The sequence below is a fragment of the Flavobacterium sp. TSSA_36 genome (genome assembly GCF_051547165.1).
Classification (GTDB): Bacteria; Bacteroidota; Bacteroidia; order Flavobacteriales; family Flavobacteriaceae; genus Flavobacterium.
On sequence record NZ_JBPTTP010000002.1, the window covers coordinates 288358 to 346028 of the forward strand.

Sequence of the window (57671 nt, forward strand, 5' to 3'; positions counted from 1 at the left end):
TATCGAATATTCGGGTTGACGATCCACAAAATCATCTGTACATGAACTGACAGCTAAAGAAGTAACAAGTAGGGCTACTATGGATATATAAAAATATTTTTTCATTGCAATTGTATTAAAAATTAATATTAAGACCCATCAAATAGGTTCTTGGAATAGGATAGAATCCGTAATCGATTCCACCACCAATTGGAGCACCATTAGAAGCACCTGGATCAAAACCTTTGTATTTAGTAAAAGTGTAAAGGTTGTTTACCCCTGTGTACAATCTGAATTTAGACAGTCCAATTTTTTCACAAAAACTACGATCTAAACTATATCCGATTTGAATATTTTGAATTCTTAAATAGGAAGCATCTTCAACAAAGTAATCTGAGAAAACGTTATTAGAAGTGGCAGCCGTAGTTACTCTAGGTACAGCATTAGAGCTTCCTTCACCAGTCCAACGGTCTAAAGTATAATTCAAACGATTGGCATCTGATAAAGTTCTTTCGTAGTTGCGTACCATATCATTGCCCACAGAAGCAAAGGTATACACAGCAAAATCGATATTTTTATAGTTCAATTGAACATTGAAACCCATGGTGGCAGCTGGAACAGGATCACCAATATTGGTTCTATCTTTGGTATCAATAACGCCATCTCCATTGGTATCCACAAATCGAATATCTCCGGGCGCTGCATTGGCTCCTAAAGCTAATTGAGATGGATGAGCATCTACTTCCGCTTGATTTTGGAAAATACCATCTGTTTTATAGCCGTAGAAATAGCCAATTGGTTTGCCTACTTCCATTCTTGAAGGGGCTGGTTGCCCTACTCCAAAGGAACCTCCTTCAATAAAACCGGTACCATTATTAACTGCTAAAACTTCATTTTTCAAGAAAGTTACATTATATCCTACACTCAAAGACAAGTCATTTTCAAATGTTTTTTTATAATCAAATGAAAGTTCTAATCCTGAATTACGCACAGTACCAGCATTGATAGTCGGTGAGGCAGCTCCAGGAGCATTAGTACCAATAATCCCAGAAACTGGAATATTTGGAATCAACAAATCTTTACGAGTATCGATAAAATAATCAGCTATGATAGATAATTTATTGTCAAACAATTTGAAATCCATACCTACGTCAAACTTGCGAGCTTCTTCCCATTTTAAGTCAGGATTAGGGGTTTGTCCTACTGCGGTTCCGTTGGCTAAAATACCATCAAATACATAAGTAGCCTCTCCGTTCAAAAATCCTAAGTACCCATTGTTTGGAATTTGGTCATTCCCCAAAGTACCATAACTCGCTCTCAATTTCATGAAATTAAGCACTTTTGGCTCTCCAAAAAAACCTTCGTCAGAAATAATCCAACCTCCGGTAAAGGATGGAAAATATCCTACTCGGTTATTAGGTCCAAATTTGGTTGATGCATCACGTCGTAACATGGCTGACAACAAATATTTTCCTTTGTAATCGTATTGCACTCTTCCAAAATAGGATAATCTCCTTTCGTCATATACATAAGAACCATTTGTTTTGGCATCTAAGAATCCTGTTGTCAAAGAAATATCTGCAAAATCCCAGGAATTATTAGGAACATCATAACCTGTTGCTGATAAACCGCTACCCCATTGTTTATAAATAGTATTACCTAAGGTCGCTACAAAATTGTGATCTTCGCCAATTTTTTTGGTATAAGTACCAAAAATATCAAAAGAGTAATCATTGTCATTTACGGTCCCTTGTGTTACCGAACTACGAACCACATCAAAAACTTTTCCTCCATATCCAACTTCTTTTGCAAAGTTTTTAGAATCGCTATGAGAAGTATTAAAACCTATAGAAGAAGAAATCACAAGGCCATCTAACACTTTGTAGTCTAAACCAAAATTACCATTCAACTTTTTAAAATTGTAATCGTTATAAGTGTTATCGATTTGAGCTAATGGATTGATAATTTCATTTCCTAAACCTGCTGTACTAGGAACCAGAGTAAAAGCGCCATTAGCATCGTAAGGAGCCAAAGTCGACGGCGTATTCAAAGCATTAAATAATACAGAACCTAAACCATTTTCATTTAACGTTTTTCTATTGAAGTAGGTATAGATAACGTTGGTTTTCATTTTCAATTTATCGGATAAATCAGCCCCTACAGACAATCTTGCGGTGTTTCTTAAGAAACCTGATTTAGCATTACCCACAATACCTTCTTGGTCTAAATGAGAAGCACTAAAGGCATAGGTCATTTTTTCTGCTCCACCCGAAACGGTAAAGTCATGATTAATGATAGGGACACCTGTTTTAATTACTTCTTTTTGCCAGTTGGTTCCTTTGCCTAGACCAGCTACGTTAGGATAAGGAATTGTTTGCCCACCATTAGCATAACTTTCGTTAAGCAATAAAGCGTACTCTGTGGCATTTAAAGTGGGTAACAGTCTAGAAGCTTCTTGAAAACCAACGTAGGTATTAAAACTTACTTTCGTTTTAGCATTCTTTTTACCTGTTTTGGTGGTGATTAAAATAATACCATTTGCACCAATAGTACCATAGATTGCTGCTTGAGCATCTTTTAATACAGTAATGGTTTCGATATCATTTGGATTCAACAACCCTAATTCTCCAATGTAACCATCAATGATAGTAGTAGGTCTGTTTTCCCCATTGGTAGCAATACCACGAATTCGGATGTCTAAACCCGCACCCGGAGCACCGGACTGCGCGGTAACATTTACCCCTGAAACAGTTCCTTGCAAGGCTTGCTCTACCTTAATTGGTTTAATAACATCAAGAGATTTGGCATCCAAAACCGAAACGGCTCCTGTTACTTCTCTTTTCTTCTGACTTCCATATCCAATTACGACTACTTCTTTTAGTGAATTGGATTCTTCTTTCATTTTAATGACTAACTTTTCGTTCCCAGTAACGGTAACTTGATAATCACTGTAACCTATATAACTGAAAATTAAAATAGATTTTGGAGCCACTTTAAACAATTTAAAGCCTCCGTCAAAGTCAGTTGATGTACTTTGATTACTGTTACTCACCCTAACATTAACGCCCGGGAGCGATAATCCTGATTGGGCATCTAAAACAGTTCCGCTGATTTCATTTGATTGCGAATATCCTAAATAGGACAGCAGCATAAATGAAATTAATACTAGTTTCGATTTCATACTTGTTTTTTTTTATTGATTTCATAAAATTAAACAACTATCACGTTGTAGTTAAAAAATCTACCTCAACAAAAAACATACAACCTTAAAAAAACCAAAAAAAATAACCTAAAACCTAGGAATATAGCCATTTATAAATGTTAATAAATTGCTTGAAACTAAAAAAAAATCACCGCTCCATTCTTAAATGTTGAGGTGATGTATAGTTTTTTTTGGCAAAATAGTAACAAATCAAACTTTCAAAATATAATCGACTAAACTTTGTTCGTGCAATAAATCCATTTTTTTACGCAAACGATAGCGTTTGATCTCTACACTGCGAACCGATATGTTTAATAAGGGTGCAATTTCCTTTGAAGTAAGATTCACTCTTAAATAAGCACAAAGCCTCAAATCGTTTGGGGTTAAAGTAGGATGCAATAATTTGACACGTTTCAAAAAGTCTTTATCTACATTATCAAAGGCTTCTTTAAATACATTCCAAGAATCATCCTTAGTAATATTCTTATTAATAGTTGAAATTACCGTTCGAATACTTGAAGTTGAATTCGTGGACGATTTTTTCAAATCCTCTTTGATAAATTCTAACAACTCATTTTTATTGTGCAAACTCATCGTAGAAACCGCTAATTCTCGATTTTTAGAATCTACGTCTTGGGAAAGTTGCTCATTTTTTACGCGCATCAATTCTTTTTCGTTTTCCAATTCTTTAATTTCGAGTAACCGGTTATTTTCTTCAATTAATTTAACCTGCTGGGCCGCATAATACTTTTGATAGGCTTGATGAATGTAAAACCCTAAAACCACCAATAAAACGAGATATAATAGGATGGCAAAATTAGTCCAATACCATGGTTTTGAAATAGTAAATTTATACACGGCTACATTCGCTAGTAATTGATTAGAAAATTTAGCCCTTACTTTAAAAACATACGCTCCAGATGGTAAATTTTTAAAATTAATCGAAGATTTAGTATTCCATGGACTCCAATTATCTTGAAAGCCTTCGAGAGAATATTGATATTCAGCCTTAATATATTTGTTGTACTCAGGCACTGTAAAATTAAACGAAATGTTGTTTTGCTTAGAGGACATATCCCCCTCATCGGCTATCGAAAAATTCTCAGGTGGTTCATTCAATGTATTTACTGCAATACTTGTAATCCCAATTTTGTATTTTTTTATTCTTAAATCATTTAAATTTAAGGTATAATACCCATCTACCGTTCCAAATAAATATACTGAACTCGATAATTGTGTACAATTCTCATAACCAACCATCGAATTCGTAATAGCCAAAGGCATTGGAAACGCATTATCCTTTAATTGAGAATTTAATTTATTCAAAGACAAATAATGCACATAACTTTTAGTAAAAAGCCACAATTTATTTGAATCATCAAGTATCATTTTGCCCGAAATGTATTCTTCTTTTTTAAAGATATCACTCAATTCAGGATCCTTATCAAATGTTTTGGTCCTTGAATTCAACTTAAAAATCCCCTCCTTATAAGCATAATAAATCGCACCATTGAATTTTATCAAACTCGCATTTTTTCCTTTCTTGGGAGTCGCATAAGTAAAAATCGAAGAGGCTTTGGATAAATCTTTATTCAATTGTAAACGAAAAATCCCTTTATATTCATGGCTGATGTAGACCTCTAGCGCATCAGTAACCTCAAAGTTCTTTGCAGAAAAATTAAATCCATCAATTTTATTTTTAAAAACCCATTGATTATTTAATTTTTGTAAAACCGAAAAACCATAATAATTCCCCTGCAATAAAACATCTTTACGATTAAAAACTGGACTCAACTTCCAAGTGCCTGATTGACTAAAAATTAAGGCAGCATTACCTTCTTGTATCAAAAAAGTGCCCGAATCATGACCACAAAATAAGGTGTCGTCCTTTACAAATAAAGTCCAAACCTGTCCCTTGGTACCTTTTACGAACTTAAATTTATCTGTAGAATTATATTTTTTATAAAATAAGCCTTGATTAGTACCCACATACAAAAGACCGTTAATAATTTTGGAATCATAAATGGTGCCTAATACTCCTGAGTTATCAGAAAACGTTTTTACAGGAGATTTTAAATTAATGCAATTAATGCCATTATCCAGGCCTATCCAAAGGTTATTAGCTACATCTTCAAACAAGGACAATATCGTGTTATTAGTCAATCCCTTACTTTGATCGATATGATGTACCAAATGACCATTATCATCCAAAATAAAGACACCATTAGATATCGTTCCGATGGCGAAACCATTGGCCGCTAATTTTTGGCCACTGTAGACTTTATTGGTTACTAATTGCGAATCGATATCCGTTTTGAATCGATCAATTTTATGGTCTATTAAAGTATAAAAACCGTTCTCTTGCGTCAGAATTAAAAGCCCTTTTTCTATAGGAAACAAATTAATGATTTTGTTGCGCCTCAAAATGGGATCATTAGAGATCTTATTTTCTTTTCCGCTAATGATTTCATAAACTTCATTAGTTACTGTTTGAAAATAAATGGCGTTATCCGTTTTAAAAGATTTCAAAACCTCGGCTTTAGGAGCGATAACCTTGAAGGTTTGTTTCTTAGTATCATAAATAACGATCCTATTCAAAGATTGAAAAACAACCCAGTGCTCATAGCTATGAATATTCCAAAACTGCTCGTCTTCCAAAAGTCTACTTTTCATTTTTGTACTTAAAGAAGTGTACAAAAGTTGCCCGTTTTTTTGACGAATCCAATACCCAAATTCCATATAACAGCCCGTATAAATACGCTCGCCAATTACCTTAACAGACCGAATGATGGTCTCATTGGGTGAAGGATACAAATCCCAGTTTGAACCATCAAAAGTGAGTAATCCAGCATTATTAGCAAAATATAAATACTGATTTTGATCTTGTGAAATCATCCAATTTTGATTACCTGCCTCGTAGATATTGGGGGAATATTTAATAATTGGTGGAAATTCTTGTGCCGTTACATTGAAAATAGATAAAAAAGTAACCAATAGTACCGTTTTTAATACTTGCATAGTTGAAGATTTTTGTAAAAATAAACATAAAATCATTAGAGACTCTTGATGTTTTAGTTTTGATAGGAATAATGGAAGGAATTGGGTGTAAAAAAAGACATTTTTTTAGAAAACAGCAATGATATACTGAAAAAAGTAAGGAAGTCCAGCCGAAAATCAGCACAAAGAAAAGCTATCCCAAATTTTCACAAGCTATCTGAAGAATAATCAATAGCCATTATCAGTTGTCGCTATTCAATTTCTGAGGCATATCGCATTCACTTACCAAGCAAAATTCATTACTTTTGTGGAAATTCATTGTATTATGTCCATCGACCTTTCCCAACTAGATCCGAAGCAAAATATCATTATAAAAGGGGCCCAAGTACACAACCTAAAAAATGTGGATGTGGTTATTCCAAGAAATAAATTAGTCGTAATCACAGGACTTTCTGGCTCCGGAAAATCAAGTTTGGCTTTTGACACGCTGTATGCTGAGGGACAACGCCGCTATGTAGAGAGTTTATCCTCTTACGCCAGACAATTCTTGGGTCGATTAGATAAACCAAAAGTAGAATACATCAAAGGTATTGCCCCTGCTATCGCCATCGAACAAAAAGTAAATACCACCAATGCGCGCTCCACGGTAGGAACTTCAACCGAAATTTATGATTATATCAAATTGTTGTATGCCCGAATTGGCCGTACCTACTCTCCTATTTCCGGACAAGAAGTTAAAAAAAACACGGTTACCGATGTCGTAAATTGTGTTAAAGAACTAGAAGTAGACACCAAATGGTTGCTATTGGCTCCACTACATCTAGAAGAAGGTCGAAAACTAGAAGATAAACTAAAAATACTGCAACAACAAGGTTTTGCAAGAGTTCTTGTCGATGGAGAAATGCTGCGTTTGGATGATTTTATCTATTCAATTTCAGGTAAAAAAGAGAAAGCGTTAGAAAAAATTTCCCTCGAACTCATCATAGATCGTATCGTGGTTAAAACGGAAGAGGAATTTTACAATCGCTTGGCCGACGCCGTTCAAACCGCTTTCTATGAAGGAAAAGGAGACTGTTTTTTGCAAGAATTAAATCAAAAAAACAGATTCAGCTTTTCGAATAACTTTGAATTGGATGGTATTTCTTTTCTAGAACCGAACGTTCATTTATTTAGTTTCAACAATCCATACGGAGCTTGTCCTGCCTGCGAAGGTTATGGAAATATTATAGGAATCGATCCTGAACTCGTGGTTCCTAACACGACGCTTTCGATATTTGAAAATGCAATCTATCCTTGGCGTGGCGAAAGTATGAGTTGGTTTAAAGAAGTGTTGGTCAACGCTGCCTATAAATTTGATTTCCCCATTCACAAACCCTATTTTCAATTGACTAGTGCACAGAAGGAACTCCTCTGGACAGGAAATGAATATTTTCAAGGACTGCATGATTTCTTTAAAGAGTTAGAAGAAAAAAACTATAAAATACAAAATCGCGTGTTGCTATCGCGTTACCGAGGCAAAACCAAATGTCCTACTTGTAAAGGAAAACGCCTCAGACCAGAAGCTTCTTATGTAAAAATAAATCACAAAACCGTTTCTGATCTAGTAGATTTACCTATAAAAAATCTAGTACACTTCTTCAAAGAACTTCAACTAGAGGACTTCGAAAAGCAAATAGCCAAGCGATTATTGGTGGAAATCAATAACCGTTTGTCGTTTTTGACCGAGGTAGGACTAGATTATTTAACCTTAAACCGAAACTCCGCCACTTTATCAGGTGGTGAATCACAGCGCATCAATTTAGCTACTTCACTAGGAAGTAGTTTGGTAGGATCGATGTATATTTTGGACGAACCCAGTATTGGTTTACATCCCAAAGACACGGAACGCTTAATTAATGTCCTAGTGTCATTACGTGATTTAGGAAATACTGTAATTGTGGTAGAGCATGACGAAGACATCATGAAAGCCGCCGATATGATTATTGATATTGGTCCTGAAGCAGGAACCTTGGGCGGAAACTTAGTGGCACAAGGCACTTTTTCTGAAATCCTAAAAGCCAACTCACTAACCGCTAATTATTTGAGTGGGAGCAAAACTATTGAAACGCCCAAAAAAAGACGTTCTTATAAAAATTACATCGAAATCATTGGTGCTAGAGAAAACAATCTACAAAATATTGATGTCGTCTTTCCTTTGGATGTTTTGACCGTAATAACAGGAGTTTCAGGAAGCGGAAAAAGTACTTTAATCAAAAAGATACTATTTCCTGCGATGCAAAAAAAGTTGGAAAACATCGGTGAAAAAGCGGGACAATTTACTGAAATGAAAGGGTCCTTTTCACATATTAAACATATCGAATATGTGGATCAAAACCCCATTGGAAGAAGCTCGCGTTCGAATCCCGTGACCTATATCAAAGCCTATGACGATATCCGAGAGTTGTTTGCCAAAGAAAAATTATCCAAAGTAAGAGGCTATCAAGCCAAACATTTTTCTTTTAATGTAGATGGAGGGCGATGTGAGACTTGTAAAGGAGAAGGAACTATCAATGTAGAAATGGTTTTCATGGCCGATGTACAATTGCCTTGCGAAACGTGTAATGGAAAACGATTTAAAAAAGAAATTTTAGAAATTGCTTTCGAAGAAAAGAATATTCATGATATTCTTTCCATGACTATTGATGATGCGATTGCTTTTTTTACGCATCACAAACAAAGTAAAATCATGCAAAAATTACAACCTTTACAAGATGTCGGTTTAGGATATGTACAATTAGGACAATCTTCTTCAACCTTATCTGGAGGTGAAGCACAACGCATCAAATTAGCTTCTTTTTTAGTAAAAGGAGCTACCAAAGAAAAAGCGCTGTTTGTATTTGATGAACCCACCACTGGATTGCATTTTCATGACATCAAAAAATTATTGGCTTCTTTTGATGCTTTGATAGAAAAAGGACACTCCATTTTAGTGATAGAACACAACTTAGATCTGATAAAATGTGCAGATTGGATTATTGATCTAGGTCCTGAAGGAGGAGAAAATGGCGGTAAATTATTAGCCGTAGGTACCCCCGAATCCATTGTGAAAAACAAAAAATCAGTTACAGCAAAGTATTTGAAAGACAAATTATCGTAATCAAAGAGGTATAAAAAAACCACGATTCTCATAAAAAGTGGAGCATCGTGGTCTGGTTTTTGGTTTGGTTAATTGAAAACGTTTATCCCATGTAGCAGTTTTCTTGAAAAACGTTGCCGTCTTCGTCTAATCCTACTACAATTTTTCTGGCTTTTGAAATGTAACTTTGGTATAACCAAACTAAAGACCATGCGCCAAGGGTAATACAAGATAATTTGAAGTTTAATTGATGATTTACTCTTCTCGGTTTTTTAGACAAAACAGCAAAAGGCAGAGCATCGTTTCGTTCTTCTAAGACGAATCCTTCTTCTACTTTAGAGTTAATGGATTCCGTAAATTTGGTTAATTCTTGCGTACTCATTTGTTAGTTAATTTTTGCATTTTCTGATTTAAAAAATCATTCTTCAAGGGCAAATTTACCCCAACTAAACAGCTTGTACAATACCCACTTTTAGTGATATTTCAATAAATTTATTTTGCCCCGTTTTGCCCATTGGTGACTCTGAATTCCGAGGGTTTATAATCCTTTGCAAGATAGGCCTCTGGAATAGTCGTCTGATTGCCATCTCGCAAGGCGTTATAATGAGGTGACATGATTTCGATACCGGCTTCATTAAAACTATCTTGAATGTTTTGATGCAAACTAGAATAAATAACAGGTTGTTTTTTGGCTTCTTTGGTATAAGCATTAATTTGATAGGAAACATAAAAATCATCCAAACTAGTCTGTAACACAAAAGGTAATGGCTCTTTTTCTATCCAATCGGTTTGGGTTGCGGCTTGAATCAGGGCTTTGTGAACATCACGCCATGGAACGTCATAACCAATGGTCACAGTGGAATGAACAACCAATCCAAGGGTATTCTTATCAGTATTTGCGGAAAAATTGATAGAGGAGCTTGATAAAACAGTAGCATTGGGAATGGTAATATCTTCCATTTTTGGGGTTCGAATTCGCACAACTAAGGCTGTTTTCTCAATCACTTCACCGCTTACATCTCCGATTTTTATAAAATCACCTGTTTTAAAGGGCCGCATATAAGTAATGACCAATCCCGCCACCATATTAGCAATAGCATTTGAAGAGCCAATGGAAAATAAAACACCAACAAATACCGTCACCCCTTTAAATATTGGAGAATCGGAGCCTGGTAAATAGGGAAAAATGATAACCAACATAAAAGCATACAACAAAACCCGCACGATATTGAAGGTTGGTTTAGCCCAATCACTGTAAAATCCGTTAATTTTTATTTTGCCTTTCTGAATTTCTATCACAAAAAAACGAAGAATCTTGACCAAATATTGGAATACCAAATAGATGATTACGATTGAAAATAAATTAGGTAAATAGTCCAAAAAGCTAGACAAAACATACTTGGCCGGTTTTAAAATCCATAGCATTAATTTTGTCGTGTAGCCGACGGTCGAGGGAAAAACACTAAACAACAAGGGAAGTGACAAGTAAATCAATAACCCATGCACAACTAAGCGTATAAATTTGATGAATTTTAGCGTAAAAAAGAGTTGGTTTCTCGGGGTTAAAATGTGATAATTATTTAAAAGTACTCCCTTAAAAAAACGTTCATCGTTTTTCATTAAATAAAACATCAATTTTTTGAATAGAATAGTAATTCCATACAAGAGTAAAAGCACTACCGTTAAAAACAAAAGGGCTAATCCGATACGTTGTAACCAGAGCAAGGAAGCGTTATTCGCTTTTTCATTTTGTAAGGCTTGAGCAAGTATAGTTTTTCGCTTTTCGGCCAAGGTTTGACTATCTAAGTTTTCGCTATTGGCATCTGTGGTGGTGATAGATAGTATTATAAAATTCCCTTTGTAAACGATATCCAAAGAAATGTCGGCCGGGGAAATTCTTAGCGAATCAGCCTCAAATAAAGGGTCACTGTAAATTTGACGTATGCGATCTTCAATAGCTTTGGCTCTTTTTTCGGGTGTGAAAGCGCCAATTTTGTTGTACACATAAAATAAGGTGTCGCGAAAAGGAGCGACGGGGTAGCGACGAGAGGAAGCGGTATGGGACAATGCATCTTGGCTTTTTACAGTAGCCTGATTGGCAGGTTGCTTTTGGCTATACACTTGTAAGCTTAGCAGTACGAAAATAAATAGTAATTTAAAGGCAGAATGGTATTTCATAGCGACTGATTACATTTAAAGGGGCTACTGGGATTCGTGTGGAAGACAAAATAGTTAAATTAGTAAGACAATTTGTTTTTTGAAAATAGTATAAAATTCAGCTTTTTTAAAACCATTAAGATAGTAAATAATAAACCTTAATTTTCTTGTGGTAGCCTTTTGAAGGCTTGATTAATTTTATTCCTTTTGGCTTTTCATACAAAACTCAATAGCCTCCTCTACAATTTAGTTGGACTGTAAAGGGTAAGACTACTATTTTCAAGAAAAACATCAATAAAGCAACTAATACGTTCATTTTTATCGAGAAACTGTTCTATAGGTTCTATTTTTTACTAAGATAACAAGAAAGCGCCTTCTTTCCTTTTAGCCCCGACAGCAGCGGTATCCTTTGCTTTTTAATTAAAAAAAAGCAAAGATATAGCGGATGGCGGGACGATGTGACCCAGAAATCGTTGGATCACTGCTCCTAAACCTCATTTTATAGCAATTTATCTTAACAAATATAATGACAAATCTATTTAATTTTATCGCAATGAACTGATTTTAAACAAAGTATTACTTATTTTTTTATTCTTAGTTTAACAAAAAGCGTGTCGATGGCTTGATTAATTTCGGGTGAAATTACCATTTTATAATTGGCATAAATATAAAGCACAGTAAGTAAAATTGATTTTAGAACGATGCTAATCAAGGGATGAAAAGGAAATTGCCAAAAGTAAAAAAGGAGAAAAATAACCATAGTTACTGCTAAAGATTCAATGGTTTGTTTGCTAAAAGGATACAAATGCATGCGCTTGACAACAAAAAGTAATTTGGCTACACTGTAAATGGTTATGGATAATAAAGTGGCGAATGCGGATCCTATAATACCATATAAAGGAATAAAAATATAGTTTAATACAAACGTCAAAAGTGCCAACATCACCCCTAGAAATAAAACCATTCGGTAGTATTTTGAATTAAAAATAATGGCGTTGTTATTCCCTAAAATCAAATCGAAATATTTTGAAAGGCCAATCATGAATACGACCATAATCCCACCAGCGTATTCTTTGGGCAACAACTCATACAGCTGATTGATGTTGACAAAAATACAAAGCATTACAAATCCGCCCACCATTTGTAAATTGATGGATGTTTTTTTGTAAAGAATATTCAATTCTTTGTATTTGTTCTCGTGCATTAACTTGGCCGTAATAGGGTACACAATTTGATGCATGGCGCGACTAGGGACAGAAATCACTAAGGCGATATAAGTGGCCACCGAATAAAAAGCAATGTTCCCAATGTCCATGTATTGATTGAGCATGATTTTATCGCCATCTAACAATAAATTAGCCACACTCCCAGACAAGATAATGTAAAATGAATATTCTACAATACCTTTTACATTTTTTGGAATCGCTACTTGAAAAACAGGTTTTTTGATTCGGAACGCATAAAACATAGTGACTAAAAAGGCTACGAAATAAATTCCGGCCGTAAGATATATGAATTCAATAGCCGTAATCCATTTGAAATACATGGCCAAAAGAGCAACCAATGAAAACAAGCGCAATCCTACTTCTTTGATGAAATTTCCAAAGACTGAATGCATATGCACTCTGGCCCAAGCATAAAAAATTTCAAAATAAGCCATACACAAGCCTACGAAGGGAATCAACCAGATGTAATCTTGTACGATAGGATTTTTTTTGGTCACAAAAAAGGCAATTTCATCATAAAAAAATAACCCTATAAGCAACAAAGGAATACTTAACAACAACGGAAATAATACCGTAAAGGACAAAAACTGATTCTTCTCTTGCTCCGTTTTGCATTGCGAATAAAATTTGACCAAAGTATTCTGCATACCTATAGCAAATAAAGGCATGATTACATTGGCACAAGACAAAATATAATTAGACAAACCATAATAGGTTTTACCCAAAATGGGAGGAAACAAAAACAGCGTACTTATGCCGCCTATTCCAAAACCTAGATAAGTGATTATAGTATTCTTTAATGACTGATTTAAAACAATGCCCATTATTGGAAGGTAGAAATTAGAAGTTAGAAGTTAGAAGAGTCGCTAATTCTTTGGTTAGACTCTTTCTGGAATATTTTTGCAAACCTACTGGATACGATTGTAATTTTCCTTCCAAAAATTGTTGATAATAGGCTAAAATAGTAGCTTTCAATTGCTGTTTCTTATCGTACTCGAAAAACACTCCTGTATTCGTACTTGTGATAATCTCGGCAAAATCAGAGTCTTTGGGTCCAATAGCGATAATTGGCCTTCCAGAAACCATATATTCGAAAAGCTTCCCCGGAATGATGCTTTTGGTATCTTCTGAATCAATTTCTATTAACAATAAAACTTGTGATTTACGTTGATGCGCTACGGCTTGATCATGCGACACATAGCCTAAATTATTCAAATAGTCATGGAGTCCAAATCGGGTAATCGTATCAAGCACTTCCTGACTCACAGCGCCCATTAACTTAATCTCAAGCTGATTTTTAAAATCAGGAATTTCAACAAGTAACTCTACTAAACTCTCCCAAAGAATCAGTGGGTTGCGCTCAGATAAAAAAGACCCAATATGAGCCAAAGTGAATTTGGTATCTAACGTTTGTGGGGCAACATTTTCCGTATCATAGCCGTTCGTAATAACTTGAATTGGTTTTGAAGTGAGGGCTTGAAACTCCGTTTTAGTCGTTTTGCTGGTGACAATAATCGTGTCAGCTGCATTGAGCACTTGATGTTCTAATTTTTTATGTTTTTTAGCAGCATAACTAGACAAACGCAAGGCTTTGTGATAGCCAATAGTCGTCCACGGATCTCTAAAATCCGCAAACCATTTGACGTTTGCTTTTTTTTGCAACTCCAGTCCTATCAAATGTAAACTGTGCGGTGGACCAGAAGTAACGATAGTGTCAATATCATTTTCGATAATGTATTTTTCTAAATAAGCAACAGAAGGTTGCACCCAAAAAACACGCGCATCTGGAATGAATAAGTTCCCGCGTATCCACAACAAAAAAGCTTCCAAAAAGGATTGTTTTTTTTGATTAGGAATGATTCCCGAACTTATTTTTTTGGTTTTGTTTTTAGAAAAAAAGGATGCCAATTGATAGGGTTCAAAAATGCTTTTTTTCAAAATAATGGCTTGCTCAGACACTTCATGCTCTAATTGAGTATCAAGTATTGGATACGTTGGATTTTCTGGAATATAAACAATCGGCTGTATCTCAAAATCAGGTAAATATTTGACAAACTTAAGCCAACGTTGTACGCCAGGTCCACCAGCTGGCGGCCAATAATAAGTGATGATTAAGAGTTTTTTGATATCTTTCTTCAAGTTATTTGTTATTCAATTTATTTAATTCCTCAATATCCAATTGATCCTTTAATCGATTGGTCGCTTTTTTTGCCAGTATCAAACTATCATAATCAATGAAATAAACAGGAACTTCGTTTAAGTAAACAATTGTTGCGTTTTGAAGTAATTCATCAAAATTTGCATTTTCCAATCCCTTAACTGATGTCATTACATCTAACCGTAAATCATAAGAAATTGTAAAATCTGTATATCCTGCTACAAATTGCATTGTTTCAATTTGAGGAAAGTCTCCTATTCCAATTTGTTTAAAAGCGGCTCTTAGGTTAATTCTGTTTTCAGTAGTATCTTCTAATAGAATATCAATATCACCAGTGTTTCTTGTATAGCCATAAATATTTACAGCAAGACCTCCAATAGTTAGATAACGAACATTTTTTTCGTTGAATATTGTCCAAATATTTACAATTTCTGGAAGCATTATTTTTTCTGTATCACTCTTGGTGCGTGTTTTAAAGCATATGAAAGTTCAACTAATGACATAAATCGTTCCAATCGCTCCAAATATATTTTTTGCAATTCAACCTTTTTTGCATCAATTTTAGCATTAGTTTTCATCTCTCTATTTATTCGACTTTCTTGATTTTTTTTCGCTCAACATAAATCCCTCCTACCAATAGCAATAGCATTCCAATAGAACTAATCAAGGCAATAGTACTTCCGGTTTGTACCACTTCTGGCTCAAATTTGAATTCCACTTTTTGTTTTCCAGCTGGAATTTCAATAGCTCTCAACACATAATCTACTCTGTAAATTGGGGTTTCTTTCCCTTCAACATAGGCTTTCCAACCTTTAGCATAATACATTTCAGAAAACACGGCTAAACCAGTAGTAGCATTAGTTGAAGTATACGTTAGATGATTCGGTTTGTAGGCATCCAAAGTAATTACCGCTGAAGCATCTTTTACAAAGCTTTTATTTTGAATGGTAAACTCTTTTGTATTGACAATTGCCACGTTTTTAGAATCAAATTTATCTAACGCTTTCATCTCCTCATCAGCAGAAGCTACAGGTTTTATTTGACTTACAAACCAAGCATTGCCATTAGCATTAGGATTAACCGTTGGAAATTCTTTACCTTCTTTATCCGTTTGAATGATGTATTTTACATTTAAAAAATCTAAGACTTCGATATTGTTTTTGGAAATTTGATAATCGAACAATTGTTGCATTCTTCTTGGGCGAACTGCACTATATCCCCCAATTGATTTATGAAAATAGGAAGCCCTTCCACCCAATAAATCTTGAACTTCAAAAACTCTATAATTAGAAGGATCTTTTAAAATTTGTATATCAGACATTTTTTCTTGAAAAGGAATATCTACTTCACTTCCACTAACAAAATCCTTTCCTGAAACATATTTTTTATCCACGAAGAAAAGATCAAAAATCATCAAAACGCCAACCAAAATTATGGCTGTGTTTTGTGCCAAACGCTTTTGAGTATAAAACCACAAGACAGCCGCAATTACTACTATAAAAAAGGAAGAACGCAACAAATCGGCAGTGTATAAACTCATACGATCTGCTTTTAGTGCGTCTACAAATCCAGCACCATAGTTTTGCAAATACAATCCATCGTTGCTACCGGCATAACTCCACGCACCTTTGCTGATAAAAAGAATGAGCATAACTCCCAAACCAAACAATGCTGTGTGCAAAATTCCTTTGGTTTGTTGTGGTTTTTCCAAAGTAAAAAAGGACTGTAATCCCATAATAGCCAAAACAGGGAAACATAATTCTAGAATTACCTGAATAGACGAAACGGCTCTAAACTTATCATACATCGGAATATAATCGATGAAGAAATCCGTCACTAAAGAAAAGTTTTTTCCCCAAGACAAAACCAACGCAAACATAGCGCCTCCAAAGAAGACATATTTAATTTTCCTTTTATCAATAAACAATGCTAAAACCGCCAAAAAGAAAACCACCACTCCAATGTAAGCTGGTGCTGCCACAATTGGCTGATCTCCCCAATACGTTGGCAATCCATTGGTAAAATCGGCAGCTTGATCTTCTGGAACGCCTTGACCCACCATAAATTCAAACATCGTACTGTCTTTTCCAAGAGCTTCACTATTGGAGCCACCAAAGAGTCTTGGCGCAATCAAATTGAAACTCTCCATGATACCATAGCTATACTCTGTAATGTATTCACGAGTCATTGCACTATTGGTTGTGCTTTTTGAACCATCGGGATTAAAAGTCAATTCACTTTTATTTCGAATACTAAAAGCAGCATATTCTGAAGTAGCTAGTAAATTGGTAGCATTGGCTCCAATCGCCAAAATGCCTGCAATGGCTAATATCCCAAAACTTTTGCCAAGATCTTTATATTGTTTTTCTTTGATGGCTTGATACGAATAATACCCGATCAAAATCAATAATAACAACAACAAATAATAGGTCATTTGAAAGTGATTTGCATTAATTTCTAATGCTGTGGCAAATAAAGTAACCAAGCCACCCAGAATATATTTACGCTGAAAAACAAGTATAAAACCCGCAATAACCATTGGCATATATCCAATAGCGTGGGCTTTGGCATTGTGCCCCACTCCCAAAATAATAATCAAATAAGTAGAAAAACCAAAGGCAATAGCACCAAAAAAAGCTTTAAGTGGATCGATTTTCAAGACCAATAAAAGGCCATAGAATCCTAAAAAGTATAAGAATAAATAATCGGCTGGTCGAGGTAAGAATCGGATAGCATCATCTAGAGCGCCAATGTAATCGTGAGGGTATTTTGCTCCTAATTGATAGGTAGGCATTCCACCAAAAGCAGCATTTGTCCAATAAGGTTCTTGATGTTCGATGGCTCTAAAGTCGTTTTGCTCTTTGGCCATCCCAGTAAACTGAGCGATATCAGACTGGAAGATTTGTTTTCCTTGTAGAACAGGATAAAAATAAATTAAAGAAATAACTACAAAACCTAGAATAGCTAATGCGTGCGGGTAAAATTTATTTAAAACTTTCAATGGATTCAGATTTGAATTAGATTAAAAAATGGGCTTCAGCGCACAAATTTAATCTATTTCTTCGTAATCCACATATTCTCCCACCTTTTTGGTCTCTTTTGGATTTTTGGAACGAGCCGTATCTACAATAATCTCGTCCTGATGCTGGTAGCTTCTATTTTGTTGGGCATACTGTTGCTGCTGGGCGTATTGTTGCTGCTGCTGAAAATTCTCACCAGCCTTTTCTACTGCTTTTTTTACTAAAATGGGTAAAAAAAGTTTCGCCAAAAATTTAAAAACATAGTAAAACATAATCATGTAAAACAATGTTCTTATAAACCCACTAAATGAAGCTAGTTGCATATTGAAAAAATTTTTTCAAAATTACTAAATCCGTTGTTCATTATGGAACACTAAATCATAAATAATTATTAAAAAACAAAGCCAATGATGGAAAGTACTAAAAAAAAATCCTTTGTACTAAGGCACCGCTATTGACTTGATTTTTAAAACAGAAAAAAATAAATTCAAATTTCACTTGGCTATTTACTATCAATTAAATTGATTGTAATTATCTTTACATCAAATTTTACTATCAATGACCATCACACAATTAAAATACGTACTTGCCGTAGCCGAACATAAAAACTTCACTTTGGCGGCCGAAAAATGTTTTGTTACACAACCTACATTGAGCATGCAAATTCAAAAAATAGAAGAAGAATTGAGTATTCAAATTTTTGATCGATCCAAAAAACCCATTCAACTTACCGATATTGGTCAAAAAATTGTAAATCAAGCCAAAAATATTGTTAATGAAGCAGATCGTATTCAAGATATCGTGGAGCAACAAAAAGGGTTTATCGGTGGCGAATTCAAATTAGGCATTATACCTACAATTATGCCGACCCTCCTTCCCATGTTTTTAAAAAATTTCATCAAAAAATACCCTAAAATTAGGCTAATCATTGAAGAATTGAATACCGCAGAAATAGTAAGTAAGCTCAACAATGGCCATTTAGACGCCGCGATAGCTGCTACGCCACTACAGGAAGAAAAAATAAAAGAGAGTCCGCTGTATTACGAACCCTTTGTGGCTTATATCCCCGAAGATCACCAGCATTTTTCTAAAAAAGAAATAGAAGTAGCCGATTTAAATTTAGACGAAATTTTATTACTACAAGACGGACACTGTTTTAGAGATGGAATTTTGAATTTATGCAAAAACAGTAACTCCAACGAAATCAATCATTTTACCATTGAAAGCGGAAGTTTCGAAACCTTAATAAAATTAGCTGACGAAGGACTTGGCACTACTTTATTGCCTTACCTCCATACTTTGGATCTTAAAGAAACAGACAAAGTAAAACTCCGCCATTTTAAAGAACCAAAACCCGCTAGAGAAATTAGTTTGATTTATCCAAAAAACGAACTTAAAATTCAGATTATAGAAGCATTACGAACCACTATTGCTGGAGTAATTAAGGGAGCGATTGTGTTTCAAAATGTTGAAATCATTAGTCCCGTAGCCAAAAAATAATACCATAAAAAAAAGGAACCAGTGTAGGTTCCTTTTTTTATCTATTTTACGATTAAAAGACATTGTTTTAGCTCTGGTTTCTCATAAGTAAAATCAAATAACCATTCTTTTAGCTGCTCTAATTCATACGGTAATAAAGTACGTATCGCTTTCTCTAACTCTTTACAAAAAAGCGAAGGATCAAAGCTCACTCTCTCTAAAACCGATTTGGTGTAATCAAACATTATTTTCGACATAGTTAAAAAAGATTTTGGGGGTTATCTCGAGGTAAAAATAGCATTTTACAACATAGCTTTTACAAAGTTAACTTAGATTTATCTTTTTTTTTAAATTTGCAATCCCAATATTATATCGTTTGCAAAGACTATTGTTCCCTTTTTTTTGTAGCCCTAAACATTTCCCTTTTCCCAGGGGGACCTGCTAATTTTTCTACTGTAAAACCTACCTCAATCATGCTTCTTTTTACAACTCCTCTAGCGGCATAGGTCACCAAAACTCCATTATCTTTGAGGGCTGTTATCATTTTTTGAAAGATCGAAGTACTCCACAACTCAGGTTGAACACGATACCCAAAAGCATCAAAATAAATTAAATCAAATTGTGCCACATCTTCTATTGTTTCAAAAAATTGCTGCCTTTTGGTAAGTGAAAAATTAGGGGATAATGCCATCATTTCTTCCCAATTACCATTGTGTATTTTTTCAAAAATAGCTTGATGTTCTTCTGCAGCTAATGCTCCAACATAATTCATTCCTTCGAGTTCTTCTTTTGAAATAGGATAAGCCTCTACTCCAACATATTGTATTGTCTGATCTCGTTGCTGTGCTTCCAAAAAAGTAATAAAAGCATTAAGCCCCGTACCAAAACCAATCTCAAGAATTGCAATTGACTGCCCCGGAAACAAAGCCAAACCATTTTGGATAAAAACATGCTTAGCTTCTTGGATGGCTCCATGTTTGGAATGATAGCATTCGTCCCAATCTTCTATTTGAATAGTAGTAGAACCATCTGAAGTTTGAATAATTTTTCTTTTCATAGCGATACATTGGAGTTTTGGCCCGTATGGAATGTTTTCATAGCTAAAAACTAGAAAACAAATACTTTTTTACGAATTTCAAAACAAATTGAGGTTGATTTGTGAAGCTTTTATTTTGCACTAACACAAAATTAAGCAATAGTAAGCTTCTTTAACAGACAAAAATGCAAGTAATTATTATATATTTCTTATAAAATAGTAATAAATAATTCCAATTTTTAAAAAATAAACAAATCTCAATCAAACTAAACATACTCTGAAATTTTCGCATCAATTTTAGTCTTTTTTATTTAATTTTGTAAAAAAATAAAATCAAAAGAACGAATACTTTTTTTATGATTTTATTGCTCGAATTTAACTATTAACACATAATCATGAGTACTTCTCAATCAACAGCAATTAACATCACAAAAGCAACTACCTCCAAAATAAACGAAGTAGATTTTGATAATTTAAGTTTCGGTGCCGTTTTTACGGATCATTTATTGGAGTGCGATTTTAAAAATGGAGCTTGGCAACAACCAGTCATTAAACCGTATCAACCTTTTTTATTAGATCCGTCAGCAAAAGTTTTTCATTACGGACAAGCTATTTTTGAAGGTATGAAAGCCTACAAAGACGACCAAAACGACCTGTGGCTTTTTAGACCCGATGAAAATTTCAAAAGATTTAATGCATCGGCCGTTAGAATGGCTATGCCTGAAGTTCCTGAAGAAGTTTTCATGAATGGCCTAAACGAACTTTTAAAAATAGACGAAGCTTGGGTAAAAAAAGGACTAGGCAACACCATGTATATCAGACCTTTTATGATTGCCACAGGAGATGGCGTGGTAGCAAATCCGTCAACCGAATACAAATTTATGATTATTCTTTCTCCCGCAAAATCATATTATTCCGGAGAAGTAAAAGTACTCATTGCTGAACATTATAGTAGAGCGGCTAATGGCGGGATTGGTGCAGCAAAAGCGGCTGGTAATTATGCAGCACAATTTTACCCTACCAATCTAGCTAATAAAGAAGGCTTTCAACAAGTAATTTGGACAGATGACGCCACACATACCAAATTAGAAGAGGCTGGCACTATGAATGTGTTTTTTAGAATCAATGACACCTTGTTAACTGCCCCTATAAGTGAACGAATCCTAGACGGAATCACCCGAAAAAGTTTGATTGAATTAGCTCAAAAAGAAGGAATAACAGTGGAAGTTCGCCCGGTTTTGGTTGATGAATTAGTAGCAGCCTCTAAAAACGGATCGTTAAAAGAAATTTTTGGCGCAGGTACCGCCGCCGTAGTCAATCCAATTGTCGGATATTCATATCAAGAAGTATATTACGAACTTCCCAAAATTGAAAACTCTTATGCAGCACAACTTAAAACTAAGTTAACAAACATGCAACACAAATTAGAAGCAGATCCATTTGGTTGGACGGTAAAAATCTAAAATAGAATACTGGCTTTCTATAAAGTTAAAGGCGATTTTCGGTATGAAAATCGCCTTTTCTATTATTTAGAATCTGCAACAATCTTCAGAATTTTAGAAAAATCAGGTTTAAAATAATGAGGCCCTTTCATTACTTTCCCATCTTCTCTATAAATAGGTTGACCATCCTCACCCAATTTACTCATATTACTGCGTTGAATTTCATCAAAAATAGCTTCAATATGATCCTGAAGTCCATGCTCTATTATGGTGCCACATAAAATGTAGAGCATATCCCCCAAAGCATCCGCAATTTCAACTATATCCTTAGCTTTGGCGGCTTCAAGATATTCTTCGTTTTCTTCCTTCATTAAATTAAAACGGAGTAAATGCTTAGCTTCTCCTAAATTTCCATCCGGTTGTTCTTTATGACCAATGGCAAAAGCGGTATGAAACTCCGTAACAGCTTGTATTTGTTTTTGCATAATTAAATACGTTAATTGAAGAAGCAAATTAGTAATAAATACTATTCAATTACTTAAATTTGTAAAAAAAAGTACCACTATGTTTAGTCAAGGACAATTAATTTTTGCCGCCTGTTTTGCCATCGCTTTTATTTTTGCAATGATTATTGCTTATCGAAAAGATGCTAGTTTGCATCGCGTTTTTTACAAAGGAAACTATAAAATATTAGTAAGTTTCTTCATATTCATAGCCCTCTTGTTTCTTATAAAAATCTATCTTAAACACTAATTTTACTTTGCCCATATTTTACGAGCCAAAGCCAACGAAATAGGTTTCTATTGTAAAAAGTTATCCTACTTTTTGAATAATATTTCTAACTTCACCAAAGTTTATACCCAAAATCTCATGCAAATCCTAAAATATCTTTTTCTTTTGTTAGTTTTGAGTGCAGTGGCCTCGACTATTTTTGTGGCTACTCAAAAAGGTGAATTTCAATTAGAACGAAGCAAAGTAATCAACTCGCCAAAATCAGCCGTTTATAATTACGTAAACGATTATCAAAATTGGCCTGATTTTAACAGCTGGATGCTCGAAGATTCGGAATTAAAAATGACGTTTCCTGAAGCTACCTCCGGTAAAGGCGCTTTCTGTTCATGGATAGGAGCTGAAGGTACGGGAGATATCCAAACGTTAAGCACTAAACGTGATGAAACAATTACTCAAAAACTCAACAATAACGGGACAGAATCTGAAGTATTTTGGCATTTTAAAGATACCGTAGGCGGAACAAAAGTAACTTGGAAAACTAAAGGAAACTTGAGTTTTGAACTCAAAATGCTTGCTGCTCTAAAAGGGGGTGTAGCTAGAAATTTGGGTTCCATTTATGAAAAAAGTTTGACTAATTTGGATAAAATTTTAGACTACGAAATGAATACATATTCCGTAAAAGTAGTGGGAGAAGTGCGAAAAACCGCTACTTATTACCTAAGCCAATCCTTTAGTAGTAAAACAAGTAACATCCAAAAAAACAGTAAAATTGTCTTCGAAAAACTACAAGAATACTGTGATAAGAATAGCATAGAAACATACGGAAAGCCCTTCATCATTTATCATTTATATGATACCACGCAAGAAACCGTCAGCCTTTCGTTTGGTCTTCCAATAAAAAACGAAATACTAGTGAGCCCAGAAAGCGGCTTAAAATTAGAAAAACTAGAAACGTTCCCAGCGATCAAAACCATAGTAAAAGGAGATTATTCGCATTTAAAACAAGCAAAAGTGCAAATTGACAACTATTTTACCTCAAAAGGAATAGTGAGAGACCGCAAATTTTTACACTTGGAGGTGATTACGATAGGACGAAATGAAAGTAATAAACCTTCCAAATGGGTAACTACACTGTACTCCCCTATTCAACCCAAAGTAATTCCAGCTCCAGTAATTCGCACTGCTGTTCCAAAGAAAAAAATCAGCGAAACAACCATTGAAGAAGCAATTCCATCTGAATTCTAAAAAATTATTTCGTGACCATTAAACCTTTGCACGGAATGCTATTCTAAACCTAAAAAGTGTCAACTTGCAAGAAGAAAAAGCATTTATCCAGCAATTATTAGATCCCAAAACGCAAAATAAAGCGTTTGAGCTATTATTGAAGGAATACCAAAAGCCTTTGTACAATCATATTCGAAATATTGTTTTGAATCATGATGACACCGATGATGTTTTGCAGAATACATTTGTAAAAGTTTTTCGCTATTTGAAAGATTTTAAAGGAGATAGTAAACTTTTTTCATGGATGTATCGCATTGCTACCAACGAAGCTTTGACATTTTTAAATCAAAAAGCTAAAAAAAACAACCTTACTTCTCAAGAACTACAAGAAAAAACAATTCAAAATTTACAATCCGATGTATACTTTGAAGGGGATGAAATTCAATTGAAATTGCAGAAAGCCATAGCCGCATTACCAGAGAAACAACAACTTATTTTCAAAATGAAATATTTTGAAGATTTAAAATATGAAGAAATTTCAGAAATCCTTGGAACCTCTGTGGGTGGATTAAAAGCCTCCTATCATCACGCCACAAAAAAAATTGAAGCATTTGTAACCAAAAATTAAACCTTATACTAGAATTATAGTCTAAAAAAGATATGAAAGAATTTAAATTAGAAAATCACCCCAAAATAAGCACCGGATTCAGTGTGCCTGAAAATTATTTTGATGATTTTCAAGCAAAAATACGCCAGCAACTCCCCCATAAAAGCACCAAAGTAATAGCTTTACATCAAAAAAGAAAAAAAATACTTGCTGCCGTTGCTGCGGTACTCATCATAGCAATGAGCTTGCCAATTTATACCTATTTATCGCATTCCAAACAAGAGTTAGACAGCACCAATATAGAAAATTACCTAGCCTATCAACCCAACATTACGCAATATGATTTAATAAGTGAAATAGACGCGGATGATTTAGTACCCTTTAGCGAAACTTCATTTGCAGACCCAACCGCTATTGAAGAACATCTATTAAAAGAAGGCAATTTAGAACAACTTATTCTTGAATAATAACTGTACCATAAAAATAAAATATTATGACAATTAAAAAATTATTTCCCTATTTTTTTTTACTGATATCAGTAACGATCTATGGACAAAACGAACGGTTAAGAGAAAAAAAAGATCAGATAAAAGCAATGAAAGTGGCTTTTTTGACTAATGAACTCAACTTAACTTCCGTTGAAGCAGAAAAATTTTGGCCCGTTTACAATGCTTACGATGATAAACAATTCGAAGTAAGGCATCAAAAAATGAGAACCTACGCTAAAAAATTAAACGACGGTTCTTTAGACTCCATGAGCGATAAAGAGGCTTTGTCTTTTTTAAACCAAATTGAAAATACGGACGAAGAACAATACCTACTTAGAAAAAAATTTAATACGGCTATTCGAAATATTTTACCTCCCACAAAAATCTTAAAACTAAGAAAGTCAGAAGTCGATTTCGATAGAAAATTATTGCAACAATACCGCAATAAAAACAAATAAAATAAAACCTCATGCTAAACTCTAAGCATGAGGTTTTATTTTAGGGCAAAAAAGGCGTAATAAGTTGGTTATTTATAATTTGCTCTGCTTGTTATCTTCCTATTTTGTAAATCAATTTAAAATAGTTACTACCTACAATCGGAATTCCCCCAGTACTTTTTCTGTCTTTCCAATTAGAGTTACCATACATCGTGTTGATATCAACTCTTGGCAAAACGTTAAATAAATACTCTACGGCGATTGAGTCTGAAAGATGGATACGATAGGCTAAATTAGCACCAGCTGATATATGAGCACTTTTCTGCTTAAAAGAAATGCCGCCTCCCCAAGTCCCCCATCTATTGATCAACGTAGGCTCTATAGAAGGAATAATTGTAGATTTGATAGTCATACCAGCAAATCTAACATAGAGCGGTATGTGATATCCAAAACCAATAGTACTTTTACTAAACTGTATCATTGAAAAACGCTCATAACCAATATTAATCTCGAAATTCCTAGAAACCATGCCAAATTGAATCAAATAATCAAAACCACTTTTATTGTCAGTAGGTTCACTTCCTGAAACCAAATTCTTCGCATCCAATGCACCTGAAAATGAAATATAATTTTCCTTATCACCTTGTGCAAATGCCATCACGCCTGCTAATAGCAAAATAAGAGTTTTCATAATAGTTGGGGAGTTAAGTAAGTTAGTTAGTTATCCATACACACTTGATTACATTTGTTATTGATGCGAATTCTGTTCTCTTTTATCGTCTAATTCTTTAATATATAAGGCCAATTCTTTTGTGAAAAAATCCAAATCTGTAGCGGACTTCTTGATTAAATCAATCAATTCTAAATTTTCCTGATCTGAATTAGCATTAATGGTTAGTAAATTACTCAGTCCAAGAATATTCGTTAATGGTACTCGAATTTTATGAGAAACGATAAACATTATTTCTTCAAGCCCATTATGAATATCATTCTGAAATACTTGATTAGATTTTTTTAAAATTTTTTGTTCATGGAGTAGTCTAAGATTCAATCGATCTTTCTCATTTTGCAAGTTAGCAACAGACTTTTCAAGCACCCCAATTTCATTCACAAGCTTTTTCCTAGTAATAGCAGTTTTAGGGTCATCATTGGTCACTTCAATAATTCTAGAATAATAACTAGAATTAGTTAAAAAACACTGAACGCTATTTATTTCTTTTTTGTTCTCCATCTTACGCGAATATTAATAATCAATTAAACCAGGGGGAAAAGAAATAAAACTATTAAGTAGAAAATTAATAGTCTTTTAGTTCAAAAAAACAAGAAAAAATGTTTTTCAAAACGGAACTCAAGTGTAAAAGCTAAGAAAACTTACTTTTAATACCTAAAATCATTCGTATTTACAATCCTAAATTTACAAAGTTGTCCCTTTTAAAAGCTGTAGAATCATGAACAAAATATAAATACGACGAACATTTAACATTTTTAACAATACAATACCAATAATACTCTTAATTACGAGTAAATATTAATAAATTAGTCATAATAAATAACTTACGTATTTTTACGTCAACTATCCTACATTAAACAAACGTTAAGAGCAAACACACTCAAATCCAAATACTTGAAAAACAATTAAAAAACAAAGCACCACCCAAAATAAGAAGCAAGAACTAAAAAAAGCACCTCCGACAGCAAGTATAGCAAATTAAAATGTTTCGTTTTTCATAACAAATCAAAACACAATAAGAAAAGGGTAAATCATTTTTCGATAGCTCAATTTTGACAAAAAAATAGGCTGTTAAAAAACAGCCTTTAGTACTACAATCACTAAATAGAATTTACACCTTTTACAAAGGCGTCATAGCAAATTGAAAAAGGAATTACACTACTACAAACAGCGAGAAAACTCCTTTTTTACAATTTGAAAGATACCCTACATTTTTAATACCTGCGAAGCATGCACTTTTGTTTTTACATCTGTAATCACTTCTTCAATAAACCCCTTTTCATCAATAATAAAAGTAGTCCTGTGTATCCCATCATACTCTTTTCCCATAAATTTTTTGGGTCCCCAAACACCAAAAGCTTCAATTACTGATTTGTCCTCATCTGCCAATAAGGGAAATGGAAATTCATATTTGTCTTTGAATTTCGCTTGCGCTTTGGCACTATCTGCACTTACGCCCAATAGCGCATAATTCTGTGCTTCAAATTTTGCAAAATTATCTCTCAAATCACACGCTTCAGCAGTACAACCCGGAGTATTGGCTTTTGGGTAGAAAAAAACCACTAATTTTTTTCCCGCATAATCAACCAATTGATGTGTTTTTCCTTCTTGATCTACCCCTGAAAATGCAGGGGCTTGATCTCCTTTTTTTAATGTCGTCATTTATTATTTATTTAAATTAAAAGATAAGCCAAAGTCCTTCCAATTAACCCAAAACCCTTTTCATCGTCATCGATTTGTTGACACTTTCCTCCCATTCTTTCTCTGGAATACTTTCTAAAGTAATGCCGCAACCCATATATAAATAAGCTTTTGCTGTATCGGATTTGTCTTCACTTTTCTTAATTTGCATACAACGCAAATTTACAAATAAATGAGATTTTGGTTTATTCAAATAATCTCCTTTTACATTTAACTCACCTAAAAAACCGGTATAATAACTACGGTCATAGCCTTCATTAGCCAAAATAAAATCTTTGGCTTGCTGCTTAGGTAATCCGCAAACGGCGGGAGTTGGATGCAAAACTGAGACCACTTCTTTTAAACTCGAACTTCGTTTTAGCACGCCTTCGATATCTGTGTTGATATGTAGCAACTTTCCTGCTTGAACTGTGTAAGGGCTCGAAAGTACAATCTCAGAAGTATAATTTGTAAGACTATCTAAAATAGAATCCGTAACATATTGTTGCTCTTTTTGTTCCTTACTTCCCCAAACTGCTGTTCGTTTTTTGGGGTCAAAAATTTGCGTTCCAGCCAAAGCAGTGGTGTAAAACTTAGATTTGTTTGCTTTCAACAATCGTTCGGGTGTAGCGCCCATCCATAGTCCTATTTTGGGATGAAACCAACAATACGTGAAAGCAGTAGGGTACAAAGCAATTAACTTTTCGAAAGTTGTCACAACATCAAAATTAGAGACATTTACCTCTTCTTGTCGAGACAAAACCACTTTATCAAAAACTCCTTTTTTAATCGTTTCGACTCCTTTTTCAATTAGTACTAAAAAATGATTTTTCGATTCCTGATTTTCATCTGAAGAAGTACCTTTTGTTTCTTCAAACTCAACGGTTGGCACAATCGTTTCCCATTTAACAGACTCCCTGAGTGGAATCAAAATCATCTGATTCCCATTGAAAGGTGAAAAAACAAACCCTCTTTCTTTAAAATCATCTACAAAAAACAAGTGGTCATTTTTTTGAAAAAAACCAATTATCTTACTTTTATGTGGTTTGTGATACATCACAAAAGGTAAGTTTAAAGCAATTTGCTGCTGAACTTTTATAAAAAAATCAATCATATACCACTGTTTTAGTGTTTGTAAATAATTAAGCCTTTTTTAGCAAAACCATATTAGTTAATTTACATAAAGATATCAAATTCCCCGATTCATCAGTAATTCTAATTTCCCATAAATGTACGGTTTTACCTTTATGAATAATTTTGGCAGTGCCGAAAACAACGCCCTCACGTATGCTTTTTAGGTGATTGGCAGAAATCTCAATACCGCGAACTTCTTGTGCTGCTGGGTTGATAAAAAAGTGGGAAGCCGCACTCCCTACACTTTCAGCCAAAGCCACTGAAGCACCGCCGTGCAATAATCCCATAGGCTGATGTACTGTGGAATTGACTGGCATTTTGGCTACCAAAAAACCTTCACCAGCATCAATGTATTCTATATTTAAGGTCTCCATCAACGTATTCTTCGAAAAGTCATTGCAAAATTGGAGCATTTTTTCTTTGTCTATTTCCATTATCAGTATATTTCCCGTAAAAATAAGCGAACTAATTGGTCAGTACAAACGGATCACTGTTTTTTAGTATAATTGACTCCATTTAAACGCAACAGCCATCACCATCAAATTTGTAGGATTTGCAAAGACATATGCTAATTAATCGTTATTTTTACCAAAAAAAATAAGAAATGCGTTCCATTACTACCGTTTTTATTCTTGGAATTATAGTGCTACTGGGTTCTTGCCGAGCTGATTTTGAAACGGTAGCCAGTACAGGCGATTTGAAATTTTCTAAGGATACGGTGTATTTGGACACGGTTTTTACCAATATTGGTTCGAGTACGTACCAACTAAAAGTCTACAATAAAAGTAAAAACGACATCAATATTCCGATTATTCAATTCGAAAAAGGACTCAATTCGAAATACCGAATGACTGTAGACGGACAGCAAGGAACAGCAGGTGAAATTTTCAAAGACATTACGTTGCTAGCCAAAGACAGCTTGTATATTTTTATCGAAACTACAGCAAATATCGCTGATGCCAACCCTACTGATTTTTTGTACACCGATAAAATTCAATTTGATAGTGGTGCCAATTTGCAAACGGTTGAATTGGTTACTTTAATACAAGATGCTATTTTTCTTTATCCACAGCGATTCGCAGATGGCACGACCGAAACCCTACCGATTGGAAGCGAAAAAATCGAAGGTTTTTATTTGGACGAAAATGACCCAATCAACGGAAATGAGTTGCATTTCACCAAAACAAAACCCTATGTAATTTATGGTTATGCGGCAGTTCCTTCGGGAAAAACAGCTGTTTTTGATGCAGGTGCTCGGGTACATTTTCACGCCAATTCTGGATTGATGGTAGCCAATCAAGGAAGTATTCAAATCAACGGAACCACCTCGACCACAAAAGCTTTAGAAAATGAAGTCATTTTTGAAGGAGATCGTTTAGAGCCCGGATTTTCGGATGTTGCAGGACAATGGGGAGCGTTATGGCTGACCAACGGAAGCACCAATAACCGCATCAACCATTTGACTTTAAAAAATGCAAGCATCGGACTTTTGATTCAAAATAACGATGGAACGACTGTACAACTTAAAAATACTCAAATTTATAATTCTAGCAACTACGGCATTCTGGCTCAAACAGGCAAAATCGTAGGCGAAAATGTAGTAATAAACAATGCAGGTGTAGCGAGTTTGGCTTGTCTGTATGGGGGAGACTATCATTTTACCCATTCTACTTTCAATAACAATTGGAACAGTTCTTCACAAGTCGCAGTTATGGTCAGCAACTTTATCACAGGCGCCGTTCCTGAGTCTAAAGATTTGACACATGCCACTTTCAATAACTGTATCATTTACGGTTCTTATTCCAATGAAATGCTGTTGTATAAAAAAGCTACTTCGGTTTTCAATTATCAATTCAATCATTGTTTGTTGAAATTCAATAATAACAGTAATTCATTTACCAAGGATCCTTTATACCAATTTGAAACGGATGCCACACACTACAGCGGGATTATTTTAAACAAAGACCCTAAATTTTTCAAAGTAAATCAAAACCAACTCAATATTGACAATACGTCTGCGGCATTCGCCAAAGGAAATTCGAGTTATTTAATTCCATTGGACATTTTAGGAATAAGCAGAACCTTGCCACCTGATATGGGCGCTTACCAAAATAAAGCATTCCCGAAAAAATAAAATAGCAAAAAACCTTCAATAAGAAAAATAGCATTTATTTAATGATTTGATTACATAGTAGCTAAAGATGTGAATTAAGTTTGTTGGAATTTTTTAATCAAATTTCACATTATGAAACAAATCTACTCTCTACTTTTTTTAGTACTATTTTCAGCAAGTTTTGCCCAAGCTCCAGCTGGATACTACACAACCGCAACAGGAACAGGCTACACGCTAAAAACCCAATTGTACAACATTATTAAAGACCATACTGTTGTTGATTATGCAGGGTTATATGTCACCTATCAAACTTCTGATATTGATAATTTTTTTGAAAATGACGGTTCTGTTTTAGATATGTATTCTGAGAATCCTGCTGGAACAGACCCTTACAACTACAGCATTGCAGCCACTCAAAGATGTGGTAATTATACTAACGAAGGTGATTGTTACAACAGAGAACACATTATACCGCAATCGGTTTTTAATGAACTTTCACCAATGGTTTCTGATGCGCATTTTATTACCCCAACCGATGGAAAAGTTAACGGAATACGTTCTAATTATCCGCATTCTGTGGTTGTAACGCCTTCACAAACTACCTTAAATGGAAGCAAACTGGGAACAAGCACAACAGTAGGCTATAGCGGACTAGTTTTTGAACCCATCGATGAATTTAAAGGAGATATTGCTAGAATGTACTTTTATTTTGCTACTCGATATGAAAATACAGTAGCAAGTTACAACTATGCAATGTTCAACAATACCAGCAATCAAGTTTTTACCACTGCTTTTTTAAATCAATTATTAGCTTGGCACAATCAAGATCCCGTAAGCGCAAGGGAAATCGCGAGAAACAACGCCATTTATGCCCGACAAAACAATAGAAATCCATTTATTGATAATCCAACCTATGTAACCGAAATTTGGAAAGCAGGTACCGTTGATACTGAAGCACCAACTGCTCCAACCAATCTAGTGGTAACCGAAACTACAACCAATACAGCAACTTTAACCTGGACTGCTGCAACAGACAATGTGGGAGTTACAGGCTATGATGCATATGTAAATGGTACCTTAAAAACTTCCGTAACTGGGGTAACCACAACTATCACTGGTTTAGCAGCTGAGACAACTTATACCTTTTATGTAATCGCTAGAGATGCTGACAGAAATTCTTCTGTGGCGAGTACTTCTGTAACTGGAACTACGAAAGCGCCTGCCGCAGGAACCACTACTTGTGCCTCTGAAAATTTCGAAAACATGCCTGCTAATGCAACTTCTTATGCCATAAGAACTTGGACAAATGGCGGAATTACTTGGACAGCAACTGATGCAAGAACCGACCAACCTTTAAATAATAGAGCAATAATCATTAGAAACGGTTCTCTTACTTCATCTTCAGTAACCAATGGAATAAAAGATTTGACAGTTACAACCAAACTAATTTACACAGGGACTTCTGGGACATTTAAACTCAATGTAAATGGCACCGAAGTAGGAACGATACCTTACAGCGCTACTGCTACTACAACAACAATTTCAGGTATTAATGTAACTGGAGATGTAATCATCAGTATAACCGGAAACAATACAACTTCAAATAGAGTATTATTTGATGACCTATCTTGGAGCTGTAACACAGTACTTTCGGTAGATGAATTAGAAAAAAATAGCTTTGCCATTTACCCTAATCCTTCTAACGGAACAGTAAAAATCAATTTTGAAAATGCTACCGACAAACATGACGTTGCCATATTTTCAGTTTTGGGACAAAAAGTTTTTGAAAAAGAGTACAACAACACACCTAATGCTTCTGTAAGTAATCTTCAAAAAGGAATTTATTTGGTAAAAGTCACAAAAGAAGGAAAATCAACAACCAAAAAGCTAATTGTAAATTAGATAACGATAAGATAATTTTATTTGAAGCGGCAGCAATTGCCGCTTTTTTTTTAGGGCTTAATTAACTAAATTTGCACCGCAATACAACAAACCCTACAACAATGATTCATTTCTTTGAAAACCAAAGTAACACTGTTTTTGCCGTACACACGCAGAACACATTGAGCGAAGTCGAAATGTCGGCTCAAGACATCTCAAAACTCAACTGGCTATTTGCTGATGCCTCTAAAATAGAAAAATCCGTTTTGTCGGATTTTTTTGTTGGTCCTCGCGCCACTATGATTACGCCTTGGAGTACCAATGCAGTAGAAATCACTCAAAATATGGGAATTTCTGGTATCATCAGAATCGAGGAATTTCAACGTGTTACCGAAGATTTTTCGGATTTTGACCCAATGCTTTCGCAAAAATTTAGCGAACTCAACCAAGATATTTTCACCATTAATATCCAACCGGAACCTATTTTAGAAATCGATGATATTGAAGCGTATAATCAATCCGAAGGATTAGCATTAAGCCCAGAAGAAGTGGAGTATCTTTCTGATTTAGCCACTAAATTAGGTAGAAAATTAACTGACTCTGAGATTTTTGCGTTCTCGCAAGCCAATTCAGAGCACTGTCGTCACAAAATTTTCAACGGAACTTTTGTAATTGATGGCGAAGAAAAACCGACTTCCCTTTTCAAATTAATTAAGAAAACGTCAGAAACGAATCCAAACGATATTGTTTCTGCCTATAAAGATAATGTGGCTTTTGTAAAAGGACCAAAAGTGACACAATTTGCACCAAAAAGTGCTGACAAGCCTGATTTTTACGAAGAAAAAGAATTTGAATCCGTACTTTCCTTAAAAGCAGAAACCCACAACTTCCCTACTACTGTGGAGCCTTTCAACGGAGCTGCAACAGGTTCAGGTGGAGAAATTCGCGACCGTTTGGCAGGTGGACAAGGTTCGTTGCCATTAGCAGGAACAGCGGTTTATATGACTTCCTATTCTCGTTTAACCTCCTTCGACTCCGCTCAGGATGACAGACCTTGGGAAAAAGGAATGGCCGAAAGACCTTGGTTGTACCAAACACCAATGGATATTTTGATTAAAGCATCCAATGGAGCTTCTGATTTTGGAAATAAATTTGGACAACCGTTGATTACAGGTTCTGTTTTGACTTTCGAACACGAAGAAAACAACCGCAAAGTGGGTTACGATAAAGTAATCATGCAGGCGGGTGGCATTGGTTACGGAAAATTAGATCAAGCGATAAAAAAGAAACCTACCGCTGGCGATAAAATCGTTATTTTGGGTGGAGAAAACTATAGAATTGGAATGGGTGGTGCTGCGGTTTCTTCAGCTGATACAGGTGCTTTTGGCTCAGGAATTGAGTTGAACGCCGTACAACGTTCTAATCCTGAAATGCAAAAACGTGCTGCAAATGCCATTCGTGGACTAGTAGAAAGTGACCACAACCCTATCGTATCTATTCACGACCACGGTGCGGGTGGACACCTCAACTGTCTTTCGGAATTGGTGGAAGAAACAGGTGGTTTGATTGATTTGGATAAACTTCCAGTAGGTGACCCAACGCTTTCTGCTAAGGAAATCATTGGTAACGAATCGCAAGAACGTATGGGATTGGTGATTGGTGAAAAGGATATGGACACCTTACAACGCATTGCCGATAGAGAACGCTCTCCAATGTACCAAGTGGGTGACGTGACAAACGATCATCGTTTTACATTCGAATCCAAATCAACTGGTTTGAAACCTATGGATTATGCTTTGGAAGATTTCTTTGGAAGCTCTCCAAAAACCGTAATGACCGACAAAAAAGTAGCCGTAAATTACTCGGAACTTAATTATACTACTGAAAATATCCCGAACTATCTTAGTCAAGTACTGCAATTAGAAGCGGTTGCTTGTAAAGACTGGTTAACGAATAAAGTAGACCGTTGTGTGGGAGGTCGCGTAGCCAAACAACAATGTGCTGGTCCGTTGCAATTACCTTTAAACAATGTTGGAGTGATGGCTCTAGATTTTAAAGGCAAAGAAGGAATTGCTACCACTGTAGGTCACTCGCCAGTAGCTTCGTTAATTGACCCTGTAGCGGGAACAAGAACCGCTATTGCAGAAGCTCTATCTAATATCGTTTGGGCTCCTTTAAAAGACGGTTTACAATCGGTTTCTTTATCGGCCAACTGGATGTGGGCTTGTAAAAACGAAGGCGAAGATGCTCGTTTGTACGAAGCAGTGCAAGCGTGTTCTGATTTTGCTATCGAATTAGGAATCAATATCCCAACGGGTAAAGATTCACTTTCTATGAAACAAAAATATCCTAACGACGAAGTAATAGCACCAGGAACAGTGATTATTTCGGCAGCAGGAAATTGTACCAATATCACCAAAGTTGTAGAACCTGTTTTACAACGCAATGGTGGCAGCATTTACTATTTAAACTTATCTCAAGATAGTTTCAAATTGGGAGGTTCTTCGTTTGCTCAAATTTTGAACAAAGTAGGAACTGATGTGCCAAGCATTACCGATGCAGCTTATTTTAAAACCGCTTTCAATACCTTACAAGACGCTATCAAAAACCGCCAAATTAAAGCGGGTCACGACGTAGGTAGCGGTGGTTTGATTACTACTTTGTTAGAGCTTTCGTTTGCCCAAGTAGACTTAGGTGCTACGTATGACTTGAGCGTTCTTGGCGAAGCCGATACCGTAAAAACATTATTCAATGAAAACATTGCTGTGGTTTTCCAAGCCGATGCAGCCATTGAAGCCCTTTTTGCCGCTCAAAATATTGAAATTTTCAAAATTGGAACCGTTACCGAAGGAGATTTGGTGACCATCAAAAACAATGCAGATACGTTTACTTTTAATGTAAATGAAACAAGAGATACTTGGTTTAAAACGTCTTATTTATTAGACGCTAAGCAATCTCGTAACGGAATGGCTGAAGCACGTTATGCGAACTACAAAAACCAACCGTTAGACTATCAATTCCCAGCACACTTTACAGGTAAAGCAGCTGTCATTTCGAGCGCAGTCGGTGTCACTTCGAGCGCAGTCGAGAAGCCAAAAGCAGCCATTATCCGTGAAAAAGGAAGTAATTCCGAGCGTGAAATGGCCAACGCTATGTTCTTGGCTGGTTTTGATGTGAAAGATGTACACATGACCGATTTAATTTCAGGTCGTGAGACGCTGGAAGACATTCAGTTTATTGGTGCTGTGGGTGGTTTCTCTAACTCGGATGTTTTAGGCTCTGCCAAAGGTTGGGCAGGTGCTTTCTTGTACAACGAAAAAGCCAATACGGCTTTGAAAAATTTCTTCAAACGCGAAGACACTTTATCTGTGGGGATTTGCAACGGTTGTCAGTTGTGGATGGAATTAGAATTAATCAATCCAGAACACAAAGTTCACGGAAAAATGCACCACAATACTTCGAACAAACACGAGAGTATCTTTACCTCTGTAAAAGTGCAAAAAAACAACTCGGTAATGCTTTCTAGCTTAGAAGGTGCTACATTGGGAGTTTGGGTGTCGCACGGCGAAGGAAAATTCCATTTACCAGAACAAGAAGCGAATTATAACATCGTTGCAAAATATGGTTACCAAGGCTATCCTTCTAACCCAAATGGTTCGGATTACAATACTGCCATGATGTGTGATACTACTGGTCGTCACTTGGTGATGATGCCGCATATTGAGCGTTCTATTTTCCCTTGGAACTGGGCACATTACCCAGACAACGGGCAAAAAGATGAAGTTTCACCTTGGTTAGAAGCTTTTGTAAACGCTAGAAAATGGATTGAAAAACAATAAACATTTTTTACTTTCTGTAAAAAGCTCATTCTACTAGGAATGAGCTTTTTTTATCAAAAGTTGAAATGATAATGACAACAAAAAAGAAACCATAATTCCTCATAGCCCCGATGGCAGTGGCATCCTTTGCCGACGGGGTTCGGCGGGAAAGATAAAACGAACAGCGGGACCTGTGACAATAAGAATACCTTTTGTTGCTGCTCCTTACAAATACTAAAAAAATAATACATTAATCCAAGCACGCCCCTTGCTCAAAATCTACCCTAATAACTAAACTAACCTACTTATGAAAAAACAATCTTTATGGCTTATGGCACTTTTGATTAGTGCAAGCACGACTTTTGCTTAAATTAAAACGACAAAAATCAAGAATAAAAACACCGAACATTACATTACTACCATTATCAATTACCCTATTACGAGACTTTATTCGGTGTAAAAACAAGTGGACCCCATAACGGTTCTTAATACCGATGGAACGGGAATAATACAAAATGAGGATTCGGTAAAAGAACCGATTGTTTGGGATATAGAATGTTCTGAATCTGGAATTCCAATTTTTAAAGAAGGATTTGATAGCGCAGCCTATTCGTTTTGGTACAAAAAAGCGAAGGCTACCAAGGAGGTAGAATGGACGTACCAATAGTTTAGGATTCATTTCAATAAAATGAAAATGTTTATTGCTGGCGAACGCTCCAAAGAATTTACCAAGGAGGAGTTGAAAAGGCAAAAGCCAACTCTCTGAAAATCGTTTGTTTAAGATTTTTTGATAAAAAAAAATAAAAAATGTGTTTAAACAGACAAAAATACCAACTACATGAAATCGATTTCGCTGAATAACAACTAATTAGTATTCAGAGTGATAATTAGTTTTTAAAATTCTGAAAGTATAAACATTTTTTATTTAATTTGCACCAAATTCAATTTATTACTAATGGTAAATATCACACGTCTTTTTGATTTTCCTTACTATCAATTAGAAAAATTCAACTCAATTCCTGATGCCTTGGTTACCAAGCGAAATGGAGTTTGGATTAAAACCTCTACAGAAGAATATATCGCGAAATCGAATGCCATATCAAGAGCATTACTTCGAATGGGAATTCAAAAAAATGACAAAATTGCCATTATATCTTCTAATAACAGAACTGAATGGCATATCATGGATATTGGTGCTCTTCAGATTGGAGCGCAAACTGTACCGATTTATCCCACCATCGCAGAAGAAGATTATGAATACATATTGAATCATTCAGAGTCTAAATATTGTTTTGTATCGGATGTAGAAGTGTACACAAAACTAAAAAACATACAAGCCAATGTGCCTGGGTTGAAGGAAGTCTATGCTTTTAATGAAATTGAAGGATGCCAAAATTGGACTAAATTACTAGATTTGGGAATTGACGCTAGCAACCAAGATGAAGTGGAACAATGCAAATCTAGCGTTAAGGAATCGGATCTTGCAACTATAATTTACACTTCTGGAACCACAGGAAAACCGAAAGGGGTGATGCTTTCGCATCAAAATATTGTTTCTGATGTACTGAATAGTGCCCCACGAGTACCCTTTGAAGCTGGAAAAAATACCGCTTTGAGCTTCTTACCCATCTGCCATATTTTTGAACGCATGATTTTGTATTTGTACCAATATTGTGGTGTTTCAGTTTATTTTGGAGAATCTATCGAAAAAATCAGTGACAATCTTAAAGAGGTACGCCCTAACGTAATCACAGCTGTTCCGCGCTTATTAGAAAAAGTATACGATAAAATCTATGCTAAGGGAGCTGAATTAACCGGAGTAAAAAAAGCTTTGTTTTTCTGGGCTATCAATCTTGGATTACATTATGCGCCTTATGGAGCGAATGGTTTTTGGTATGAATTTCAATTAAAAATTGCTCGCAAATTAATTTTCAGTAAATGGAAAGAAGGCTTAGGGGGTAATTTAGATTTAATGGTATCGGGTAGTGCTGCCTTACAACCCCGCTTATCTCGAATATTTGCTGCTGCCGAAATTCCAGTGATGGAAGGCTACGGCTTAACCGAAACTTCGCCTGTAATTTCAGTTAACGACATGAGAAACAAAGGCTTCAAAGTAGGAACTGTTGGTAGAGTCATCCAAAACGTAGAAGTGAAAATTGCCGAAGATGGAGAAATACTTTGCAAAGGCCCTAATGTGATGATGGGATACTACAAAGACCCTGAAAAAACAGCAGAAGTGCTATCAGATGGCTACTTTCATACTGGAGATATTGGAAATATAGACGCAGAGGGGTTCTTGAAAATTACAGACCGAAAAAAAGAAATGTTTAAAACTTCAGGTGGAAAATATATTGCACCTCAGATGATAGAAAACACCATGAAACAATCTCGTTTTATTGAGCAAATTATGGTGATTGGTGATGGCGAAAAGATGCCAGCTGCTTTTATTCAGCCTAGCTTTGAATTCATCAAAGAATGGGAAAAACTGCACGATATTGAAGTAGGAAAAACGAATGAAGAGATTGTTTCTCATCCAAAAGTTATCGCTAGAATTCAAGAAGAAGTGGACCGCCTGAATGCAAAATTTGGAAATTGGGAAAAAATAAAACGATTTGAATTAACACCCGATATATGGTCTATTGATGGCGGACAATTGACCCCCACGCTTAAATTAAAACGTAAAGTAGTATTAGAAAAATACCATCATTTATACCAAAAAATATACGGCCAATCCTAAATAACCGTAAGCCACAAAAGTCCTGAACGATCGTTCAGGACTTTTTGTTGTTATAAAGTCTATGGAATGAGCTTACTTTGGAAATGATATTTTACCGAATGAGGCATAAGGAATATGAGGATTCACCCTCTCTGTAGTGTTGTTTCCAACAATAGTTTCATTAGCTAAGAGTGCGAAAAGAAGGGCTTCTTTTGCATCGCTGTCAATTCCTAATTCTTCAGTAGTTTTTACCGGAAACAAAAGCAATGCCTCCAAATGCTCCATTAACAGTGAATTATGCACCCCTCCACCGGAAACATAAATTATAAGATTTTCTGGAGTACAAAAATTTTCGTTGCTTACTTTTATAATGGCATCCGCTATCGTTTCTGCGGTAAACCTGTTGAGTGTAGCTAAAACATCTTCAACAGCTAGAGTGGTATTAGCTGTAGCTTCAAGACACGCATACAGATAGTCAAGAGGAAACAGCTCTGGCCCAGTACTTTTCGGAAAAGGAGTCTCAAAAAAAGGATGAGATTTTAAAGCCTGTAGCAATGGAATGTTAATTTTTCCAGACTTTGCGAGAGCAGCATCTTTATCATACGCTAAATCTGGAAAATGCAATCGGGTGAAGGCATCCATCAAAGTGTTTCCTGTTCCCGTATCTGTAACAAAAACAGCATCAAAATGGCCTGAATCAGGTAAAAAAGTAAAATTTGAAATCCCCCCAATATTTAGCAAAATTCTATTTTCTGCCGTTGTACTAAACAAAAAGTAATCACCATAAACAGCCAAAGGCGCCCCTTCTCCTCCAACGGCAAGATGCTTTTGACGAAAATCGGATACCGTAATGCAATTTGTTGTAACCGCTACATGATCCCCATCTCCGATTTGCAAGGTGGCATTTGGAAATTTGGTCAAACCATGCATCGCTTTAGGGGCATGAAAAACAGTTTGCCCGTGAGAGGCAATAAGGTCAACTTCAGAAGTCGCTACTTGCCATTTAGACAAGCATTGTAACACCATGGTGCCATGAAGTATCCCAACATATTCATGCAACACAGCGAGCTGTTGAAAGTCAATTGTTTTTTGGGCAAATACCTTTCGAATTTCACTTTTAACATCCTCAGCGTAAGGAATAGTCTCAAAATGTACCAATCTTACTTTCGAATTTGTCCCATGACCCGCAATTTTACAATAAGCTACATCTAATCCATCAAGTGAGGTCCCAGACATCAATCCTACTATATTACGCTCAGACTTTTGAGCAATTTGTGTAAGTGCGATTAGATTCGTATTCATGTGTTCCTTTAAATTTAAACTTCAAAAATAGCACAAAATAAATACAGAAATAGAGAAATACTACGATATAAAGTCAAAAGAAACTTTAAAAAAATAACATTCCATCCTTATGGATTAAAATAATTAAAAACACAAATACCTCGGCGAAAAAATGAAGATAATAGTGGGCAACAATCCGTAAATTTTCCTCTTAAAAATTTTATTTTAGAAAGTATTTTAATTTAAAACGGTAGGAATCGCACTTTTTTCATTTCATTTTTAGCATTTTATATTAAGAAATAGAATACTAAAACTAGATTAAAGTCTATTAATAAACATTTATCACATAAATTTTACTAAAAAAATGTAGAATAACAAGATTGATAATTAGTATATTACTATTTTTACGGCCTTTGTAAAACTAAGGTTAATTAATCTTAAAATAAAAAAAATGTTTTTCTTTGTTAAGTCGGTTTTTTATTTATATTTGACTTTTTTAACATAATAAAAAGCATAATTTTTATTTATTATTTGTTTTAAGGATAAATAAATTTTAAAAATATCAAATTTTAAAAGCTAGTTTTTTTCTTTAAATCATAAGTTACAATTCAATCATACCCTAACAATACAGTTAAAACTTTAAAAATGGCATTAAAAGGTTTATTTAGAAAAAAAACAGTACAGGATATTCTGAAACAAGTTGAAAAAAACAATTTGGAGGGACATGAAGCTTTAGGAAAACACTTAACCGCTCGAGATCTTACTGCTTTTGGAATAGCCGCTATTGTTGGTGCTGGTATTTTTAGCACCATTGGAAAAGCAAGTGCAGATGGAGGACCTGCAGTGATCTTTTTATTCATTTTTACGGCAGTCGCTTGTAGTTTTGCTGCTTTTGCGTACGCAGAATTTGCTTCGATGGTTCCTGTTTCTGGTAGTGCTTACACCTATTCTTATGTTGCTTTCGGAGAAATCATCGCTTGGATTATCGGATGGGCCTTAATTATGGAATATGCGGTAGGAAACATAACAGTGGCTATTTCATGGAGCGATTATTTTACAGGACTATTGCAGAGCGGAGGAATCACCTTACCGCAATGGGTACAAATGGATTATTTGACCGCTTCCAATGGGTTCAAAGAAGCAACCGCACTAATGCAAGGAGGAAAATCATTTGAAAATTTAGAAACAGCAACTCAAAACGCTTATACAGCCTGGACTACTTCACCAACACTAGGAAATTTTCATGTAGTGGCTGACTTACCTGCTTTGTTAATTATTGTGTTAATTACAGCCTTAGTATATCGCGGCATGAAAGAATCAAGAAATGCTAGTAATTTAATGGTAGCCATCAAAGTGTGTGTGGTACTATTAGTAATTGCTGTAGGTGTTTTTTATATCGATGTTGACAATTGGAGTCCATTTGCTCCCAACGGAGTTTCAGGGGTTTTAAAAGGAGTTTCTGCTGTTTTCTTCGCATATATTGGCTTTGATGCCATTTCCACCACAGCGGAAGAGTGCAAAGACCCACAACGCGATTTACCAAAAGGAATGATGTGGGCCATTATCATTTGTACCATATTATATATTGCCATCGCACTAGTACTTACCGGTATGGTGTCTTATAACCAATTAAATGTTGGAGACCCATTAGCGTTTGTATTTGATAAATTAAATTTAAAATGGCTATCAGGAATTATTGCCGTATCAGCGGTAGTGGCCATGGCTAGTGTATTATTAGTGTTTCAAATGGGGCAACCCCGTATTTGGATGAGTATGAGTAGAGATGGTCTTTTGCCTAAGAAATTTTCAACGGTTCATCCTAAATTCAAAACACCTTCTTTTGCTACTATTGTTACAGGATTTGTAGTGGCGGTGCCTGCGCTTTTTTTAAACTTGACCATGGTGACAGATTTGTGTAGTATTGGTACTTTATTTGCCTTTGTTTTAGTTTGTGCAGGAGTTTTATCATTACAAAACAAAACAGACATCCCTAGGGGTAAATTCAAAACACCCTACATCAATTCAAAGTTTATCATGCCGATGCTTATGATGGTAGGGTTGATATTTGCTTTTGGATTTAATAACAAAGCGACCATGGATTTTATTACGAATGAAACCCAAGTAAATGACCCTTCCTCTATAGTAACCTCCTTAAACAAAGAAGAAAGCCAAAAAGTTTTAGAATATTTGATAGCGATCGAAGGAAAAAACGCTGCAGAAACTTCGCCTGACTTAGAAAATTTATTAAGCAAACACGCTCAGGATGAGGCCGCTTATGCAAAAATAGTAGCCGGTTTACCTGTTGAGCATAGCATTAAATATGAAAGCGGTTTTACGTTATTCAAACATAAAATTCCAATGTGGATCTTTTTGTTTTCGTTAATTGGACTAGCCATTTGGGCTTACAAAGAAAATTTATCTTTAATTCCGCTGCTGGGCTTAATCTGTTGTTTGTATATGATGGCAGAATTAAGTGTTTGGAATTGGATTTATTTTGGAATTTGGTTACTCATGGGATTAGTGATTTATTTTAGCTACAGCAAAAAAAATAGCAAATTAAACCACCTTAAACTTTAAGAAAAATTTAATAGCACCTACAAGCCTCTTAGTCAACCTAAGAGGCTTTTTTTTGCAGCTGCATTTCGTGAAAACCATTCTTTAACCATTTCGTTATCATTTATTTAACAATATTTTCATATATTTAGGCATAATAATTCACGCTTACTTGATAGTTTTTATCTATTGTGTTTTTATTTACAACAGTCAAAAACATGGTAAATTAGCAAGAGTAAGTAATTTAAAAAACAACGTATGGAAAGTAACAGTAATGCATCAAGTGGAAGTGGAAAATGTCCATTTTCAAGTGGCACGCCAATGAAAAGTGCTGGAAAAGGAACCAATAATCGTGATTGGTGGCCTAACCAATTGAATTTATCCATTCTTCGTCAACATTCCGCCTTATCGAATCCGATGGGAGATAATTTTAATTACAAAGCGGCATTCAATAGTCTCGATTTAAAAGAAGTTAAAAAAGACCTTTTTGAGATAATGACCAACTCACAAGAATGGTGGCCAGCTGATTATGGTCATTATGGTCCTTTCTTTATTCGTATGGCTTGGCATAGCGCGGGAACATACCGAACAGCTGATGGCCGCGGTGGAGCTGCATCAGGCACACAGCGATTTGCACCATTAAATAGCTGGCCGGATAATGGTAATTTAGATAAAGCGCGCTTATTACTTTGGCCCGTCAAACAAAAATACGGACGCTCCCTTTCATGGGCCGATTTAATGATTTTAGCCGGAAATTGTGCTTTAGAATCGATGGGGCTTCAAACCTTCGGTTTTGGAGGTGGTAGAGAAGATGTTTGGGAACCTGAAGAAGATATCTACTGGGGTTCCGAAGGAAAATGGTTAGAAGACCAACGTTATTCTGGCGATAGAGAATTAGAAAACCCACTAGCTGCTGTGCAAATGGGGCTAATATACGTAAATCCCGAGGGACCTAATGGAAATCCAGATCCGTTGGCTTCTGCAAAAGACATTAGAGAGACCTTCGCACGAATGGCTATGAATGATGAAGAAACCGTTGCCTTAGTGGCGGGTGGACATACTTTTGGAAAAGCTCATGGAGCGGCAGACCCTAGTATTTATGTGGGGCCAGAACCTGCCGGAGCATCAATTGAGGAGCAAAGTTTAGGTTGGAAAAATTCATTTGGTACAGGCACAGGAGATCATACGATCACTAGCGGCATTGAAGGTGCATGGACGCCAAACCCTACACAATGGGATAACGATTACTTCAATGTGTTATTAGGTTACGAATGGGAACTCACAAAAAGCCCTGCGGGAGCACACCAATGGACACCAACGGCAGCATCTAATGCTAAAATGGCTCCAGCTGCAGGAGACGCGACCAAACAGCAAAGATTGATGATGACAACGGCTGACATGGCCTTAAAAGTAGACCCTGCTTACGCAAAAATATCCCGCAGATTTCACGAAAATCATGAAGAGTTTGCAGCAATCTTCGCCCGCGCTTGGTTCAAACTAACCCATCGAGATATGGGACCTATTGCAAGATATTTAGGACCGGAAGTGCCACAAGAAGAACTTATTTGGCAAGATCCTATTCCAACGACCACTAGTCCAAGCATTGATGCAAATGATTATAAGGTGTTACAAACAAAAATAGCCAATTCTGGATTATCAATATCCGAATTAGTAACTACAGCCTGGGCTTCGGCTTCCACATTCAGAGGGTCTGACAAACGAGGAGGTGCCAACGGTGCTCGTATCCGATTAGCCCCTCAAAAAGATTGGGAAGTCAACAATCCTGCTCAATTATCTAAAGTTCTTTCGATACTTGAATCCATTCAACAGGAATTCAACCAAGCGCAATCAAATGGCAAAAATGTTTCTATAGCGGATTTAATTGTGATTGGAGGAAATGTTGGTGTTGAAAAAGCTGCACAAAATGCAGGAATATCAGTTACCGTTCCATTTGTTCCAGGAAGAACAGATGCCTCCCAAGAACTTACTGATGTGGATTCGTTCGCGGTATTAGAACCACTAGCAGACGGATTTAGAAATTACACCAAAACAAAATTAAGCATATCCGAAGAAGAAATGCTAGTAGATCGAGCCCAATTATTAACTTTGACCGCACCTGAAATGACGGTTTTAATTGGTGGACTGCGAGTGCTAGATACGAATTTCAATCATGCCAAACATGGCGTATTCACTCATAACCCTGAAACATTAACTAATGATTTTTTTGTAAATCTTATCGATTTTAGCACTACTTGGAAAGCTAGCTCAGATTCAGATACTGTATTTGAAGGACGCCATAGAACTACAGGAACACTAAAATGGACGGGGACAAGAGTGGATTTAATATTTGGATCAAATTCTGAGTTAAGAGCCATTGCGGAGGTTTATGCTTGTGCAGATGCTAAAGAAAAATTTGTAACAGACTTCATTGCGGCATGGACAAAAGTAATGAATGCGGATCGTTACGATTGCATCCACTAACAACATGTATATTAAAAAAAAAAGCAGACTATCAAAAATGAGATAGTCTGCTTTTTTATTTTAAAAAAAGTGCTTTAAATAGCCGAGATAATCGAAACAAAATCAGAGGCATTCAAAGCGGCTCCGCCAATTAAACCACCGTCCACATCAGGTTTAGAAAAAATTTCTTTGGCATTATCTGGTTTTACACTGCCACCATACAAAATAGTTAAATCCTCAGCGATAGCACTTGTGAATGCTTTTCTAACGGTTTCTCTAATAAATTCATGCATTTCCTGCGCTTGTTCTGGTGAAGCGGTCTCCCCTGTACCAATAGCCCATACTGGCTCGTAAGCTAAGACTACTTTTTCAAAGTCAGCCGCAGCAATGTGAAACAAACCATCCTTTAATTGGTTTTCAACGATATTGAAATGATTCCCAGATTGACGGTCTTTCAATTCTTCACCAAAGCAAAAAATAACCGTCATGTCATGTTCTAAAGCCGTGTTTACTTTACTAGCAATCAAGGCATCTGTTTCGTTAAAAATAGCTCTTCGTTCTGAATGTCCCAAAATAACATAATTCACTCCAACACTTTTGATCATATCCGCAGAAATTTCTCCTGTAAACGCGCCACTTTCCGCTTGATGTAGATTTTGAGCAGCTACTTCTATCGCAGCACCTTCTAATTGAGTAACTGCAGCAGCCAAATTGATATAGGTAGGAGCAACAATAACTTGTGCCTCAGTAGTAGTAGGTATTTTAGATAATAAATCAGCTAATAATTCTTGAGTTTGAGTAGCATTTTTATGCATTTTCCAGTTTCCAGCAACAATCTTCTTTCTCATATGTTTGTTTATTAAGGTTTGAATATAAATTTATTGTAAAGTATTTAAAGAGGATTCTATCAGTTGAAAATCAGTTTCAATAGCACGATATTGTACTATTTTGCCTTTTTTATCAATGATAATATACCTTGGAATCCAATCCAAGTCTATGGCTTTAGCAAAAACACCCTTCATTTGATCATTAGCCATATAGTGATCTCCAACCAATTCGTGCTTTTGAACGCCTGCCTTCCATTTGTCAACCGTTTTATCCATAGAGATAAAAACGTAATCTACAGCAGTATATTTCGATTGTAATTCTTTCATTTTTGGCATTGCTTTTACACAATCGCCACACCAAGAGGCCCACACCTCAATCACTAGAGTTTTTCCTTTATGTTTTTTTAAAACATCTTTAAAAGACACTTGTTGGTCATTGAGAGCTAGCAATTTTTCATTTAAGGCAACCGCTGAAAATTCTTTTTTTTGAGCTTGAGAGCATGAAAAAGTAACAAAAGCGATAAAAAAGACAACTATTTTATTCATTAGTAAGGTTTTTTGGTTTGTTACAAATTTAAAGAAACTATTTCACCTATAGTAGCATTGCTTTTATAGTTTCGTTGTTTTTTTGTTAAAAAACAAATAAATAACGTTTTCGTTAATAAATAAGTCCAACCTAAACCGAACCTTCAAGGGTAGTTTTCGGTAAAGTAAACCAGGAAATAGGAGCCGCTTTCTCAAAAAAAATGCGCCTAAATAACTCTAGACGCATGGAAAACTTTATTCAAATAGGGTACGATACTCTAATCAAATTACTGGCACTGCTACGAAGTAATTTGCAAGTGTACAATTTTCAAATACTACAAATTTAAATCCTCAATATCATTATAATGTACCTTTTGCAGTACGACAGCCTTGGATACCAAAACAATACTAGGATTAGCACGTTCCACTGTTTTTAAGGCAATTCCATCACAAAAATAAAAATCAAAGCCAAGACCAAATTGTTGTTTGGCTGCAGCTATTTGTTCAGGGGAAGAGGCCGTTAATCCAATTACAGTATACCCCTTTGTCAAAGCTTTTTGATGTAATGCGGCTAACTTTTTCATACCCGCTACATCAGCACTTTCTAGGTCATAAGCCACGACTAACAGTAATTTAGATTCACTTAAAAAACGGTCTTTAAAATCTTCTCCGTCTTTTTCCATTGTGAAATCATGTATCGGAGGCACATAACCCTCAGTAATCACTTTATCAATTCGATCAACAAATACAGCTCCTGCAGGGATTTGCATTAGATTTTTTTCGGTAAACTCTTTCTTAACGCCGTTAACATTATAAATAAACACCATTTCGACAACACTTTTGGGTGCATTGTTTGGAATTTCCATTCCTTCAAGAATATTGGCGCCCACTTTAAAAGGCCTAAAATCCTTCAAAGGCAAATGATGTAAAACCCAATAACCCATAAAACAACAAAGTACGAAAGACAGCAATACTATACTCTTTTGAACCCCCACCCCAAACAAGGGACGAATGCCATTTTGATTGAAATACAATATCAAAATAAAAACTAGTAAAACAATGTCCTTAGCAAAAGTTTCCCAAGGTTTTAATTTTAAAGCATCGCCAAAACAGCCACAATCTTTTACCACATCAAAATAGGCAGAATAAAACGTTAGAAACGTAAAAACAACTATTAAACCTAACAGACTCCAAATAGTAACTTTAACTTGAAAACCAAGTAGCAACATAACTCCTAAAACCACTTCTAATACCACTAAAAACAAAGCGATTGCCAATGCAAATGGAGCTAAAAAGGGTACATTAAAAACAGCCTCACTAAAATATTCTACTAATTTATAGGAAAAACCTAAAGGATCATTGAGCTTAATCAATCCAGAAATAATAAATAAAGTCCCCACAAAAAGTCGAGAAAAATGAGTAAGTAATTGTCGCATAGTTAAATTTATTGTTTAAAATATTGGATTAAAAAGTAAGCATTCCTTACCAAAGAATCAAAAAAATATAAGTTAAAACTACCAAAAAAAACTCAAAAAAAACAGTCAAATAAATAGTTTCATTTGACTGTCTGTATTGGGTATTTTAGGTAAAGTGTATCGAAAAGCTATTGCAGCGCATTCTCTTTACGTTCTAAAAGCGCCATATAAAATCCATCAAAACCGGATTCAGAGGCTAAAATTTTATGATCTTTTATAAAAGTAAATTCCTGACCAATATCGGTTGTTAAAAATCGTTTAACTTGTTCTTGATTCTCAGAAGGTAGAATAGAGCACGTAGCATACACCAATTTTCCACCGGGTTTTACAATTTTGGAATAACTCTCTAATACTTCTGCTTGTACTTTTCTAATATTATCAATGAATTCAGGTTGCAATTTCCATTTTGAATCCGGATTTCTTTTCAAAACACCAAGACCACTACAAGGAGCATCAATCAACACTCTATCCGCTTTTTGATGCAGCTTTTTAATCACTTTAGTAGAATCAATGATGCGATATTCTATATTGAAAGCACTGTCACGTTTGGCTCTTATTTTCAATTGTTTGAGTTTGCTTTCATACAAATCCATAGCAATTAATTGCCCTTTATTTTCCATTAATGCGGCTATGTGCAGCGTTTTCCCACCTGCACCTGCACAAGTATCCACTACTCGCATGCCTGGTTTAACGTCTAAAAAAGAAGCGACTAATTGTGAATTTGCATCTTGTACTTCAAACAATCCTTGTTTGAAAGCATCGGTTAAAAACACGTTAGCCCTTTCTCGCAATACCAATGCCTGAGGTTGATCTGGCAATGTATCGGTTGCTATGTTCAAATCCATCAAAATGGCACGTAAAGCTTCTCTATTGGTCTTCAAAGTATTCACTCGGAGCACCACTTTTGCAGGTTGATTTTGAGCCGAAATTTCTTTAGACCAAACTTTTTCTCCTAATTCTTTTACGCCAATTTCATCCATCCAATCAGGGATAGATTCTTTGAAGGTTCTTATTTTTGAAAGTTCATCAAACCTTCCTTTTATTTTACGTTCCGGTGTCCCTTCCAACTGTCTCCAATCAGGAATCGGATACCCTCTTAACACTGCCCAAACTGCAAAAATTCTCCATAAATTATCGCGATCAAATGGCTCCTTAACTTCCGCAATTTCGGCATACAAACGTTTCCATCGCACAATTTCATAGATGGTTTCAGCAACAAATTTTCTGTCGGAACTTCCCCAACGTTTGTCTTTTTTTAAAGACCTAGCAACGACTTTATCCGCATATTCCCCCTCATTGAAAATTGCATTTAAAGCATCTATCGTCGTGTAAACTAAATTTCTGTGTAATCTCATTTTAAATAATTGAACCGCAAAGGTACTATTTATTGCTTGAATGTTAAATTTTTAGAACGGATTGTTCTTTGATAATTTAAAAAGCAAAAAAAAACACTGCCTAAACAGTGCTTTTATATAAATACAAGTAGTGTAGCATCAATTACTAATCACCCAAAAATGAGGTATTAACTTATTTTGCATCAGTAACCACAATAGTTAATGACTTATTTAATTCTAGTTAATCCTAAACTTTCGGGAGCATGAAGAACCATTGGAAATTTTTCAATTTTAACCGAACTACTATCCAATCCGAAAGCACTTTCTTCTGACAAACTCAGTTTTTTAATTAAAAAATAAGAATTCATGACTAATTTTTCATGCCATAACAAGTCGGAATCATTGGATAAAAACTTTTCTGAAAGCACAAATTTAAAATCTCCCACTATATTGTTTTTATTGAGGGACTCATAACGGCTAGTGACATCAACTTCCCCTTTTTTAACCATATCAATAATTACTTCACGAAACATCAAATTAATTTTGGTAGGCTCTCTAAAACCTAAATTAAAATCGATTCGATAAAGATCATCCTTTACAATTTCTGTTACTTTATATTCTTTTTTGTAAGGCTCATTCAAAACATTGACATGGACAAACCAGTAAATATCGGCTCGTTTAGGCCTTTTTTGAAGAATGGAATAGGTTACTTTTTCTTCTATTTCATCTACCCTACCAGCGTTTGTCATATAAATTAAATGGGTTGCATATTTAGGAATCGTTAAATCATTACTCAACTCCACCAATACTTTTTTGAAATTCTCGATTTTAACTATTTTGGTGTAAATTTTATTAATTTTTTTAGCCAAATACCATATCGTCATTATTGTAATTAAAATAATAGCAATAAACAAAGTAACATAACCTCCCTCAGAAAACTTGGTAATATTAGCGGCTAAAAAACTTAATTCAATGATTAAATACAGCGTGATCAACGGCACAAAGAAATACCATTTTACACGTTTCATAATCAGGTAATAATTGAGCAGAATTGTTGTCATTATCATACACAACACGATGGCCAATCCATAAGCATGCTCCATATTACTGGATTCTCTAAAGTGCAACACAATACCAATACAACCCACCAATAACAACCAATTTATGGATGGAATATAGAGTTGACCTTTCAATTCCGTAGGGTATTTGATTCGTACTTTAGGCCAAAAATTCAAACGCATCGCTTCATTGATTAGTGTAAAAGAACCACTAATTAACGCTTGAGAAGCAATCACTGCAGCCAAGGTTGCGATAACAATACCAAACGGTTGGAACCAATTTGGCATGATTAAATAGAAAGGATTCCCATTATTACCACCCAAAGATTGCAATGTTTCGCCGCCACGATTGATCAAATAAGCTGCCTGACCAAAATAGTTTAACATCAAGGCAGTCTTCACAAAAATCCAGCTAATCCGGATATTCTTTCTCCCGCAATGCCCCATATCCGAGTACAAAGCCTCTGCTCCTGTCGTACACAAGAATACAAAGCCTAAAACAAAAAATCCCTCGGGATGAATCGTTAATAAATTATAAGCATAATAAGGATTGATCGCCTTAAAAACCTCAGGATGATAACTAATTTGAATAGATCCTAATATTGCCAACATACTGAACCAAATAGTCATCATAGGGGCAAAAAACTTACCTACTAATTTAGTCCCAAACTGCTGAATAGTAAAAAGCATTACTAAAATAGCGATCACAATCGGAACGGTATTGATTTCGGGATTAAATGTTTTGATTCCTTCTACAGCAGAGGATACGGAAATGGGTGGGGTAATAATTCCATCTGCTAAAAGGGCACTACCCCCAATAATCGCAGGAACAATGAGCCATTTAATTTTGGTTTTCTTAACCAAAGCATAGAGCGCGAAAATCCCCCCCTCTCCATGATTATCGGCACTTAAGGTTAAAATAACATATTTTAAAGTCGTTTGAAGTGTCAAAGTCCAAAAAACACAACTAACCCCTCCTAGAACTACCTCGGGATCGATGACATGATCCCCAAGTATGGCTTTCATTACATATAAAGGTGAAGTCCCAATATCACCATAAATTATCCCTAGAGAAATTAATAAACCACTGAATGTTAATTTACTATGCAGGTCTTTGTGCGTTGCGCTCATGAAAAAAAATTATAAAACTGCACCAAATTTAGTCTTTTAAAATTTATTTAAGAATTTATTTTATATAAATAAGAAAAAAACACGGCCTATTTGCCGTGCTTCTTACCTGCTAAATAGACTAAATTCGTCTATTCCCAACACTGCTGTGTCGGTTCTCATTAGAGGATCTCTCGGATTTTAGATACCCTCTGTTTTCTGCGGCATTACTCCCCTCCCCTCGGGAACGCCGCTCACTTGTCACTTCATAACGCACTCTAGGTGCTATTGATTCGGGAGCAGGGACGCTCCTCCTAGTCGCAGCCTCTTGATAGATGCGTTGGCTTGAAACATCGTTTGCTAAGTCTGCCTGTTTATTTGTATTCTTCGTGTTGGAATAGCCATTTGAATAATCATAATCAGTACTGGCGCCATCTCCTTGCATGTTATAATCGGGTTGATACTTATTTTTAACGCGATTCGAGGAACGATTTTCTGTATACTTAGCACCCGAATTCTTCTGATATTCATTATCATCTACCCTACGATTCGCTTTTTTACCCTCTAAATCATAGCGATTAGCCACAGAGCTATTACGTTTCGAAAAAGAATGATCAGGATATCGTTTTTCGTAGTCATTTTGACGGTTAGCAGCACAAATAGTTGGTGCGTAGTAACTCTTTCTATAACTCACATAATGGTAATAATTATGAACATCTATGCAATTTGCGACATTGCTTCGGTAGTGGTAAATCGGAGTTGGACGCCAAGAAACATAATAGGAAGGGTAATAATTCCAATTCCAAGAGGAGCAATAAGGGCGATAACGATTACTATAAAAGGAAGCATAAATAGCCGGTGTGCTGTAGTAAACGGGTTCATAAATAAAATTAGGACCATACATAAACACATCTCCCACGATTTGTATACTCAAAGTATTGTTTCGTTTTCTTTCAATATCAAGAGTCGCTACATCCTGAAATCTATGGCGACCCAAAACCGCTTGAATGACCACAACATGGGTAGCTCCTTCTACAGATTCTACCACCCTCAAATAGTCCACCTGATTATCATAGTTAAGATCTAAATTAGAAATTTGCCTTCTAGGATCGTTTAATCTCCTCTCGAAATCTTGAATAGTTGTGGATTCTCCAAAAACAGAGGCCACCGCTTTTAAATCTAAATTATCACTAATTTCATCATTCGGAATTGAAATCGTTGTTCGGTTTTGAGCTGAAGCGAATTCGGAATAAGCTATGCTAAGCAAAGCGACTACAAGTAATTTGGTTTTCATCGCACATCGGTTTTAAAGTTATTCCTACCACAAACCAATTACTGTGCCAGAAGCGTCTATTTTTCAATGGAGATTGTTTATAAAATCGTATTTTCGCTTGCACAAATTGCAAACAAATGAAAGCAAAAACCATAATATATTTGTCATTCAGTCTATTATATTGCATTTTTAGTAATGCGCAAAAAAAGCACACGCAAACGATTTCTTATCAAAAAACAAAAATCGACACTCTTTTAGAAGATAAAATTAATATACGGACCTTAAATATCGACGCAAATAAAATTTGGTTCGCTGCTGACAAAAACAGATATGGCTATTATGATCTAGTAAAAAAAGAAAGCCATATAAAAACGATTGATCATTCTAAAACACTTGAATTTCGAAGTTCAGCAATAACACCAAATCATTTTTTAGTTTTATCAACCGCTAGCCCAGCTTTGATGTACCAAATCGATAAAGATAATGGAGCGACAAAATTGGTATTTCAAAACCACCATGAAAAAGCCTTTTATGATAGTCTTCAGTTTTGGAACGAAAAAGAAGGAATTGCAGTAGGCGACCCTATCGACAATAACTTTAGTATCGTAATTACAAAAGATGGAGGAGCTACTTGGACAGAAGTACCAAAAGACAGTTTTCCTAAAAGTAAAGAAGGCGAAGGAGCATTTGCGGCAAGCAATACCACTATTGTTATTCAAGGAAAACATACATGGATAGTCTCAGGCGGCAAAAATGCAAGAATATTTTATTCGTCAAATAAAGGCAAATCTTGGAGAGCCTATGAAACCCCTATGATACAAGGACAAAGTATGACTGGTATTTTTAGTGCTGCTTTTTACAATTCTAAAATTGGCTGTATCGCTGGGGGAAATTACGAAATACCCAACCAAAATTTCGGCAATAAAGCCTCTACAACAACTGCTGGAAAAACATGGCAACTGATCGCTGAAAAAGAAGGACCCGGATATATTTCCTGTGTGCAATACATGCCGAAAAGCCACGGAAAAAAATTACTGACCGTTGGCGCAACTGGCATTCATTTTTCAAAAAATGGAGGTGAATCATGGCAACAAATTAGCAAAGACACTACTTTATTCACCCTTCGTTTTCTGAACACCAACACAGCCATTGCTGCAGGAAAAAATAAAATAATTCGCATCTTGTTTGAATGAGTTGCTTACTTGGGTTGCCCTAAGGAGATATAATTCAATAAGACCATCCATAATTCATACGAAGAAATTAAATATTGAAAATACCCTTTGCGCCCCTGCGCCTTTGCGAGCCAAATTTCACCCAAAGTCGCAGAGACGCAAAGTATAGAGGCTATAAAGGCGTTGTCTAAAAACGGGTCGCATTATGAATTTTTCAGTAAAATTTGATTGTTTCCATTAGGCTACAATTCAAGAAAAATGGTCATACCGCATTCAAAATCCCTTCAATAGGAAAACTCAAAAATAAAACTTAAACACTCCCTTACTTTCTTTGGTAAAAAAAACTATTTTTGAAGCCTATACAATCTATCGAATAATGATTAAAAATAAACTTTCGCTGCTACTGCTTAGTGCGCTTCTTACTGTTATCGGAAATGGATTCGCACAAACTAAGTCATTATATCCTAAACATGAATTTAGAGGAGTTTGGATCGCAACCGTAGTCAATATTGATTGGCCAAAAAGTGGCAATGACCCCATTGTAAAACAAAAAGAGGACTATATTAAAACCTTAGAAGCTTATCAAAAGCTGAATTTTAATGCCGTAATCGTGCAATTACGCAGTGTAGGCGATGCTTTTTACCCTTCAGAACTTGCACCTTGGTCACGATTTTTAACAGGAAAAGAAGGGGAAGCTTCGGAGGATTACAAGACCATGCTGGAATGGATGATTAGCGAAGCCCATACTCGTGGGTTTGAATTTCATGCTTGGCTTAATCCCTACCGAGCAACTTTTGATTTAAACAAAACGCAACTTAGTCCACAACACGATGTGAATAAACATCCGGAATGGATGATAAAATATGGTACCCGCTATTATTATGATCCCTCTTTACCCGAAGTACAAGAGCATCTTACGAAAATAGTAGAAGAAGTACTAGTCAATTACGATATTGATGCAATACATTTTGATGATTATTTTTACCCTTACAAAACACCCGGCGAAGTATTTAATGATGCTGAATCCTTTATGAAATATGGCAACGGAATGCTTATCGAGGATTGGAGAAGATCTAATGTAACTTCATTCGTAAAAAAAATTCATGACTTGATTCAAAACCAAAAACCTTGGGTACAATTCGGAATTAGTCCTTTTGGCGTTTGGCGCAATAAATCGGTGGACCCCAAAGGCTCTGACACCCGCTCTGGGCAAACGAATTATGATGATCTTTATGCCGATCCTTTGTTATGGATGAACAATAAATGGATTGATTATTTAGTCCCTCAACTCTATTGGAGTATCGACCATAAAACCGTTTCCTACTCAAAATTATTAAAATGGTGGACAGAAAACACCCAAGATGTTAATCTTTACATGGGTAATGCTGCGTATAAAATCAAAGCCGATTCTGATAAAAAATGGGATAATATTCACGAAATTGCCAATCAAATTGATCTTACTAGAGCCCATGAAAAAGCACAAGGAAATGTGTTCTTTAGTGCCAAATCCATCATTAATACGAATAAAGAAGTGGTAGAATTACTTCAAAACCATCAATACAAATACCCTGCTCTTCCTCCAGTACCACCTCGATTAAAGCATATTGTTATTGATACACCAGTACTTGAAAATAAGCAAAAAGACTCCGCAAATTATCACTTAACCATAAAAATGCCTTTGAATACAAAAGTGCGATATGTAATGGTTTACGGCGCGACTAATGACTCCAAAATCGACAGTAACAAACCCCAGCAAATCCTTAAAAAACAATTTGTAGCTCCCAAAACCGAAAGCATACAAATCAATATTCCTTGCAATAATTTGATTAAAATAAACACTTTTGCTATCACGTTTATTGATCTTTACGGCAATGAAAGCAAGGAATCAGTGGTAGAAATACCAAATTAATAAACGAAAAATCAAAATTAACCAACCAAATACCCCATAAAAAAGAATGACCTCAGAAAAATCGCCTTGGTATTGGATACCATTATTAAATTTCGCGTCGGGTTTTCCGTATGCGATCATTATTTCCGTTTCTGTTGTAATGTACAAAAATTTAGGCATCAGCAACGAAGACATTGGAGTTTATACCAGTTTATTATACCTCCCGTGGGTTGTAAAACCTCTATGGAGTCCTTTCATTGATTTGCATGCCACCAAAAGAAAATGGTTTTTAGTCATGCAATTTGTAATTGCGATTGCATTTTTAATTGTAGGACTAACGCTCCCTATGCAACATTTTTTCTTGCTAAGTTTGGCTTTATTCTGGGTAGGAGCTTTTGCTTCAGCCTCCAATGATGTAGCCATAGATGGTTTTTACTTATTAGCCCTAACCAAAGACAAACAATCTTTTTTCTTAGGAATCCGTAGTACCTTTTACAGATTATCTATGCTTACCGCCAATGGAGTCATTGTACTCTTAGCCGGGTTTTTGGAAGAAAAATACGGTGATAAAAGCAAAGCTTGGTCTTACACCATGCTTGTGGTGGCTGCCATCATGATTTTCATCACCCTCTACAACTATTTTATGACGCCCAATCCTGAGATTGAACAGGAATACATAAAAAGTAATGCCAATCATAAAGCAAGTTTTACCGAGGTTTTTGCCACTTTTTTCCAAAAGAAACAAATCGGTTTACTACTTACCTTTATTTTAGTGTATCGACTAGGAGAATCACAGTTGATGAAGATGCTTACTCCCTTTTTAATTGACGACATTTCAAAGGGAGGCATGGGATTAAGCACCGAAGATGTGGGGATAATTTATGGCACCTTTGGCGTAGCTGCACTAGTAATTGGGGGAATTATTGGCGGAATCGTGATTTCTAGGGACGGTTTAGGAAAATGGATGTTGCCTATGATTTTAACAATGCATTTACCTATTCTTGGTTTTGTCTATTTATCTCACTGTCATCCTTCAGATGTACTAAACTTTCATTTTGACTTTTTAAATTATAGTTTCGACTATAATCTAAATCCTCACATTACAGCGGTCGTAGTGCTAGAACAATTTGGATATGGCTTTGGCTTTGCTGCTTTCATGATGTACTTAATCTATGTCGCCGAGGGAGAATCCAAAACCTCTCACTACGCTATAGCTACAGGCTTCATGGCATTAGGGATGATGCTACCTGGCATGGCCAGTGGTTACATTCAAGAATTCTTGGGCTACGGTAACTTCTTTATTTGGGTTGTATTAGCAACAATTCCAGGGATTATTTTATCTCGATT

42 protein-coding genes (2 of these 42 only partly in view) are annotated in these 57671 nt (G+C 35.5%); 17 read left to right on the forward strand and 25 right to left on the reverse strand.

Features of this window, described 5'->3' with window-relative positions:
• The 3 genes from ACSVH7_RS05410 to ACSVH7_RS05420 all read right to left on the reverse strand — a co-directional run.
• On the reverse strand, positions 1–105 hold the 5' end (the start) of the coding sequence (locus tag ACSVH7_RS05410) for a RagB/SusD family nutrient uptake outer membrane protein (protein WP_438065670.1). The gene continues 1374 nt to the left of window position 1, outside the view; only the first 105 of its 1479 coding nucleotides appear in the window; the start codon lies at positions 103–105; the stop codon falls past the left edge of the window.
• Between the two features lie 10 nt (positions 106–115).
• The gene (locus tag ACSVH7_RS05415; protein WP_438065671.1) at positions 116–3160 is read right to left on the reverse strand and encodes a SusC/RagA family TonB-linked outer membrane protein; all 3045 of its coding nucleotides are present in this window, start codon (positions 3158–3160) and stop codon (positions 116–118) included.
• 231 nt (positions 3161–3391) lie between these two features.
• Positions 3392–6199, reverse strand: a complete 2808-nt coding sequence (locus ACSVH7_RS05420; protein WP_438065672.1) for a triple tyrosine motif-containing protein — start codon at positions 6197–6199, stop codon at positions 3392–3394.
• Positions 6200–6503: 304 nt separating this feature from the next.
• Here ACSVH7_RS05420 and uvrA point away from each other — a divergent pair, with 304 nt between their 5' ends.
• Positions 6504–9314, forward strand: coding sequence for an excinuclease ABC subunit UvrA (gene uvrA / locus ACSVH7_RS05425; protein ID WP_438065673.1), 2811 nt, complete (start codon positions 6504–6506; stop codon positions 9312–9314).
• A gap of 82 nt (positions 9315–9396) precedes the next feature.
• Here the strand turns inward: uvrA and ACSVH7_RS05430 are convergent, their stop codons facing one another.
• The 7 genes from ACSVH7_RS05430 to ACSVH7_RS05460 all read right to left on the reverse strand — a co-directional run bounded on the left by ACSVH7_RS05430 (position 9397) and on the right by ACSVH7_RS05460 (position 18102).
• A complete protein-coding gene (locus ACSVH7_RS05430; protein WP_438065674.1) occupies positions 9397–9675 on the reverse strand; it encodes a hypothetical protein in 279 nt (92 codons plus the stop codon).
• A 110-nt stretch (positions 9676–9785) separates the two neighbouring features.
• A complete protein-coding gene (locus tag ACSVH7_RS05435) occupies positions 9786–11471 on the reverse strand; it encodes a mechanosensitive ion channel family protein (RefSeq protein WP_438065675.1) in 1686 nt (561 codons plus the stop codon).
• A 559-nt stretch (positions 11472–12030) separates the two neighbouring features.
• Positions 12031–13500: an oligosaccharide flippase family protein gene (locus ACSVH7_RS05440; RefSeq protein WP_438065676.1), complete on the reverse strand. Its 1470-nt coding sequence runs from the start codon at positions 13498–13500 to the stop codon at positions 12031–12033.
• Positions 13501–13516: 16 nt separating this feature from the next.
• Entirely contained in the window at positions 13517–14815 is a 1299-nt protein-coding gene (locus ACSVH7_RS05445; protein ID WP_438065677.1) for a glycosyltransferase family 4 protein, read from the reverse strand.
• 1 nt (position 14816) lies between these two features.
• Positions 14817–15275 (reverse strand): hypothetical protein, encoded by a 459-nt coding sequence (locus ACSVH7_RS05450; protein WP_438065678.1) that lies wholly within the window; start codon positions 15273–15275, stop codon positions 14817–14819.
• 145 nt (positions 15276–15420) lie between these two features.
• Complete coding sequence (locus ACSVH7_RS05455) at positions 15421–17835, reverse strand: YfhO family protein (protein WP_438065679.1); 2415 nt, start codon at positions 17833–17835, stop codon at positions 15421–15423.
• 48 nt (positions 17836–17883) lie between these two features.
• On the reverse strand, positions 17884–18102 hold the full coding sequence (locus ACSVH7_RS05460; RefSeq protein WP_438065680.1) for a DUF4834 family protein: 219 nt from the start codon (positions 18100–18102) through the stop codon (positions 17884–17886).
• Positions 18103–18412: 310 nt separating this feature from the next.
• On the opposite strand from ACSVH7_RS05460, the gene ACSVH7_RS05465 reads away from it, so the two are divergent.
• Entirely contained in the window at positions 18413–19354 is a 942-nt protein-coding gene (locus ACSVH7_RS05465) for a LysR substrate-binding domain-containing protein (protein ID WP_438065681.1), read from the forward strand.
• A gap of 41 nt (positions 19355–19395) precedes the next feature.
• Here the strand turns inward: ACSVH7_RS05465 and ACSVH7_RS05470 are convergent, their stop codons facing one another.
• A complete protein-coding gene (locus ACSVH7_RS05470; protein ID WP_438065682.1) occupies positions 19396–19590 on the reverse strand; it encodes a hypothetical protein in 195 nt (64 codons plus the stop codon).
• Between the two features lie 128 nt (positions 19591–19718).
• Positions 19719–20390, reverse strand: coding sequence for a tRNA (5-methylaminomethyl-2-thiouridine)(34)-methyltransferase MnmD (gene mnmD, locus ACSVH7_RS05475; protein ID WP_438065683.1), 672 nt, complete (start codon positions 20388–20390; stop codon positions 19719–19721).
• 374 nt (positions 20391–20764) lie between these two features.
• Here mnmD and ACSVH7_RS05480 point away from each other — a divergent pair, with 374 nt between their 5' ends.
• A complete protein-coding gene (locus ACSVH7_RS05480) occupies positions 20765–21832 on the forward strand; it encodes a branched-chain amino acid aminotransferase (RefSeq protein WP_438065684.1) in 1068 nt (355 codons plus the stop codon).
• Between the two features lie 62 nt (positions 21833–21894).
• On the opposite strand, the gene ACSVH7_RS05485 is transcribed toward ACSVH7_RS05480, so the two are convergent.
• A complete protein-coding gene (locus ACSVH7_RS05485) occupies positions 21895–22296 on the reverse strand; it encodes a hypothetical protein (RefSeq protein ID WP_438065685.1) in 402 nt (133 codons plus the stop codon).
• A 385-nt stretch (positions 22297–22681) separates the two neighbouring features.
• Here ACSVH7_RS05485 and ACSVH7_RS05490 point away from each other — a divergent pair, with 385 nt between their 5' ends.
• From ACSVH7_RS05490 to ACSVH7_RS05505, 4 genes are all read left to right on the forward strand, one after another.
• Positions 22682–23788 (forward strand): SRPBCC family protein, encoded by a 1107-nt coding sequence (locus tag ACSVH7_RS05490; protein WP_438065686.1) that lies wholly within the window; start codon positions 22682–22684, stop codon positions 23786–23788.
• Between the two features lie 64 nt (positions 23789–23852).
• Complete coding sequence (locus tag ACSVH7_RS05495; protein WP_438065687.1) at positions 23853–24395, forward strand: RNA polymerase sigma factor; 543 nt, start codon at positions 23853–23855, stop codon at positions 24393–24395.
• A gap of 32 nt (positions 24396–24427) precedes the next feature.
• Positions 24428–24841 carry a hypothetical protein gene (locus tag ACSVH7_RS05500; RefSeq protein ID WP_438065688.1) on the forward strand — a complete coding sequence of 138 codons (414 nt, stop codon included), beginning with the start codon at positions 24428–24430 and terminating at the stop codon, positions 24839–24841.
• A gap of 26 nt (positions 24842–24867) precedes the next feature.
• A complete protein-coding gene (locus ACSVH7_RS05505) occupies positions 24868–25320 on the forward strand; it encodes a sensor of ECF-type sigma factor (protein ID WP_438065689.1) in 453 nt (150 codons plus the stop codon).
• 91 nt (positions 25321–25411) lie between these two features.
• Here ACSVH7_RS05505 and ACSVH7_RS05510 read toward each other — a convergent pair whose 3' ends face one another.
• From ACSVH7_RS05510 to ACSVH7_RS05530, 5 genes are all read right to left on the reverse strand, one after another.
• Positions 25412–25990 (reverse strand): hypothetical protein, encoded by a 579-nt coding sequence (locus tag ACSVH7_RS05510; RefSeq protein ID WP_438065690.1) that lies wholly within the window; start codon positions 25988–25990, stop codon positions 25412–25414.
• Between the two features lie 57 nt (positions 25991–26047).
• Positions 26048–26530, reverse strand: a complete 483-nt coding sequence (locus ACSVH7_RS05515) for a hypothetical protein (RefSeq protein ID WP_438065691.1) — start codon at positions 26528–26530, stop codon at positions 26048–26050.
• A 705-nt stretch (positions 26531–27235) separates the two neighbouring features.
• A complete protein-coding gene (gene bcp, locus ACSVH7_RS05520) occupies positions 27236–27691 on the reverse strand; it encodes a thioredoxin-dependent thiol peroxidase (RefSeq protein WP_438065692.1) in 456 nt (151 codons plus the stop codon).
• Positions 27692–27734: 43 nt separating this feature from the next.
• Positions 27735–28823, reverse strand: coding sequence for an isochorismate synthase (locus ACSVH7_RS05525; RefSeq protein ID WP_438065693.1), 1089 nt, complete (start codon positions 28821–28823; stop codon positions 27735–27737).
• A gap of 28 nt (positions 28824–28851) precedes the next feature.
• Entirely contained in the window at positions 28852–29277 is a 426-nt protein-coding gene (locus ACSVH7_RS05530) for a PaaI family thioesterase (protein ID WP_438065694.1), read from the reverse strand.
• A 170-nt stretch (positions 29278–29447) separates the two neighbouring features.
• Between ACSVH7_RS05530 and ACSVH7_RS05535 the strand changes: the two genes are divergently transcribed.
• The 5 genes from ACSVH7_RS05535 to ACSVH7_RS05555 all read left to right on the forward strand — a co-directional run bounded on the left by ACSVH7_RS05535 (position 29448) and on the right by ACSVH7_RS05555 (position 39392).
• Positions 29448–30977, forward strand: a complete 1530-nt coding sequence (locus ACSVH7_RS05535) for a hypothetical protein (protein WP_438065695.1) — start codon at positions 29448–29450, stop codon at positions 30975–30977.
• Positions 30978–31088: 111 nt separating this feature from the next.
• Complete coding sequence (locus ACSVH7_RS05540) at positions 31089–32858, forward strand: endonuclease (protein ID WP_438065696.1); 1770 nt, start codon at positions 31089–31091, stop codon at positions 32856–32858.
• A 101-nt stretch (positions 32859–32959) separates the two neighbouring features.
• The gene (gene purL / locus ACSVH7_RS05545) at positions 32960–36676 is read left to right on the forward strand and encodes a phosphoribosylformylglycinamidine synthase (protein ID WP_438065697.1); all 3717 of its coding nucleotides are present in this window, start codon (positions 32960–32962) and stop codon (positions 36674–36676) included.
• A gap of 445 nt (positions 36677–37121) precedes the next feature.
• Positions 37122–37322 carry a hypothetical protein gene (locus ACSVH7_RS05550; protein WP_438065698.1) on the forward strand — a complete coding sequence of 67 codons (201 nt, stop codon included), beginning with the start codon at positions 37122–37124 and terminating at the stop codon, positions 37320–37322.
• A gap of 288 nt (positions 37323–37610) precedes the next feature.
• Positions 37611–39392: an AMP-dependent synthetase/ligase gene (locus ACSVH7_RS05555; protein WP_438065699.1), complete on the forward strand. Its 1782-nt coding sequence runs from the start codon at positions 37611–37613 to the stop codon at positions 39390–39392.
• A 72-nt stretch (positions 39393–39464) separates the two neighbouring features.
• On the opposite strand, the gene ACSVH7_RS05560 is transcribed toward ACSVH7_RS05555, so the two are convergent.
• Positions 39465–40673, reverse strand: a complete 1209-nt coding sequence (locus tag ACSVH7_RS05560) for an anhydro-N-acetylmuramic acid kinase (RefSeq protein WP_438065700.1) — start codon at positions 40671–40673, stop codon at positions 39465–39467.
• A 624-nt stretch (positions 40674–41297) separates the two neighbouring features.
• On the opposite strand from ACSVH7_RS05560, the gene ACSVH7_RS05565 reads away from it, so the two are divergent.
• Complete coding sequence (locus tag ACSVH7_RS05565; protein WP_438065701.1) at positions 41298–43229, forward strand: amino acid permease; 1932 nt, start codon at positions 41298–41300, stop codon at positions 43227–43229.
• A 234-nt stretch (positions 43230–43463) separates the two neighbouring features.
• Positions 43464–45686: a catalase/peroxidase HPI gene (gene katG / locus ACSVH7_RS05570; protein ID WP_438065702.1), complete on the forward strand. Its 2223-nt coding sequence runs from the start codon at positions 43464–43466 to the stop codon at positions 45684–45686.
• 74 nt (positions 45687–45760) lie between these two features.
• On the opposite strand, the gene tpiA is transcribed toward katG, so the two are convergent.
• The 6 genes from tpiA to ACSVH7_RS05600 all read right to left on the reverse strand — a co-directional run bounded on the left by tpiA (position 45761) and on the right by ACSVH7_RS05600 (position 53285).
• On the reverse strand, positions 45761–46513 hold the full coding sequence (gene tpiA, locus ACSVH7_RS05575; protein ID WP_438065703.1) for a triose-phosphate isomerase: 753 nt from the start codon (positions 46511–46513) through the stop codon (positions 45761–45763).
• A 30-nt stretch (positions 46514–46543) separates the two neighbouring features.
• Positions 46544–47038, reverse strand: coding sequence for a TlpA family protein disulfide reductase (locus tag ACSVH7_RS05580; RefSeq protein ID WP_438065704.1), 495 nt, complete (start codon positions 47036–47038; stop codon positions 46544–46546).
• Positions 47039–47352: 314 nt separating this feature from the next.
• The gene (locus ACSVH7_RS05585) at positions 47353–48453 is read right to left on the reverse strand and encodes a BT_3928 family protein (protein ID WP_438065705.1); all 1101 of its coding nucleotides are present in this window, start codon (positions 48451–48453) and stop codon (positions 47353–47355) included.
• 167 nt (positions 48454–48620) lie between these two features.
• The gene (locus tag ACSVH7_RS05590; protein ID WP_438065706.1) at positions 48621–49847 is read right to left on the reverse strand and encodes an RsmB/NOP family class I SAM-dependent RNA methyltransferase; all 1227 of its coding nucleotides are present in this window, start codon (positions 49845–49847) and stop codon (positions 48621–48623) included.
• Positions 49848–50053: 206 nt separating this feature from the next.
• On the reverse strand, positions 50054–52015 hold the full coding sequence (locus ACSVH7_RS05595; protein ID WP_438065707.1) for a KUP/HAK/KT family potassium transporter: 1962 nt from the start codon (positions 52013–52015) through the stop codon (positions 50054–50056).
• Between the two features lie 118 nt (positions 52016–52133).
• Positions 52134–53285 (reverse strand): hypothetical protein, encoded by a 1152-nt coding sequence (locus tag ACSVH7_RS05600; protein WP_438065708.1) that lies wholly within the window; start codon positions 53283–53285, stop codon positions 52134–52136.
• Between the two features lie 116 nt (positions 53286–53401).
• On the opposite strand from ACSVH7_RS05600, the gene ACSVH7_RS05605 reads away from it, so the two are divergent.
• The 3 genes from ACSVH7_RS05605 to ACSVH7_RS05615 form a co-directional block, all read left to right on the forward strand.
• A complete protein-coding gene (locus ACSVH7_RS05605; protein WP_438065709.1) occupies positions 53402–54457 on the forward strand; it encodes an oxidoreductase in 1056 nt (351 codons plus the stop codon).
• 355 nt (positions 54458–54812) lie between these two features.
• A complete protein-coding gene (locus ACSVH7_RS05610) occupies positions 54813–56345 on the forward strand; it encodes a glycoside hydrolase family 10 protein (RefSeq protein WP_438065710.1) in 1533 nt (510 codons plus the stop codon).
• 46 nt (positions 56346–56391) lie between these two features.
• Positions 56392–57671, forward strand: partial view of an MFS transporter gene (locus tag ACSVH7_RS05615; protein ID WP_438065711.1) — the 5' portion only. It continues 49 nt past the right edge of the window; 1280 of the gene's 1329 nt are visible here — the first part of the coding sequence; the start codon lies at positions 56392–56394; its stop codon lies off the right edge, out of view.

Excerpts from the sequence above, each read along its gene's own strand:
- ACSVH7_RS05415 (WP_438065671.1), bottom strand. The coding sequence starts at position 3,160 with ATGAAATCGAAACTAGTATTAATTTCATTTATGCTGCTGTCCTATTTA.
- ACSVH7_RS05420 (WP_438065672.1), bottom strand. The coding sequence starts at position 6,199 with ATGCAAGTATTAAAAACGGTACTATTGGTTACTTTTTTATCTATTTTC.
- uvrA (WP_438065673.1), top strand. The coding sequence starts at position 6,504 with ATGTCCATCGACCTTTCCCAACTAGATCCGAAGCAAAATATCATTATA.
- ACSVH7_RS05430 (WP_438065674.1), bottom strand. The coding sequence starts at position 9,675 with ATGAGTACGCAAGAATTAACCAAATTTACGGAATCCATTAACTCTAAA.
- ACSVH7_RS05435 (WP_438065675.1), bottom strand. The coding sequence starts at position 11,471 with ATGAAATACCATTCTGCCTTTAAATTACTATTTATTTTCGTACTGCTA.
- ACSVH7_RS05440 (WP_438065676.1), bottom strand. The coding sequence starts at position 13,500 with ATGGGCATTGTTTTAAATCAGTCATTAAAGAATACTATAATCACTTAT.
- ACSVH7_RS05450 (WP_438065678.1), bottom strand. The coding sequence starts at position 15,275 with ATGCTTCCAGAAATTGTAAATATTTGGACAATATTCAACGAAAAAAAT.
- ACSVH7_RS05465 (WP_438065681.1), top strand. The coding sequence starts at position 18,413 with ATGACCATCACACAATTAAAATACGTACTTGCCGTAGCCGAACATAAA.
- ACSVH7_RS05470 (WP_438065682.1), bottom strand. The coding sequence starts at position 19,590 with ATGTCGAAAATAATGTTTGATTACACCAAATCGGTTTTAGAGAGAGTG.
- mnmD (WP_438065683.1), bottom strand. The coding sequence starts at position 20,390 with ATGAAAAGAAAAATTATTCAAACTTCAGATGGTTCTACTACTATTCAA.
- ACSVH7_RS05480 (WP_438065684.1), top strand. The coding sequence starts at position 20,765 with ATGAGTACTTCTCAATCAACAGCAATTAACATCACAAAAGCAACTACC.
- ACSVH7_RS05485 (WP_438065685.1), bottom strand. The coding sequence starts at position 22,296 with ATGCAAAAACAAATACAAGCTGTTACGGAGTTTCATACCGCTTTTGCC.
- ACSVH7_RS05490 (WP_438065686.1), top strand. The coding sequence starts at position 22,682 with ATGCAAATCCTAAAATATCTTTTTCTTTTGTTAGTTTTGAGTGCAGTG.
- ACSVH7_RS05500 (WP_438065688.1), top strand. The coding sequence starts at position 24,428 with ATGAAAGAATTTAAATTAGAAAATCACCCCAAAATAAGCACCGGATTC.
- ACSVH7_RS05505 (WP_438065689.1), top strand. The coding sequence starts at position 24,868 with ATGACAATTAAAAAATTATTTCCCTATTTTTTTTTACTGATATCAGTA.
- ACSVH7_RS05510 (WP_438065690.1), bottom strand. The coding sequence starts at position 25,990 with ATGAAAACTCTTATTTTGCTATTAGCAGGCGTGATGGCATTTGCACAA.
- ACSVH7_RS05515 (WP_438065691.1), bottom strand. The coding sequence starts at position 26,530 with ATGGAGAACAAAAAAGAAATAAATAGCGTTCAGTGTTTTTTAACTAAT.
- bcp (WP_438065692.1), bottom strand. The coding sequence starts at position 27,691 with ATGACGACATTAAAAAAAGGAGATCAAGCCCCTGCATTTTCAGGGGTA.
- ACSVH7_RS05525 (WP_438065693.1), bottom strand. The coding sequence starts at position 28,823 with ATGATTGATTTTTTTATAAAAGTTCAGCAGCAAATTGCTTTAAACTTA.
- ACSVH7_RS05530 (WP_438065694.1), bottom strand. The coding sequence starts at position 29,277 with ATGGAAATAGACAAAGAAAAAATGCTCCAATTTTGCAATGACTTTTCG.
- ACSVH7_RS05535 (WP_438065695.1), top strand. The coding sequence starts at position 29,448 with ATGCGTTCCATTACTACCGTTTTTATTCTTGGAATTATAGTGCTACTG.
- ACSVH7_RS05540 (WP_438065696.1), top strand. The coding sequence starts at position 31,089 with ATGAAACAAATCTACTCTCTACTTTTTTTAGTACTATTTTCAGCAAGT.
- purL (WP_438065697.1), top strand. The coding sequence starts at position 32,960 with ATGATTCATTTCTTTGAAAACCAAAGTAACACTGTTTTTGCCGTACAC.
- ACSVH7_RS05555 (WP_438065699.1), top strand. The coding sequence starts at position 37,611 with ATGGTAAATATCACACGTCTTTTTGATTTTCCTTACTATCAATTAGAA.
- ACSVH7_RS05560 (WP_438065700.1), bottom strand. The coding sequence starts at position 40,673 with ATGAATACGAATCTAATCGCACTTACACAAATTGCTCAAAAGTCTGAG.
- ACSVH7_RS05565 (WP_438065701.1), top strand. The coding sequence starts at position 41,298 with ATGGCATTAAAAGGTTTATTTAGAAAAAAAACAGTACAGGATATTCTG.
- katG (WP_438065702.1), top strand. The coding sequence starts at position 43,464 with ATGGAAAGTAACAGTAATGCATCAAGTGGAAGTGGAAAATGTCCATTT.
- tpiA (WP_438065703.1), bottom strand. The coding sequence starts at position 46,513 with ATGAGAAAGAAGATTGTTGCTGGAAACTGGAAAATGCATAAAAATGCT.
- ACSVH7_RS05580 (WP_438065704.1), bottom strand. The coding sequence starts at position 47,038 with ATGAATAAAATAGTTGTCTTTTTTATCGCTTTTGTTACTTTTTCATGC.
- ACSVH7_RS05585 (WP_438065705.1), bottom strand. The coding sequence starts at position 48,453 with ATGCGACAATTACTTACTCATTTTTCTCGACTTTTTGTGGGGACTTTA.
- ACSVH7_RS05590 (WP_438065706.1), bottom strand. The coding sequence starts at position 49,847 with ATGAGATTACACAGAAATTTAGTTTACACGACGATAGATGCTTTAAAT.
- ACSVH7_RS05595 (WP_438065707.1), bottom strand. The coding sequence starts at position 52,015 with ATGAGCGCAACGCACAAAGACCTGCATAGTAAATTAACATTCAGTGGT.
- ACSVH7_RS05600 (WP_438065708.1), bottom strand. The coding sequence starts at position 53,285 with ATGAAAACCAAATTACTTGTAGTCGCTTTGCTTAGCATAGCTTATTCC.
- ACSVH7_RS05605 (WP_438065709.1), top strand. The coding sequence starts at position 53,402 with ATGAAAGCAAAAACCATAATATATTTGTCATTCAGTCTATTATATTGC.
- ACSVH7_RS05610 (WP_438065710.1), top strand. The coding sequence starts at position 54,813 with ATGATTAAAAATAAACTTTCGCTGCTACTGCTTAGTGCGCTTCTTACT.